At 65.3% G+C, this 57,671-nt stretch carries 42 protein-coding genes and 8 pseudogenes (1 of these 50 running past the window's edge); 30 read left to right on the forward strand and 20 right to left on the reverse strand.

What is annotated here, in order from left to right:
* The first annotated feature begins 125 nt into the window (after positions 1 to 125).
* The 13 genes and pseudogenes from ftsW (at position 126) to ligA (ending at position 17,054) form a co-directional block, all read left to right on the forward strand.
* On the forward strand, positions 126 to 1,277 hold the full coding sequence (ftsW, locus tag AKN84_RS12365; protein WP_050420994.1) for a putative lipid II flippase FtsW: 1,152 nt from the start codon (positions 126 to 128) through the stop codon (positions 1,275 to 1,277).
* Between the two features lie 141 nt (positions 1,278 to 1,418).
* A complete protein-coding gene (gene murG, locus AKN84_RS12370; protein WP_050420995.1) occupies positions 1,419 to 2,519 on the forward strand; it encodes an undecaprenyldiphospho-muramoylpentapeptide beta-N-acetylglucosaminyltransferase in 1,101 nt (366 codons plus the stop codon).
* Between the two features lie 119 nt (positions 2,520 to 2,638).
* A pseudogene (gene murC / locus AKN84_RS12375) lies at positions 2,639 to 4,041 on the forward strand (UDP-N-acetylmuramate--L-alanine ligase).
* 272 nt (positions 4,042 to 4,313) lie between these two features.
* On the forward strand, positions 4,314 to 5,231 hold the full coding sequence (gene murB / locus AKN84_RS12380; protein ID WP_050420996.1) for a UDP-N-acetylmuramate dehydrogenase: 918 nt from the start codon (positions 4,314 to 4,316) through the stop codon (positions 5,229 to 5,231).
* Positions 5,231 to 6,217: a D-alanine--D-alanine ligase family protein gene (locus tag AKN84_RS12385; protein ID WP_050420997.1), complete on the forward strand. Its 987-nt coding sequence runs from the start codon at positions 5,231 to 5,233 to the stop codon at positions 6,215 to 6,217. The genes murB and AKN84_RS12385 overlap by 1 nt, the downstream gene beginning before the upstream one ends.
* A gap of 125 nt (positions 6,218 to 6,342) precedes the next feature.
* Positions 6,343 to 6,610, forward strand: a pseudogene (locus tag AKN84_RS48910) (hypothetical protein); the annotation flags it as partial.
* Positions 6,550 to 7,557, forward strand: a complete 1,008-nt coding sequence (locus AKN84_RS12390; protein WP_050420998.1) for a cell division protein FtsQ/DivIB — start codon at positions 6,550 to 6,552, stop codon at positions 7,555 to 7,557. The pseudogene AKN84_RS48910 and the gene AKN84_RS12390, both read left to right, overlap by 61 nt.
* Positions 7,554 to 8,869: pseudogene (ftsA, locus tag AKN84_RS12395) on the forward strand (cell division protein FtsA). Before AKN84_RS12390 ends, ftsA begins: the two are co-directional and overlap by 4 nt.
* Before the next feature lie 89 nt (positions 8,870 to 8,958).
* On the forward strand, positions 8,959 to 10,749 hold the full coding sequence (gene ftsZ, locus AKN84_RS12400) for a cell division protein FtsZ (RefSeq protein ID WP_050420999.1): 1,791 nt from the start codon (positions 8,959 to 8,961) through the stop codon (positions 10,747 to 10,749).
* A gap of 349 nt (positions 10,750 to 11,098) precedes the next feature.
* Positions 11,099 to 12,061, forward strand: a complete 963-nt coding sequence (gene lpxC, locus AKN84_RS12405; RefSeq protein WP_050421000.1) for a UDP-3-O-acyl-N-acetylglucosamine deacetylase — start codon at positions 11,099 to 11,101, stop codon at positions 12,059 to 12,061.
* A 245-nt stretch (positions 12,062 to 12,306) separates the two neighbouring features.
* Positions 12,307 to 13,215, forward strand: a complete 909-nt coding sequence (locus AKN84_RS12410; RefSeq protein ID WP_050421001.1) for an outer membrane protein assembly factor BamD — start codon at positions 12,307 to 12,309, stop codon at positions 13,213 to 13,215.
* Positions 13,216 to 13,228: 13 nt separating this feature from the next.
* Entirely contained in the window at positions 13,229 to 14,899 is a 1,671-nt protein-coding gene (gene recN / locus AKN84_RS12415) for a DNA repair protein RecN (RefSeq protein ID WP_050421002.1), read from the forward strand.
* Positions 14,900 to 14,906: 7 nt separating this feature from the next.
* Entirely contained in the window at positions 14,907 to 17,054 is a 2,148-nt protein-coding gene (gene ligA, locus AKN84_RS12420) for an NAD-dependent DNA ligase LigA (protein ID WP_050421003.1), read from the forward strand.
* A gap of 16 nt (positions 17,055 to 17,070) precedes the next feature.
* Here the strand turns inward: ligA and AKN84_RS12425 are convergent, their stop codons facing one another.
* The gene (locus AKN84_RS12425) at positions 17,071 to 18,348 is read right to left on the reverse strand and encodes a multidrug effflux MFS transporter (protein WP_050421004.1); all 1,278 of its coding nucleotides are present in this window, start codon (positions 18,346 to 18,348) and stop codon (positions 17,071 to 17,073) included.
* 296 nt (positions 18,349 to 18,644) lie between these two features.
* Positions 18,645 to 20,472, reverse strand: a pseudogene (locus tag AKN84_RS12430) (aminopeptidase P family protein).
* A gap of 190 nt (positions 20,473 to 20,662) precedes the next feature.
* On the opposite strand from AKN84_RS12430, the gene AKN84_RS12435 reads away from it, so the two are divergent.
* The gene (locus tag AKN84_RS12435; RefSeq protein WP_050421005.1) at positions 20,663 to 20,848 is read left to right on the forward strand and encodes a hypothetical protein; all 186 of its coding nucleotides are present in this window, start codon (positions 20,663 to 20,665) and stop codon (positions 20,846 to 20,848) included.
* Between the two features lie 528 nt (positions 20,849 to 21,376).
* Here AKN84_RS12435 and AKN84_RS12440 read toward each other — a convergent pair.
* Positions 21,377 to 22,258: pseudogene (locus tag AKN84_RS12440) on the reverse strand (50S ribosomal protein L11 methyltransferase); the annotation flags it as partial.
* Between the two features lie 172 nt (positions 22,259 to 22,430).
* On the opposite strand from AKN84_RS12440, the gene AKN84_RS12445 reads away from it, so the two are divergent.
* Complete coding sequence (locus AKN84_RS12445) at positions 22,431 to 22,595, forward strand: Flp family type IVb pilin (RefSeq protein ID WP_050421006.1); 165 nt, start codon at positions 22,431 to 22,433, stop codon at positions 22,593 to 22,595.
* Positions 22,596 to 22,866: 271 nt separating this feature from the next.
* Here the strand turns inward: AKN84_RS12445 and AKN84_RS12450 are convergent, their stop codons facing one another.
* The gene (locus AKN84_RS12450) at positions 22,867 to 24,474 is read right to left on the reverse strand and encodes a phytoene desaturase family protein (protein WP_050421007.1); all 1,608 of its coding nucleotides are present in this window, start codon (positions 24,472 to 24,474) and stop codon (positions 22,867 to 22,869) included.
* Between the two features lie 143 nt (positions 24,475 to 24,617).
* On the opposite strand from AKN84_RS12450, the gene AKN84_RS12455 reads away from it, so the two are divergent.
* From AKN84_RS12455 to AKN84_RS12465, 3 genes and pseudogenes are all read left to right on the forward strand, one after another.
* Positions 24,618 to 25,364, forward strand: coding sequence for a hypothetical protein (locus AKN84_RS12455; RefSeq protein ID WP_128970708.1), 747 nt, complete (start codon positions 24,618 to 24,620; stop codon positions 25,362 to 25,364).
* 6 nt (positions 25,365 to 25,370) lie between these two features.
* Entirely contained in the window at positions 25,371 to 25,766 is a 396-nt protein-coding gene (locus AKN84_RS12460) for a DUF6915 family protein (protein WP_050421009.1), read from the forward strand.
* Positions 25,767 to 25,871: 105 nt separating this feature from the next.
* A pseudogene (locus tag AKN84_RS12465) lies at positions 25,872 to 28,135 on the forward strand (spermidine synthase).
* Positions 28,136 to 28,166: 31 nt separating this feature from the next.
* Here AKN84_RS12465 and AKN84_RS12470 read toward each other — a convergent pair.
* Positions 28,167 to 28,754: a TetR/AcrR family transcriptional regulator gene (locus tag AKN84_RS12470; protein ID WP_050421010.1), complete on the reverse strand. Its 588-nt coding sequence runs from the start codon at positions 28,752 to 28,754 to the stop codon at positions 28,167 to 28,169.
* Between the two features lie 134 nt (positions 28,755 to 28,888).
* Between AKN84_RS12470 and AKN84_RS12475 the strand changes: the two genes are divergently transcribed.
* On the forward strand, positions 28,889 to 29,446 hold the full coding sequence (locus tag AKN84_RS12475) for a DUF308 domain-containing protein (protein ID WP_050421011.1): 558 nt from the start codon (positions 28,889 to 28,891) through the stop codon (positions 29,444 to 29,446).
* Positions 29,447 to 29,501: 55 nt separating this feature from the next.
* Here AKN84_RS12475 and AKN84_RS12480 read toward each other — a convergent pair whose 3' ends face one another.
* Together AKN84_RS12480 and AKN84_RS12485 are read right to left on the reverse strand one after the other, a co-directional pair.
* A complete protein-coding gene (locus AKN84_RS12480; protein ID WP_244485058.1) occupies positions 29,502 to 30,368 on the reverse strand; it encodes an alpha/beta hydrolase in 867 nt (288 codons plus the stop codon).
* 259 nt (positions 30,369 to 30,627) lie between these two features.
* Positions 30,628 to 31,422, reverse strand: a complete 795-nt coding sequence (locus AKN84_RS12485; protein ID WP_050421013.1) for a L,D-transpeptidase — start codon at positions 31,420 to 31,422, stop codon at positions 30,628 to 30,630.
* 287 nt (positions 31,423 to 31,709) lie between these two features.
* Between AKN84_RS12485 and AKN84_RS12490 the strand changes: the two genes are divergently transcribed.
* Positions 31,710 to 32,039, forward strand: a complete 330-nt coding sequence (locus AKN84_RS12490; RefSeq protein ID WP_050421014.1) for a hypothetical protein — start codon at positions 31,710 to 31,712, stop codon at positions 32,037 to 32,039.
* 109 nt (positions 32,040 to 32,148) lie between these two features.
* Here AKN84_RS12490 and AKN84_RS12495 read toward each other — a convergent pair whose 3' ends face one another.
* From AKN84_RS12495 to AKN84_RS12515, 5 genes and pseudogenes are all read right to left on the reverse strand, one after another.
* Complete coding sequence (locus AKN84_RS12495; protein WP_050421015.1) at positions 32,149 to 32,910, reverse strand: ABC transporter permease; 762 nt, start codon at positions 32,908 to 32,910, stop codon at positions 32,149 to 32,151.
* A 159-nt stretch (positions 32,911 to 33,069) separates the two neighbouring features.
* Positions 33,070 to 33,993, reverse strand: a complete 924-nt coding sequence (locus tag AKN84_RS12500; protein WP_050421016.1) for an ABC transporter ATP-binding protein — start codon at positions 33,991 to 33,993, stop codon at positions 33,070 to 33,072.
* Between the two features lie 151 nt (positions 33,994 to 34,144).
* Positions 34,145 to 34,816 (reverse strand): OmpA family protein, encoded by a 672-nt coding sequence (locus tag AKN84_RS12505; protein WP_050421017.1) that lies wholly within the window; start codon positions 34,814 to 34,816, stop codon positions 34,145 to 34,147.
* Positions 34,813 to 35,226, reverse strand: a complete 414-nt coding sequence (locus AKN84_RS12510; protein ID WP_050421018.1) for a hypothetical protein — start codon at positions 35,224 to 35,226, stop codon at positions 34,813 to 34,815. Before AKN84_RS12510 ends, AKN84_RS12505 begins: the two co-directional genes overlap by 4 nt.
* 63 nt (positions 35,227 to 35,289) lie before the next feature.
* Positions 35,290 to 37,874 (reverse strand): annotated as a pseudogene (locus tag AKN84_RS12515) (ATP-dependent helicase).
* A gap of 280 nt (positions 37,875 to 38,154) precedes the next feature.
* On the opposite strand from AKN84_RS12515, the gene AKN84_RS12520 reads away from it, so the two are divergent.
* Positions 38,155 to 38,328 (forward strand): DUF1328 domain-containing protein, encoded by a 174-nt coding sequence (locus AKN84_RS12520; RefSeq protein ID WP_128970709.1) that lies wholly within the window; start codon positions 38,155 to 38,157, stop codon positions 38,326 to 38,328.
* 68 nt (positions 38,329 to 38,396) lie between these two features.
* Here the strand turns inward: AKN84_RS12520 and AKN84_RS12525 are convergent, their stop codons facing one another.
* Positions 38,397 to 38,885, reverse strand: a complete 489-nt coding sequence (locus AKN84_RS12525; protein WP_050421121.1) for a thioesterase family protein — start codon at positions 38,883 to 38,885, stop codon at positions 38,397 to 38,399.
* Positions 38,886 to 39,045: 160 nt separating this feature from the next.
* Between AKN84_RS12525 and AKN84_RS12530 the strand changes: the two genes are divergently transcribed.
* Together AKN84_RS12530 and AKN84_RS12535 are read left to right on the forward strand one after the other, a co-directional pair.
* Positions 39,046 to 40,470 (forward strand): FAD-binding oxidoreductase, encoded by a 1,425-nt coding sequence (locus AKN84_RS12530; protein ID WP_050421020.1) that lies wholly within the window; start codon positions 39,046 to 39,048, stop codon positions 40,468 to 40,470.
* 135 nt (positions 40,471 to 40,605) lie between these two features.
* Complete coding sequence (locus tag AKN84_RS12535; protein WP_050421021.1) at positions 40,606 to 40,998, forward strand: hypothetical protein; 393 nt, start codon at positions 40,606 to 40,608, stop codon at positions 40,996 to 40,998.
* Between the two features lie 128 nt (positions 40,999 to 41,126).
* On the opposite strand, the gene AKN84_RS12540 is transcribed toward AKN84_RS12535, so the two are convergent.
* The 4 genes from AKN84_RS12540 to AKN84_RS12550 all read right to left on the reverse strand — a co-directional run bounded on the left by AKN84_RS12540 (position 41,127) and on the right by AKN84_RS12550 (position 45,326).
* Positions 41,127 to 42,812: a SulP family inorganic anion transporter gene (locus tag AKN84_RS12540; RefSeq protein WP_050421022.1), complete on the reverse strand. Its 1,686-nt coding sequence runs from the start codon at positions 42,810 to 42,812 to the stop codon at positions 41,127 to 41,129.
* A 189-nt stretch (positions 42,813 to 43,001) separates the two neighbouring features.
* Positions 43,002 to 43,733: a cytochrome c biogenesis CcdA family protein gene (locus AKN84_RS12545; RefSeq protein WP_128970710.1), complete on the reverse strand. Its 732-nt coding sequence runs from the start codon at positions 43,731 to 43,733 to the stop codon at positions 43,002 to 43,004.
* Positions 43,734 to 43,821: 88 nt separating this feature from the next.
* Positions 43,822 to 44,202, reverse strand: a complete 381-nt coding sequence (locus AKN84_RS45125; RefSeq protein WP_128970711.1) for a hypothetical protein — start codon at positions 44,200 to 44,202, stop codon at positions 43,822 to 43,824.
* Positions 44,203 to 44,513: 311 nt separating this feature from the next.
* A complete protein-coding gene (locus tag AKN84_RS12550; RefSeq protein WP_244485059.1) occupies positions 44,514 to 45,326 on the reverse strand; it encodes a FadR/GntR family transcriptional regulator in 813 nt (270 codons plus the stop codon).
* 91 nt (positions 45,327 to 45,417) lie between these two features.
* Here AKN84_RS12550 and AKN84_RS12555 point away from each other — a divergent pair.
* The 7 genes and pseudogenes from AKN84_RS12555 to AKN84_RS12585 all read left to right on the forward strand — a co-directional run bounded on the left by AKN84_RS12555 (position 45,418) and on the right by AKN84_RS12585 (position 54,068).
* Positions 45,418 to 46,448, forward strand: a pseudogene (locus tag AKN84_RS12555) (TRAP transporter substrate-binding protein).
* A gap of 9 nt (positions 46,449 to 46,457) precedes the next feature.
* A complete protein-coding gene (locus AKN84_RS12560) occupies positions 46,458 to 48,314 on the forward strand; it encodes a TRAP transporter large permease (RefSeq protein ID WP_050421024.1) in 1,857 nt (618 codons plus the stop codon).
* 11 nt (positions 48,315 to 48,325) lie between these two features.
* Positions 48,326 to 49,309: a hydroxyacid dehydrogenase gene (locus AKN84_RS12565; protein WP_050421025.1), complete on the forward strand. Its 984-nt coding sequence runs from the start codon at positions 48,326 to 48,328 to the stop codon at positions 49,307 to 49,309.
* Between the two features lie 351 nt (positions 49,310 to 49,660).
* On the forward strand, positions 49,661 to 50,668 hold the full coding sequence (locus AKN84_RS12570; protein WP_244485072.1) for an ABC transporter substrate-binding protein: 1,008 nt from the start codon (positions 49,661 to 49,663) through the stop codon (positions 50,666 to 50,668).
* A 19-nt stretch (positions 50,669 to 50,687) separates the two neighbouring features.
* Entirely contained in the window at positions 50,688 to 51,545 is an 858-nt protein-coding gene (locus AKN84_RS12575) for a branched-chain amino acid ABC transporter permease (RefSeq protein ID WP_050421026.1), read from the forward strand.
* Positions 51,545 to 53,344, forward strand: a complete 1,800-nt coding sequence (locus AKN84_RS12580) for a branched-chain amino acid ABC transporter ATP-binding protein/permease (RefSeq protein WP_050421027.1) — start codon at positions 51,545 to 51,547, stop codon at positions 53,342 to 53,344. Before AKN84_RS12575 ends, AKN84_RS12580 begins: the two co-directional genes overlap by 1 nt.
* On the forward strand, positions 53,325 to 54,068 hold the full coding sequence (locus AKN84_RS12585) for an ABC transporter ATP-binding protein (protein ID WP_050421028.1): 744 nt from the start codon (positions 53,325 to 53,327) through the stop codon (positions 54,066 to 54,068). The genes AKN84_RS12580 and AKN84_RS12585 overlap by 20 nt, the downstream gene beginning before the upstream one ends.
* Positions 54,069 to 54,131: 63 nt before the next feature.
* Here the strand turns inward: AKN84_RS12585 and AKN84_RS12590 are convergent, their stop codons facing one another.
* The 3 genes in view from AKN84_RS12590 to AKN84_RS12600 are tightly spaced (at most 42 nt apart) and all read right to left on the reverse strand, a layout consistent with a single transcriptional unit that may run on beyond the window.
* Positions 54,132 to 55,169 (reverse strand): A4/G1 family peptidase, encoded by a 1,038-nt coding sequence (locus tag AKN84_RS12590; RefSeq protein ID WP_050421029.1) that lies wholly within the window; start codon positions 55,167 to 55,169, stop codon positions 54,132 to 54,134.
* A complete protein-coding gene (locus tag AKN84_RS12595; protein ID WP_128970713.1) occupies positions 55,166 to 56,056 on the reverse strand; it encodes a phosphatase PAP2 family protein in 891 nt (296 codons plus the stop codon). Before AKN84_RS12595 ends, AKN84_RS12590 begins: the two co-directional genes overlap by 4 nt.
* A 42-nt stretch (positions 56,057 to 56,098) precedes the next feature.
* Positions 56,099 to 57,671, reverse strand: the 3' portion of a protein-coding gene (locus tag AKN84_RS12600; protein ID WP_128970714.1) for an adenylate/guanylate cyclase domain-containing protein. It continues 200 nt past the right edge of the window; only the last 1,573 of its 1,773 coding nucleotides appear in the window; its start codon lies beyond the right edge, outside the window; the stop codon is at positions 56,099 to 56,101.

Raw genomic sequence — 57,671 nt, forward strand, 5'->3', positions numbered from 1 at the left:
CGCCAGGACGACAGTTGTTGTTGGGCGCCCGCCAGCACCTCCCTCAAAAGTTACCCATCCCGTTAACCCCTTGGAAACCATCCTGCGCCACGAATGGACGTTATCTCTGCCATCTGGGGACGCCCATGCTCGCCCGTGACCAACGCACCCCGTTCTCGGACTGGTGGTGGACCGTCGACAAGCTGCTGCTTGTCGCGATCGCCGCGTTGATGCTGGCGGGCGTCATTCTGTCGTTGGCGGCGAGCCCGCCGGTCGCGACCCGGATCGGGCTCGATCCGTTCCATTTCTTCAACCGCCACGTCATGTTCCTGGTGCCGTCGCTGATCGTGCTGATCGGGGTGTCGTTCATGACGCCGCGGCAGATCCGGCGCACCGCGCTGATCGTGTTCGCGGTGTCGATCGCGCTGATCGTGCTGACGCTGCTGATCGGGCCCGAGGTCAAGGGCTCGCGGCGCTGGATCACGCTGCTCGGTGTGAACATCCAGGCCTCGGAGGCCGCCAAGCCCGCCTTCGTCATCGTAGCGGCCTGGCTGTTTGCGGAATCGACCAAACGGCCGGAGATGCCGGCGACCTCGATGGCGCTGGTACTCTTGATGATGCTGGTTACGCTCCTGGTGATGGAGCCCGACTTCGGTCAGACCATGCTGATCCTTACCGTATGGGGCGCGCTGTTCTTCATCGCGGGCATGCGGATGATCTGGGTGTTCGGGCTCGCCGGCGCAGCCGGCGCGGGCCTGTTCGGCGCCTATCTGCTGGTGCCGCATGTCGCCGGCCGCATCAAGCGCTTCATGAATCCCGCCTCCGGCGACACCTTCCAGGTCGACACCGCGATGGAGGCATTCTGGAACGGCGGTTGGTTCGGGCTTGGTCCGGGCGAGGGCATCGCCAAGCGCAGCCTGCCGGACAGCCACACTGACTTCGTCTTCGCGGTGGCGGCGGAGGAATTCGGCATCATCCTCTGCCTGATGCTGGTCGCGCTGTTCGGCTTCATCGTGATCCGCACGCTGACCCGCGCCTATGCCACCGAGGACATGTTCTCGCGCTTTGCGGCATCTGGGCTTGCGATCCTGTTCGGCGTGCAGGCGACCATCAACATGGCGGTCAATCTGCAACTGATCCCGGCCAAGGGCATGACGCTGCCGTTCATCTCCTATGGTGGTTCCTCGTTCGTCTCGCTCGCCTATGGCGTCGGCATGATGCTGGCGCTGACCCGGCAGCGGCCGCGGACCGAGATCGAATCGATGGAAGGCGCCAGCGCGCAGCGCGCCTACGCGTAGGTGACCCTTGTTGTCATTGCGAGGAGCGAAGCGACGACTTGTCCGCCGAAGCCCTGGCGAAGGCGGAAGCAATCCATTCATCCGCTTTGCGGCGCTATGGATTGCTTCGCTTCGCTCGCAATGACGATGTAAAAGGCGAACATGGACAACCCGCCCCTGATTCTGCTGGCGGCCGGCGGCACCGGCGGCCATCTGTTCCCGGCCGAAGCACTCGCCGTGGAATTGATCCGGCGTGGCCTGCGGGTGCGGCTTGCGACCGACGGCCGCGCGCTGCGCTACTCCGGCCTGTTCGGCAAAGAGAGCATCGAGCTCGTGCCGAGCGCGACCGTGCGCAGCCGCAACCCGATCTCGCTGGCGCGGACCGTGCTGATGCTCGGCTACGGCACACTGGTCGCCGCCAATGTGGTGCGCCGGCTGAAGCCTGCGGCCGTGGTCGGCTTCGGCGGCTACCCGACCTTGCCGCCGCTCGTGGCGGCGCGGATGCTCGGCGTTCCCGGGATCATTCACGATGCCAATGCGGTGCTCGGCCGCGCCAACCGTTTCCTCTCCGGCCGCGTCAACGCGATCGCGACCTCGCTGCCCGGCGTGCTCGATCGCGATCCCGCGCTCGCCGGCAAGGCCACCACCGTCGGCACGCCGATGCGCCCGGCGATCCTCGCGGCGGCCGCGGTGAAATACACGGCGCCCGAGGTCAACGGACCGCTGCGCCTGCTCGTCGTCGGCGGCAGCCAGGGCGCGCGGGTGATGAGCGACATCGTGCCGCCGGCGATCGAGCAGCTCGAACCCGCGCTGTGGAGCCGCCTGATCATCACCCAGCAGGTGCGCGAAGAGGACATGGATCGGGTCCGCGCGGTCTACGACCGGCTCAAGATCAACGCCGAGCTCGCGCCGTTCTTCGCCGACCTGCCGGCGCGGCTGGCCTCGAGCCAGCTCGTGATCTCGCGCTCCGGCGCCGGCACCGTCGCCGAGCTCGCCGCGATCGGCCGGCCCTCGATCCTGGTGCCGCTGCCGGGAGCGATCGATCAGGACCAATATGCCAATGCCGGCGTGCTGTCGGAGGCGGGCGGTGCGCTCCGCGTCAGGCAGAGCGACTTCACGCCCGATTGGCTCGCGGCCGAAATCTCGGCCTTCGCCGCGGAGCCCGCGAAATTGACCGCGATGGCCGAGGCCGCGCGCAGGGTCGGCCGGCTCGATGCCGCCGAGCGGCTCGCCGATCTGGTGGCGAAAGTGGCAGGAATTTAGGCCGCTTTCGAGAAATTTTCGGCCGTGGGAAGCCGTGGCCGGGCTTGTCCCGGCCATATCAGTCTTTCATAAGTCGGAGGATTGCCGGGTGAGCCGGACACGATGAAGGTGTTAGCAACATGAGACTGCCGCGCGAGATCGGACCCATTCACTTCGTCGGGATCGGCGGCATCGGCATGAGCGGCATCGCCGAGGTGCTGATCAATCTCGGTTACACCGTGCAAGGCTCGACGCGTCGGATAATTACAATCTCGATCGGCTGCGCAAGAAGGGCGCGAAAATCTCGGTCGGTCACGCCGCCGAGAATGTCGACGGCGCCGACGTCGTCGTGGTCTCGACTGCGATCAAGCGCGACAATCCCGAGCTGATGGCGGCGCGCGCGCGGCGCATTCCGGTGGTGCGGCGCGCCGAGATGCTGGCGGAATTAATGCGGCTGAAGAGCTGCGTCGCGATCGCCGGCACCCATGGCAAGACCACCACGACCACGATGGTGGCGACATTGTTCGATGCCGGTGGGCTCGACCCGACCGTGATCAATGGCGGCATCATCAATGCCTATGGTTCCAACGCGCGGCTCGGGGCTGGCGACTGGATGGTGGTCGAGGCCGACGAGAGCGACGGCACTTTCCTGAAGCTACCGTCAGATGTCGTCATCGTCACCAACATCGATCCCGAGCATCTCGATCACTTCAAGACCTTCGAAGCGATCCAGGACGCATTCCGCAACTTTGTCGAGAACGTTCCGTTCTACGGCTTTGCCGTGATGTGCACAGATCACCCTGTCGTGCAAAGCCTCGTCGGCAAGATCGAGGATCGCCGCATCATCACCTACGGGCAGAATCCGCAGGCCGATGCGCAGCTGCTGGATCTGACGCCGATGGGCGGCGGCTCGAAATTCAAGGTCGCGATCCGCGATCGCAAGTCGGGCGCGACGCACGAGATCGCCGACATCATGCTGCCGATGCCGGGGCGCCACAACGCATCCAATGCGACGGCGGCCATTGCGGTCGCGCATCAGCTCGGCGTGTCCGACGACGTTATCCGCCAGGCGATGGCCGGCTTCGGTGGCGTCAAGCGGCGCTTCACCAAGACCGGCGAGACGAATGGCATCACCGTGATCGACGACTACGGCCATCATCCGGTCGAGATCGCGGCCGTGCTGAAGGCGGCGCGGGAATCCACCAACGGCAAGATCGTCGCCGTGGTGCAGCCGCATCGCTACACCCGCTTGCAGTCGTTGTTCGAGGAATTCTGCACCTGCTTCAACGACGCCGATGCGGTCGTGGTCGCCGAGGTCTATCCGGCCGGCGAGGCGCCGATCCCAGGCATCGACCGCGATCATTTCGCCGCCGGCCTGCGCGCCCACGGTCATCGCAACGTGGTGCCGCTGCCGAATGCGAGCGAGCTCGCGACAATCGTGCACGGCCTCGCCAAGTCCGGCGACCTCGTCGTCTGCCTTGGCGCCGGCAACATCACGCAATGGGCCTACGCACTGCCCGCCGAATTGAAGGCGCTGGGGTGATCGCATGTTCGTTGCTGATCACGAACACCGCCCGTGCGGCTCACCCCTCTCCCTAACCCTCCCCCGCAAGGGGGAGGGAACCCATTCGCCCCTGCGTCCCTGACTCGCGCTAAGAGTCGGAGCGAGGCTGTGGCATCGGGTGAGGTGAGCACGCTGGTCGGGCTCCCTCCCCCCTTGCGGGGGAGGGCTGGGGAGAGGGGTAAGCCCCGGGCGCTGGCGCAAAGCGCAGTGCGGCACGCTCTCAATCCAGCTCCTGCATCGATTGCCGCATCATGACCTTCCCCGATATCACGCCGGACCTGAAAGCCGCGATGCCGGAGCTGCGCGGGCGGCTGCTGGCCAACCAGTCGCTGGCGGAGCTGACCTGGTTTCGTGTCGGCGGCCCGGCGCAGGTGCTGTTCACGCCAGCCGATGAAGACGATCTCGCTTACTTCCTGAAGCGTCTGCCGCACGAGCTGCCGGTCTATGTCGTCGGCGTCGGCTCCAATCTGATCGTGCGCGACGGCGGCATGCCCGGCGTCGTGATCCGGCTGGCGCCGCGTGCGTTCGGCGAGACCGGTGCGGACGGTGATGTCGTCACCGCCGGCGCCGCCGCGCTCGACAAGCGCGTTGCGGAGACGGCAGCGGCGGCAAACATCGGCGGCATGGAATTCTTCTTCGGCATTCCCGGTACGGTCGGCGGTGCACTGCGCATGAATGCCGGCGCCAATGGCGGCGAGACCAAGGATGTGCTGGTGGAGGCGACCGGCATCGGCCGCGACGGCACCAAGCACACGTTCGGCAATGCCGACATGAAGTTCGTCTATCGCAACAGCGGCGTCGATCCGTCTGTTGTCTTCACCTCGGCGCGCTTCCGCGGCAGGATCACCGATGCGGATGCGATCCGCGCCCGCATGAACGAGGTGCAGACTCATCGCGAGACCGCGCAGCCGATCCGCGAAAAGACCGGCGGCTCGACCTTCAAGAATCCGCCCGGCAACAGCGCCTGGAAGCTGATCGACGCCGCAGGCTGCCGCGGCCTCAAGGTCGGCGGCGCGCAGGTGTCGGAGATGCACTGCAATTTCCTGATCAACACCGGCAACGCCACCGGGCACGACATCGAGAGCCTCGGTGAGACCGTGCGTGAACGGGTCAGGCAGACCAGCGGAATTGAGCTGCACTGGGAAATCAAGCGGATCGGGAACAGCTGATGCAGGTGACCATTCTGTTCGGCGGCACCAACAAGGAGCGGCTGGTTTCAGTTGCGAGCGCGCAGGCGCTGCACCGCGCGCTGCCCGACGCGGAGCTCTGGTTCTGGGACGTCGACGACACTGTGCATGCGGTGACGTCCGAACAGCTGCTCGGTCACGCGCGGCCGTTCGAGGTCGACTTCAAGCCTGATAGTCCCGGCATCGCGCTCGACCAGGCGCTCGACAAGGCAAGCGCCGAGCAGCGCGTGCTGGTGCTCGGTCTGCACGGCGGCCGCGCCGAGAATGGCGAATTGCAGGCGATGTGCGAAATGCGCCGCGTCGCGTTCACCGGCTCCGGCTCGGCGTCGTCGCATCTGGCGTTCGACAAGCCGTCGGCCAAGCGCTTCGCCGCGATCGCAGGCATCAACGCGCCGCAGGGTATCAGCGTCGAACAGATCGATGAGGCATTCGCGAAATACGGCAAACTGATCGCAAAGCCCGCCAAGGACGGATCGAGCTACGGGCTGATCTTCGTCAACGCGCAGCAGGACCTCGTCGCCGTCCGCAACGCGGCCAAGCACGAAGACTATCTGATCGAGCCGTTCGTCTCAGGCGTCGAGGCGACCTGCGGCGTGCTCGAGCAATCCGACGGCAGCGTGTTCGCGCTGCCGCCGATCGAGATCGTGCCGGCGGAGGGGGGCTTCGACTACACGGCCAAGTACCTCCTGAAATCGACGCAGGAGATCTGTCCCGGCCGTTTCGCGCCCGAGGTCAGTGCCGCGATCATGGACCATGCATTGCGGGCACACCGCGTGCTGTCCTGCACCGGTTACTCGCGCAGCGATTTCATCGTGTCGGCCAATGGCCCGGTCTACCTCGAAACCAACACGCTGCCCGGGCTCACTGCGGCGTCACTGTACCCTAAGGCCTTGAAAGCACAGGGGATCGCCTTTGCCGACTTCCTGAGCGACCAGATCGAGCTCAGCCGCCGCCGCGCCAGGCGTTAAGGCCATCTGGGTAGGGAACCCGCCCGACTCGGCCGGATGGAACCCGGCGCTGTTGCTAAAATGCTAACGGGTTCGCGGCAAAGTACTCAAAGCGTTGATCAAAATACACTCCAGGCTGAACTCATTTACCGTTTGTTTACCAGGAAGCCCGAAGGTTAACGCTGGCGGCGCATGTAGCGCTTGGCTGCCGGGGCGTGAGCTGTCGCGGATTACCGCTTCGAGGATCGCAACCAGGGAACAGGGGGCCACTCTAATCCCACCGGTCTAGCCGAGACGTAATTTGTGCCGGGACCCGCGGGGTTTGCGGGCACAACATGTGACGAGCTCGTGCAATGGATGGTGCAGGACGCCTCACTCGATCGGTGCGATCGCTGGGGCCTCAAGCTGACCTGAGAGCAGCCGCTATTGGAGCGGCGGTGCTGCTGCGCGAGTATATCGGCGCCCATCTCGCTCGCCGCAGACGGCGTCCCGCCAAGCGGCCGCAGGTGATCGATCGCGAGCCGCCGAATCGCTACATCCAGATGGTCGAGCGCTATCTGCCGCGCCGTATCGGGCTGGTCGCGACGCTCGCGATCCTGTTCGGCAGCCTGGGCTTCGGCATCGTTCGGGGCGGCCATGTCGAGGAGTTCACCACCGCGCTGAGCGACACCCGCAACGCACTGGCCAATTCAGCGGGCTTCCGCATCACCACCGTCGGCATCAACGGCCGCAAGCAGCTGAGCCAGGACGAGGTGCTCGCGATCGGCGGCGTCAATGGCCGCTCCTCGCTGTTGTTCCTCGACGCCGATACCGTGCGTGCCAAGCTGAAGGCCAATCCCTGGATCGCGGATGCCACGATCCTCAAGCTCTATCCCGGCCGGCTGCAGATCGACATCGTCGAGCGCACCGCCTTCGCATTGTGGCAGCAGAACGGCCGCCTGTCGGTGATCGCCTCCGACGGCGCGGTGCTCGAGCCTTACGTCACGCGCCGCTTCCTCAATCTGCCGCTGGTGGTAGGCAAGGGGGCTGACACCCGCGCCCAGGACTTCCTGGCGCTGCTTGACCGTTATCCGCAGGTGCGTTCGGTGACCAAGGCCGCGATCTTTGTCGGCGAGCGGCGCTGGAACCTGCGCCTCAAGGACGGCCTCGACGTCCGCCTGCCGGAGAACGATGTCGGCAATGCGCTGGCCGCGCTCTCCAGGCTCGACAAGGACGAGAAGCTGTTCTCGCGCGACATTGTCGCCGTCGACATGCGGCTGCCCGATCGGCTGATCGTGCAATTGTCGGAGGAAGCCGGCAAGGCGCGTGACGATCTGTTCAAGGACAAGAAGTCCAAGAAGAAGCCGGGTGACTCCGCATGACCGGCCTCGATCGCAATCTGACCCCGAAGACCCGCCCGATGCAGAAGCGCACCGCATGGTAGCTTCGCTCGACGTCGGCTCCAGCAAGATCGCCTGCATGATCGCGCGGCTCAAGCCGTCGCCGCCGAACGAGGCGCTGCGCGGCCGCACCCATGCGGTCGAATTGATCGGCTACAGCCAGATCCAGTCGCGCGGCGTCAAGGCCGGCTCCGTCGTCGATCTCGCCGAATGCGAGAAGGCGGTGCGCCATGCCGTGGCGCTGGCCGAGCGCATGGCCAAGGTCCGTGTCGAGTCCGTCCTGCTGTCGGTCTCCGGCGGCAGGCAGCACGGCCAGCTGGTCGAAGCCGCGGCCGATATCCGCGGCGGCTCGGTGACCCCTGACGATATCAGCCGCGTCACCTCGGCCGGCATGCGTCACGCCGCCGGCGCCGGCCGCACCGTGCTGCACGCGCTGCCGGTCGGCTACGCGCTCGATGGGGTCAAGGGTATCCGCGATCCCAGGGGCATGGTGGCGCGCCAGTTCGGTGTCGACATGAACGTGGTGACGTCGGACGCGACGGTCGCCAAGAACCTGATGCTGGTGGTCGAGCGCTGCCATCTCAACGTCGAAGCCATGGCATCGAGCCCCTATGTCGCGGGCCTGTCGGTCTTGACTGATGACGAAGCCGACCTCGGCGCCGCCGTCGTCGAGATGGGCGCGGGATCGACGACGATCGCGACCTATTCCGGCGGCCGCCTCGTGCACGCGTCGGGATTTGCGCTCGGCGGGCAACACATCACGATGGATCTTGCGCGCGGCATCGGCGCGTGCATTGCGGATGCCGAGCGAATCAAGACTTTATACGGCACGGTGCTGACCGGCGGTTCGGACTCGCGCGAGCTGATGTCCGTTCCCACTGCAGGCGATGATCGGGAGACCCCGCAAATCGTATCTCGCGCCACGATTGCGAACATTGTCCGGCATCGCGCCGAGGAGATTTTTGAAATGGTCCGTGACCGGCTCGCGGATTCCCCCTTTGCGGCAGAGCCGAGGGCTCGTGTCGTGCTCAGCGGCGGCGCGTCGCAGCTGACCGGGACCGTCGAGCTCGCCACCCGCATCCTGAACCGCCAGGTCCGCATCGGCCGCCCGCTCGGCTTCGGCCGGCTGCCGAACGAGGCGAAGGGCGCCTCGTTCTCGGTGCCGACGGGCCTCCTGGTCTATCCGCAATACGCACATCTTGAACATGTCGAACCGCGGCGCACGCGGCAACTCAGGACAGGGACAGACGGTTACTTCGGAAAGGTCGGACGATGGCTTCGCGAGGGCTTCTGATGACCGCACCCCGGCTCATTGCATTTTCACCAGCTCCTGCGGCCAGCGGCCGGGACGAACCAACGCGCGCATAATCGAGAGAGGCAACCATGGCACTCAATCTGACACCCCCTGACATCAGCGAGCTGAAACCGCGGATCACCGTCTTCGGCGTCGGCGGCGCGGGTGGTAATGCCGTCAACAACATGATCACCGCCGGGTTGCAGGGCGTCGACTTCGTCGTCGCCAACACCGACGCGCAGGCGCTGACGATGTCGAAGGCGCAGCGCATCATCCAGATGGGCACCCAGGTCACCCAGGGCCTCGGCGCCGGTTCGCAGCCCGATGTCGGTGCCGCGGCCGCGCAGGAAGTCATGGACGAGCTTCGCGATCATCTCACCGGCGCCAACATGGTGTTCGTCACCGCCGGCATGGGCGGCGGCACCGGCACGGGCGCTGCGCCCGTGATCGCCAAGGCTGCCCGCGAGATGGGGATCCTCACCGTCGGCGTGGTGACGAAGCCGTTCCACTTCGAAGGTCAGCGCCGGATGCGCACCGCCGAGCACGGTATTTCCGAGCTCCACAAGGTGGTCGACACCCTGCTGATCATTCCGAACCAGAACCTGTTCCGGGTCGCCAACGAGAAGACCACCTTCGCCGACGCGTTCGCGATGGCCGACCAGGTGCTGTATTCGGGCGTCGCTTGCATCACCGACCTGATGGTCAAGGAAGGCCTGATCAACCTCGACTTCGCCGACGTCCGCGCCGTGATGCGTGAGATGGGCAAGGCGATGATGGGCACCGGCGAGGCAACCGGCGAGAAGCGCGCGCTGACCGCCGCGGAAGCCGCGATCGCCAACCCGCTGATCGACGATAGCTCGATGAAGGGCGCCCGCGGCCTGTTGATCTCGATCACGGGCGGCAAGGATCTCACTTTGTTCGAGGTCGACGAAGCCGCAACCCGCATCCGCGAAGAGGTCGATGCCGACGCCAACATCATCGTCGGCGCCACCTTCGACGAATCGCTCGACGGCATCATTCGCGTCTCCGTGGTCGCGACCGGCATCGAGCAGGCCGCGATCGCCTCCCGTGCCCAGGCTCCCGCGCAGCAACAGGGCGGCTCGCCCGAGAGCCGGCTGGCCGACCTGACCGCCCGCCTGCGTGCCGACAATCAGCGCATGGCCGAGCGCGCCCAGAAGCTGGAGCCGCCGACCGGCGTGACGGTTGCTCCGATCGCGGCTCAGGCCGCGGCGCCCCAGCAGCGTCCGGCGGTCGAGCGCGCAGCACTCGCGGCGATCGCCGCCGCGGTTGCCCCGGACAGCGCATCGGCCGCCCAGGCGCCGATGCAGCCGGCCTCTTACGGAGACGTCACGGTGCGGCCGATCGCCCAGAAGCCCACGCTGTTCCCGGATCACGAAGCGGCCCGGGCCGAGCAGCACGAGCCGATGCCGCCCGAGACCTTCATCCCGCAGGCGGCGGAGCGGTCGCCAGTCCGTGCCCCGCGGATGCCGAAGTTCGAGGATCTGCCGATGCCGGCGCAGGCCGAGATTCGTCAGGCCAGCGGGGATGGTGAAGCGGAACACCCGCAGAAGACCCGGCTGTCGCTGCTGCAGCGGCTGGCCAATGTCGGCCTCGGTCGCCGCGACGAAGAGACCGAGCCGCCGATCGCGGCCCGCGCCTCGGGCCCTGCGATGCCGACGATGCCTCCGCTGCCTGAGCGCAAGCCGGCTCGCAGCGTCGCCCAGCAGATCTCGGCGAACGAGCAGCCGGTATCGGAATATGCAAAGCGCCCGGCCCCGCAGGGATTGGACGCCCATGGCCGTCAGGCCCCTGTTGCTCCGGCGCCACAGGGCGACGACCATCTTGATATCCCGGCCTTCCTGCGCCGGCAGGCAAACTGAAGTTTGTTACAACCTTGGCGATGAAGAAGGCCTCGGCGGGGAACCGCCGGGGCCTTCTGCCTTAGACGGGCATGCAGTTGTGCTCGGTGAACAAGCAACTGATTTTAAATGATTAATTATTCTTTCGGTGGTCAGATGGCCACTCGCCGAGGGCCGTTTTCGCTGCCGCAATTTGGTTAACCTTGGGCGTGAATGCGGCGGAGATGGGGTAACAATCGGTAAAGAAGCGTGAGTTGGCGCGGTTTAGGAAATCACTATGGTCTGCCGTGACTTGGGGAGCTCAAGCGAGTCGGCCTTGGGGAAGTTTGGCCACTTGAATTGAGCGAAGTCGGGTAGTGGGCATTATCGAATGAAGTTCAGCCGTCAAACAACGCTTCGGTCGCAAGCCACCGTGACTGGCGTAGGCGTTCATTCCGGTCTTCCTGTCAGTCTCACGCTGGGACCTGCACCTGTTGATGCGGGTTTTATTTTTGTCCGCACCGGTCTCGATGGTGCTGACCGCGAAGTCACCGCCACCGCCGACGCCGTGATCGCAACCGAGTTCGCGACGGTGCTGGGTGACCGCGAAGGACCGCTGGTTTCGACCGCGGAGCATGTTCTCGCCGCGCTGCGCGGCATGGGCGTCGACAACGCCACGATCGAAATCGACGGATCGGAAGTGCCGATCATGGACGGCAGCGCTGCGGCGTTCGTCGCGGCCATCGACCAGGCCGGCATTGTGACCCAGCCCGCCGTCCGCCGTTTCATCCAGGTGCTGAAGCCGGTGCAGGTCAAGATCGGCGATGCGATGGGCGAGCTGCGTCCGTTCGCCGGCGGGTTCCGCGCCGAGGTCGAGATCGACTTCGCCAACAAGGTGATCGGCCGCCAGACCTACACCTTCGATCTGTCGCCGGAAGGCTTCCGCCGCGACGTCGCGCGGGCCCGGACCTTCGGCTGCATGAATGACGTGGCGCGGCTGTGGGGCGCAGGCTTCGCGCTCGGCGCCTCGTTCGACAACACCGTGGTGTTCGACGAAGCCCGCCTGCTCAACGTCGAGGGGCTGCGCTATGCCAACGAGTGCGCCCGCCACAAGGTGCTCGACGTGATCGGCGATCTCGCGCTGGCCGGCCTGCCGTTGCTCGGCAGCTACCGTTCGGTCCGGGGCGGTCACAAGCTCAACAATGCGGTGCTGAAGGCGCTGCTGGCCGACCGTAGCGCCTGGCGCGTGGTCGAATCGGAGACGGCCCGGCGGCCGGTCCGCGGCCATGTCGAAGCCGGTGCAGGCACCGTGGGCGGCCTCGTCGCCCCGGCCTACGGTCCGGACGTGTCCTGATCGCCGCAGGCGGCTAGGTCCCAATTTCCGTAATAACCACAGCAGGCTGTGCGCTTCGCCGGGTCGCCTTATTCCCGGCGGATTGGCTCCCTATTCGGTTGGTCGACGGTCATTTTTCGGTTAAACAGGCCCGCGGTTGCTTGATACGGCGCCAACGGCACGAGAGATATTGCATCCATGACCGCGGTTCATGGGTGGAGTGGGGTCGCCGTTAACCGCATCAAAGGCGTCAGGTTTTACAATTCATGTCGGCAATGCGTATGGCGCTCGAACCACGCTCCCCTTCTGACGTCTCCGGCCTGACCAAGGCCGCGCGCACGCTGCGTTTTGCAGCGGGCCTGATCGTGCTGGCACTGCCGCTCTCAGGCTGCGGCACCGGCGCGCTGTGGGACAAGTTCATGTCCAAGGACGATACGTTCGTCGATGAGCCCGCGGACAAGCTCTACAATGAGGGCTTGTACATGATGAACGAGAAGAAGGACCTGAAGGCCGCCTCGAAGAAGTTCGAGGAAGTCGACCGTCAGCACCCCTATTCGGACTGGGCGCGCAAGTCGCTCCTGATGTCGGCCTATTCGTATTACCAGGCCGGCGACTACGACAGCTGCATCGGCTCTGCGACCCGCTACGTGACGCTGCATCCCGGCAGCCCGGACGCTGCCTACGCCCAGTACCTGATCGCAGCATCGCATTTCGATCAGATCCCGGACATCTCGCGCGACCAGGGCCGCACCGAGAAGGCGATCGCCGCTCTCGAAGAGGTGGTGCGCAAATATCCGACCTCGGAATACGCCACCCAGGCCAAGAACAAGATCCAGGCGGCGCGCGACCAGCTCGCCGGCAAGGAAATGGCGGTCGGGCGCTACTACATCGAGAAGCGCGACTTCACCGCCGCGATCAACCGCTTCAAGACCGTGGTCACGCAGTACCAGACCACCCGCCACGTCGAAGAGGCGCTCTACCGGCTCACCGAGGCCTATATGGCGATCGGCATCGTCGGCGAGGCGCAGACCGCAGCCGCAGTGCTCGGCCACAATTTTCCGGACAGCCGCTGGTACAAGGACGCGTATAATCTAGTAAAGTCCGGCGGTCTCGAGCCGAGCGAGAATCAGGGATCCTGGATCAGCAGGACCTTCAAGAAGATAGGTCTCGGCTAGGAATTGTCCTCGCATGCTGGCCCGTCTGTCGATCCGTGACATCGTCCTGATCGAACGGCTTGATATCGAATTTTCCCGTGGCCTGGCGGTGCTGACCGGCGAAACCGGCGCCGGCAAATCGATCCTGCTCGATGCCTTTGCGCTGGCGCTCGGCGGCCGCGGCGATGCCGGACTCGTGCGCCACGGCGCCGAGCAGGGGCAGGTCACCGCGATGTTCGATGTTCCGAAGGGGCATCCGGCGGCTAGGATCCTTGCCGAGAACGGCCTCGACGACACCGGTGAGATGATCCTGCGCCGCGTGCAGCTCGCCGACGGCCGCACCCGTGCCTTCATCAACGATCAGGCGATCAGCGTGCAGACCCTGAAGGCGGTCGGTGCCGTCCTGGTCGAAATCCATGGCCAGCATGACGAGCGCGCGCTGGTCGACGCCTCCACCCACCGCCAGCTGCTCGACGCCTTCGCCGGTCACGAGAAGGACGTCGCGGCGCTGGAGGCGCTGTGGGATATCAGGCGGACCGCCGGCACCGCGCTCGACGAGCATCGCGCCGGCATGGAGCGCGCCGCGCGCGAGGCCGACTATCTGCGCCATGCCTCGCAGGAATTGAAGGCGCTGGCGCCGAAGGAGGGCGAGGAGACCGAGCTCGCCAACCGTCGCACCACCATGATGCAGGGCGAGAAGGTCGCGACCGATCTGCGCGAGGCGCAGGAGGCGATCGGCGGCTCGCATTCGCCAGTGTCGGCGCTGTCGGCCGCGGTGCGGCGGCTGGAGCGGCGCGCTGCCTATGCGCCTGCGCTGATCGAACCCGCAGTCAAGGCAATCGATATTGCGATCAATGCGCTGGAGGAGGCCGACCAGCATCTTCACGCCGCACTGGCGGCGACCGATTTCGATCCGGCCGAGCTCGAGCGGATCGAGGAGCGGTTGTTCGCGCTGCGCGCCGCTTCGCGCAAATATTCGACGCCGGTGGATTTGCTGGCCGCGCTGGCGACGCAATACGCCGGCGACGTCGCGCTGATCGATGCCGGCGCCGACCAGCTCAAGAAGCTGGAAGCGGCCGCCGCCGAAGCCGACCAACGTTATGCGGCTGCGGCTGCAAAACTGTCGGCGGCGCGCACCAAGGCGGCCGAGAAGCTCAACAAGGCGGTCAATGCCGAACTCGCGCCGCTCAAGCTCGAGCGCGCGAAATTCATGACCCAGGTCGAGGCCAATGCCGCCGCGCCGGGGCCAGAGGGTATCGACCGTGTCGAATTCTGGGTGCAGACCAACCCGGGCACCAAGCCGGGGCCGATGATGAAGGTCGCCTCCGGCGGCGAGCTGTCGCGCTTCCTGCTGGCGCTGAAGGTCGTGCTGGCCGATCGCGGTTCGGCGCCGACTTTGGTGTTCGACGAAATCGACACCGGCGTCGGCGGCGCGGTCGCGGACGCCATCGGCTCGCGGCTGGCGCGTCTTGCCGGCAAGGTGCAGGTGATGGCGGTGACCCATGCGCCGCAGGTTGCGGCCCGCGCCAGCCAGCATCTCCTGATCTCCAAGGACGCGCTCGATAAGGGCAAGCGGGTCGCCACCCGCGTCAACGCGCTCGCCGCCGACCATCGCCGCGAGGAGATCGCCCGCATGCTGGCCGGCGCCGAGATCACCGCCGAGGCGAGGGCCGCCGCGGAACGGCTGCTGCGGGCGGCGAGTTAGTTCGCCGATGGCCATCAAGGCGAAGAAAGCGCTGGTCGACGTCGATAAGCTCACCAAGGCCCAGGCCAAAGTCGAGTTGATGCGGCTTGCGCTCGAGCTCGAAGGCCACGACAAGCGCTACTATCAGGACGATGCGCCCAGCGTCACCGATGCCGAGTACGATGCGCTGAGGCAGCGTTACAATGGGATCGAGAAGCGCTTCCCTGAATTCGTCACCGCGGAATCGCCGTCGCAGAAGGTCGGCGCCGCGCCGTCGGGGCGCTTCAAAAAGGTCCGCCACTCCGTTCCGATGCTGTCGCTCGACAATGCGTTTGCGGAAGCCGACGTGGTCGATTTCGTCGGACGCATCACGCGCTTCCTGAAATTGCCTGATGACAAGATCGATTTCTCGGCCGAGCCGAAGATCGACGGGCTCTCGATGTCGCTGCGCTACGAGGGCGGTGAGCTCGTCACCGCAGCGACACGCGGCGACGGCGCCGAGGGCGAGGACGTCACCGCGAACATCCGCACGCTGGAAGATGTGCCGCAGAAGCTGAAGGGCCGCAACGTGCCCGAGATCTGCGAGGTGCGCGGCGAGGTCTACATGACCAAGAGGGCGTTCCTGGCGCTAAACGAGCGACAGAAGGCCGCGGGCGACACCATCTTCGCCAATCCGCGCAATTCGGCCGCGGGCTCGCTGCGGCAGAAGGATCCCGGCATCACCGCCTCGCGGCCGCTCGGCTTCTTTGCCTATGCCTGGGGCGAGATGAGCGCGATGCCGGAGGACACCCAGACCGGCATGATCCACTGGTTCGAGCGCTGTGGCTTCAAGACCAATCCGCTGACCAAACTGTGCGACTCGGTCGAGGAGCTGATCGCCTTCCATCGCAAGATCGAGGAGCAGCGCGCCGAGCTCGACTACGATATCGACGGTGTCGTCTACAAGGTCGACCGCATCGACTGGCAGGAGCGGCTCGGCTTCGTGTCGCGCACGCCACGCTGGGCGATCGCGCACAAATTCCCGGCCGAGCGCGCCATGACCGTGCTGCGCGATATCGAGATTCAGGTCGGGCGCACCGGCTCGTTCACGCCGGTCGGCAAGCTCGAGCCGGTCGGGGTCGGCGGCGTGATCGTGCAGAACGTCACGCTGCACAACGAGGACTACATCAAGGGTATCGGCAACAAGGGCGAGGTGTTGCGCGAGGGGCGCGACATCAGGATCGGCGACACCGTGGTGATCCAGCGCGCCGGTGATGTGATTCCGCAGGTCGTCGACGTCGTGATCGACAAGCGGCCGAAGGGCGCCAAGGAATTCCATTTCCCGAAGAAATGCCCGTGCCCGCTGCACACCGACGTGGTGCGCGAGGAGACCGCGACCGGCGAGGAGGGCTCGCGGCTGCGCTGCAGCGGCGAGTTCGCCTGTCCGTTCCAGAAGATCGAGCACCTGATCCTGTTCGTGTCGCGACGGGCGTTCGACATCGACGGCCTCGGCGTGAAGCAGCTGCAATATTTCTTCGACGAGGGCTGGGTCAAGGAGCCCGCCGACATCTTCACGCTGCCGAAGCGCAACGCGAAGCTGAAGCTCGAGGACATCGAGGGCTACGGTGAAACCTCGGTGCGCAATCTGTTCGCCGCGATCGACAGCCGCCGCAGGATCGGGTTGGAGCGCTTCATCTATGCGCTCGGCATGCGCCATGTCGGCGAGACCACGGCGCTGGCGCTGGCGCGCGGCTACGGCTCGTGGGACGCATTCCACGAGGCCTGCCTGAAGGTCGCCAAGGGCGACGAGGATGCGATCGCCGAGATGGATGCGCTCGACCAGATCGGCGACACCGTGATCAAGAGCATCGCGGACTATTTCGGCGAGAGCCATAATCGCGGCATCGTCGAGCGGCTGACCACCGAGCTCGATGAGATCGTCGACGCCGAGAAGCCGAAGAGCAATTCGGTGGTGGCCGGCAAGACCGTGGTGTTCACCGGTTCGCTCGAGAAGATGACGCGCGACGAGGCCAAGGCGACCGCCGAGCGGTTGGGGGCCAAAGCTGCGGGTTCGGTGTCGAAGAAGACCGACTATGTCGTCGCGGGGCCGGGCGCCGGCTCGAAGCTTGCCGAAGCGCAGAAGCACGGCGTCCAGGTACTGACCGAAGACGAGTGGCTGAAGCTGATCAGGGAGTAGGGCGCGAGCGCGCGCCTCACATCATCCCCTGCTCATCCTCCTCGGCCTGCGCGATAAGTTCCTCGCTGACCACCACGTTGCGGCGCGGCACGACGAAGATCATGGTGCAGGCGCAGGCGATCGAGATCGCAAAGATTGCCGATGTCAGCGGCAATGTCGTGGTCGAATGGCCGCCGAGATAGGCGCCGAATTGCGAGATCAGCGAGCCGATGCCCTGTTGCAGGAAGCCCATCGCGCCCGAGGCGGTGCCGGCGGCTTCGGGGCGGATGCTGATGGCGCCGGCGGCCGAATTGGCCATCACGAAGGCATTGGCGACCATCACGATCATCTGGGTGCCGAACAGCCAGAGCGGGGCCTGATTCAGCCCGGCAAAGCTCCAGATCAGGTTCAACAGGCTGCCGCCGAGCTGCAGCGCGAGGCCGAACCAGATCAGCTTCTCCAGGGAGTGCCGCGGCGCGAAGCGCACGCACAGGAGATTGCCGATGAAGTAGCCGAACCCCGTCATCGCGAACCACGCGCCATATTCGGCGCTGCTGCGGCCCATCTGGGTCACCACGATGTAGGGGCCGCCGCCGGCGAAGGCGAAGATGATCTGCGAGGCCAGCACCTGGCACAACAGATAACCGACGAAGGCGCGGCTGCGGATCAGCTTGCCGAGGTCGCCGCGGAAGCTGGAGCTGTCGGTGCGGTCGCGCCGGGTTTCGGGCAGCGCCAGCGCGATGAAGATCGTGGTGACCAGCGACGCCGCGGTGATGAGATAGAGGATCGCACGCCAGCCGAACGTGGTCTCCAAGAGACCGCCGGTCAGCGGGCTCACCATCTGCGCGATCATCAGCGCGGCGACGACGAGGCTGATCATGGCACCGACCCGCTCGCGCGGATAGAGATCGCGGATGATGGCGCGGCTGATCACCATGCCGCTGGCGCCGCCGAGCGCCTGGAAGAAGCGCGCCGCGATCAGTTGCGGCAGGGTTTCGGCAAACACCGATCCGATGCCGGCCACCACCATCAGGCCGAGGCCCGAAAGCAGCACCGGGCGGCGGCCGAACTTGTCGGACAGCGGTCCCATGATCAGCTGCGACAGCGCGATGCCGACCATGTAGAGCGACACGGTCATCTGTGCTATGGAAATGTCGCGGCCGAAATCGGTCGCCAGCACCGGCAGCGCCGGAACCAGCATATAGAGCGAGATCGGCGCGACGCCCGTCATCACGACGAGCATCAGCAGCATGACCTTCGATGTCGCGATGTTGTCTTTAGCCGCGCCGGGCGGCTTGCCCATCACGCCGTGCATTCAGGTCCGATCCAGCATTATGCAAAGACTGTAGCGCGCCCGTTCGCGCGGAATACGGGTGTTTCGGCATACGCCCATGCGATTTCGGGAGACGCCGCGGTGATGTTTCGTCCCGCGCAATAAGGCAGGCGATGTCCCCATACATTCCGCTGTCGTCCTCCGCGAAAGCGGGGGACCCAGTATTCCAGAGGCCGTCGTTGTTGAGCCGATGGGCCGCGGCGTACTGGATCCCCCGCTTTCGCGGGGGATGACACCGAGTGTGAGGATGACGACCGCGGATAAACGGGCGGACGCCGCTACTTCAGCGGCGCCGTGGCCTCGTCGAGCCACAGCTTGGTGGCATTGTCGTCGAGATGCGGGCGCACCGTGCGCGCGACACGGGCATGGTAGTCGTTGAGCCAGCTCAGCTCGTCCGCGCTCAGCATGCTCACCTCGATCAGGCGGCGATCGATCGGCGCCAAGGTCAGCGTCTCGAAGGCGTTGACCGGCTTCTCGGCGCCGGCGATGTCGGTGCCGATCACGAGCTCGAGATTCTCGATCCTTATGCCGTAGCGTCGGTCTTGTAGTAGCCGGGCTCGTTGGACAGGATCATGCCGCGCTTCAGCGGCGTGGTGCCGAGCTTGGAAATGCGCGCCGGCCCTTCATGGACGCTGAGATAGCTGCCGACGCCGTGGCCGGTGCCGTGCTCGAAATCGATCCCGGCCTGCCAGAGATATTGCCGCGCGAAGCTGTCGAGCTGCGCGCCGGTGGTGCCGTCGGGGAAGATCGCGCGGGCGATCGCGATATGGCCGCGCAGCACGCGGGTGAAGCGGTCGCGCATCTCGTCGGTCGGCTTGCCGATCGCGATGGTGCGGGTGACGTCGGTGGTGCCGTCTTCATACTGCGCGCCGGAATCGATCAGCAGCAGATCGCCGGGGGCGATGCGGCGGTTGCTCTTGCGCGTCACGCGATAATGCACGATGGCGCCGTTCGGCCCGGTGCCGGCGATGGTCGGGAACGAGACGTCTTTCAGTGCGCCGGTCTGGCGGCGGAACGTCTCCAGCGCCTCGACGGTGTCGATCTCGGTGAGGTGGCCGGAGGGTGCCTCGCGGTCGATCCAGGCGAGGAAGCGGGTCAGCGCCACCGCGTCGCGCTGATGCGCCGTGCGGGTGCCCTCGATCTCGGTGAGGTTCTTGACCGCCTTCAGCAGGCTGACCGGATCGCTGCCGCGCACCGGCTTGCCGCCGGCGCCCGCGATCAGGCGGCTGAGGGCGTCGGCCGCGGTCGCGCTGTCCAGCGCAATCGAGGCGCCGCGCCTGGCGAGCTCGGTGAGCTTCGCGGCCAGCGCTGCCGGTTCCTCGACATCGGCGGATTGCTCGAGATGGTCCCGCGCAGAGTTGGACAGCTTGCGGTGATCGATGAACACCAGCGGCCGGCCGTCCTTCGGCACCAGCGCGTAGGACAGCGGCAGCGGCGTGTGCGAGACGTCGGCGCCGCGGATGTTGAAGGTCCAGGCCACCGCGTGGCTGTCCGACAGCACCAGCGCATCGACGCCGAGCTTGTTGATCTCGAGCCGGATCCGCTTCAGCTTCTCCGCCTCGATCTCGCCAGAGAATTGCGTGCCGTGGATCGTGACCGGGCCGACCGGCGGTGCCGGCCGTTCGTGCCAGATCGCATCGACCGGGTTGCCGTCGACGCGACCAGCTCGGCACCGGCCTTGGCGCAGGCCGCCGCCAGCCGTTCGGCTGCCGCAGAAGTGTGCAGCCAGGGGTCAAATCCTAGGCGGTCGCCGGCTGCCAGGTGCCGGGTCAGCCAGTGCTCCGGCGGCGGCTCGACCAGCGGCTCGACCTGCCAGGCCTTGGCGTCGACCTGCTTGGCGGCCTGCAGCGTGTAGCGCCCGTCGACGAACAGGGCAGCTTCCCGGCCCAGCACGATCGCGAGCCCGGCCGATCCGGTGAAGCCGGTCAGCCAGGCAAGCCGCTCCTCGGATGCGGCAACATATTCATTCTGCTGCTGGTCGGCGCGCGGAACCACAAATCCCGTCAGCTTGCGCCGCGCCAGTTCCTCGCGCAGCGCGCTTAAGCGCGCGGCCAGCGCGACGCCGCCTTCGGGCTCTTCGAACGTCTGGAAATGGGCTTCGAACATCGCCTTCGCACTCTCTTCGGGTCGAGCATGATCCTCGCGCAAGCGCAGTCAAGCTGACCATATTTTTGGCATAACTTCTGCTTGAAACATGGCATAGTAGAACTGACCGGACGATGTCCACTGCACGTCGTCGGTCAAGCGTACGGGGAGTGTCCAGGAGTGTCTCAACTCAACGGTGAGGAGATGCACGATGCCTGCATTCACGTTTGAGAAGATCTCGCCGCCGGTGCCCCCCGGCCCGATCGCGCCGGTCGAGCAGAAGCCGCGTGGCGTCATCGTCCAGATGCTCGATCGCTTTGTCGAGGCGCGTGCCAGGCGTGCAGCCGCTCAGGACAAGGTCGAGACGGCCGGCCGCAATTCCGCAGCGCCCGAATAACCAGCCCGCAGATCGCACTTACTGTTCGAGGTCGGAGGCCTTCGTCACGGTCGCGTTGACGACCCGTGTGCCGTCGAGTTCGCGCACGATCCGCTCAGCGGGGCCGACGATACCGAGGTCGAATTCGCGCTCCGGCGTCAGCAGCGTCATGCGCTGGCCGACGATGACGACGACGGTCATGTCGAGCGTCTCGCCGGATATCGCCCATTCCCTGAGCTCGCTCCGAAACGGCTCCCGGCGCCAGGCGTCGGGGAAGCCCGGATCGCAGCGGACCTCGAGACCGTCTTCGGACGTGGTGAGCACAAGCTTCGACCGCGAGGGCTTCCAGTGCTCTTCCAGCAGCTCGTTGACCAGCCAGACGCAGCTGAACGAGCGGCATTCCGCGGGCCGGTCCGGATAGATCCGGCAGCCGCGCCCGGGCGCGCAATGCGGACACCATGCGCTGGCCGGCTTCGCCAGTTCCTCGATCGCCATCACCTTGCAGCAGAGCGTGCAGTCGCCGCACTGTCTGCCGGTCGCGGTCACGTCACCTGACCGAGCGCAGCAGCAGGTGCTCCAGCCCTCGATCTTCAGATGCCGCAGCGGCACCAGCCCGCGCGCGCGATAGGCGGCGATCACCGCCGGCGCCTGGTGGGTCAGCAGGCCCGAGAGAATGACCTGCGCTGACGACGCGAGGTGTCGTACCATCGGTCCCGCCAGCTGGCGCAGCGGATTGGCGAGGATGTTGGCGAGCACCAGATCGAACGGCCCGTCCGCGGCAAAGCGCGGCGCGGCAAAGCCTGTGGCACGGATCACGTCCACCAGATGCCCTGCGCCGTTCAGCCAGGCGTTCTCCTCGGCCACCCGCACCGAGGGCGGGTCGATGTCGCTGGCCAGCACCTTGCCATGCAGCGCCTTGGCGGCGGCAATCCCGAGCACGCCGGTCCCGGTGCCGAGATCGAGCACACGGCGGGGCTGATAGGCCTTCAGGACGTGGTCGAGCAGCAAGAGGCAGCCGCGCGTGGTGCCGTGATGGCCGGTGCCGAAGGCGAGCGCCGCCTCGATCTCGATCCCGAGCTTATTCGGGGGGATCCTGTGCCGATCATGCTGGCCGTGGACGACAAAGCGGCCGGCCGCGACTGGGACCAGGTCCTCCAGGCTCGCTTTGACCCAATCCTTGGCCTCGATGGTGTCAAATACCAAAGTCGATGCGATATCCTGCCGCACCACGTGGCCGACCAGCTCGCGCAGCAAGGTCTGATCGGGCGGCGCGGCAAAATGGACGGTGACGTCCCAGCGGCCGTCCGGCCGCTCGAAGGCCGCAAAAGCCGCCTGATCCTCGAAGAACAGCTCGGAAAGCGCGTCGACCACGCGTTTTGCGGTCGTTTCGTCTGTGAGGGTGACGCTGGCGCGGTGTGTGGGTGGGGTCATCGGAGGCCGTTAGCGCGGTTTTTGTTAAAAATTCAACCCGGATTCAATCGAATTTCGCGAGAATTGATAGGTTCCCGATTCAGACAACCTTAGATGTCGCCGTACTAGTACGGAGGCGGAACTCGGGATTTCCCTTTCGTTCCAAGGCATCACAACCAAGGGCAGGGCTGCAATGAAGGTATTTTTCGTTAGGTTTATTCAGGATGAATCCGGCGCGACCGCCATCGAATACGGACTGATCGCGACCGGCATCGCCATCGCCATCATCGCTGCGGTGAACGGCGTCGGCACGAATCTGAGCGGGACGTTCAGCACGATCGCCGGTTCCCTCAAGTAATTTCGCCGACTGCGTTCTCGAGCAAGCACCGGGCAATGACGCCCGGTGTTTTCTTTTTGACCGGCTGTCCACAGGGTTCCGCGCACCTTGTCCACCAGCGATCAAGCGCGTTGTCCCCGGGGTTGTCGGGCTCTGTTCCACAGGCAGTCCACCGGGATGTTCACCGGCCTTTCCCATGACGGGATACCAGGTCTGACCACGGTCGACCCACAGTTTCTCAACAGACCTGTCCACAGCTTGCTGCGCCCTGGCCCTGGTGCCGCGGTCCGCGTCAGGCGAACAGCGCGCGATGGTCGGCCAGGACGGCCCGCGCGGCGTTGTGACCGGGCGCACCGGTGACCCCGCCGCCGGGATGGGCGCCGGAACCGCAATGGTAGAGACCGCGGAGCGGTCCGCGGTAGTCGGCATGGCCGAGCATGGGGCGCGCGGAGAACAGCTGGTTCAGCGTCAGCGCGCCGTGAAAGATGTCGCCGCCGAGCAGGCCGAACTGCCGTTCGAGATCGAGCGGGGACAGGATCTGGCGGCCGATCACGGAGCCCGCGAAGCCGGGCGCATAGCCGTCAACGGTTGCGATCATCAGGTCGGCGACCTCGTCGCGATGGTCGTCCCACGATTTGCCGCCGGGCAGTTGCGGCGCGACGTGCTGGCAGAACAGGCTCGCAACATGCTGGCCCGGCGGGCTCAGGCTATCGTCGAGCGTCGAGGGGATCAGCACCTCGACGACGGGCGCGCGGCTCCAGCCGAAGTCGCGCGCATCGTGCCAGGCGCGATCCATGTAGCCGAGGCTTGGCGCGATGATGATGCCTGCGGTGAGGTGATCGCCGGGGCCGGGCAGTGCGGTGAACGAGGGCAGGGCGCTCAGCGCCACGTTCATCCTGAAGGTGCCGGACCCGTTCTGCCAGCGCGAGATGCGCGTGCGGAATTCGCCCGCCAATGCGCCCGCCGGCACCAGGCGCGTGTAGAGCAGCTTCGGGTTGACATTGGAGACGACATATTTGGCGCGGACCGTCTCGCCATTGTCGAGGATGATGCCAGTGGCGCGATCCTTCTCGACGATCACCTCGCGGACGGGTGCATCGGTTTCGATCTCGACGCCATGGCTGCGCGCGGCACTTGCCATCGCCTGGGTGATCGCGCCCATGCCGCCGATCGCGTGGCCCCAGACACCCTTCTTGCCGTTCACCTCGCCGAACGCATGATGCAGCATCACATAGGCCGAGCCGGCCGCGTAGGGGCTCGCATAGTTGCCGACGATGGCGTCGAAGCCGAACAGCGCCTTGACGAGATCGTTCTCGAAACGCTCGTCGAGCATCTCGCCGGCCGAGCGCGTGAACAGGTCGAGCAGGTTGCGCTGCTGCTCGAGCGACAGCCGCCGCAGGATGTTGGCGGTGCCGAGCGCGTTGAAGGCCTCGCTGATTGCGCCGATGCCAAACCCCTCGACGAGGTTCGGCGGCGCGCGCAGCACGAATTGCCGCAGCACGTCGGCGATGGCTTCGAGTTCCCTCGAGAACTCGCCGATGGTGGCCGCATCCTGCTGGCTGAGCTTTGCGACCGACTGCTGGGTGCGGCCTTCGCCGGTCAAAAGGTAACTGCCGTCGGGCGCGGGGAGGAAGTTCTGCGCGCGGCGCTCGACGATCTGAAGGCCGTGATCGGCAAGTTTCAGGTCTGCGATGATTTGCGGGTTGAGCAGGCTCACCGTGTAGGCGGCGACCGAATTGCGGAAGCCCGGACAAAACTCTTCGGTGACGGCGGCACCGCCGACCACCTTGCGGCGCTCGACAATCCTGACCTTCAATCCGGCCATCGCGAGATAGGCGGCACAAGTGAGGCCGTTGTGCCCCGCACCGATGATGACGGCATCAACTTCATGATTGGACATGGCGCTTCTATAGGCTGAATGTCCGCATCTCACCACTGCCGGCCGCGGCAGGTCACAAATCCGTACCGATCCGGATACGATAGTTCGGCCGCGATTGTGCGGGCCGTGAGCCGCCAGCAGGACGAGGAGAGCGCCTCGTTCGTTTGGCGCCGCCAAGCAGTGGAGCGCAAATGCCGTTTGTTTTTGATCAAACTGAAATCGAGTGGCCCGACGACGAGTCCGATCCACCGCCGCCGCGCCCAAATCAGTTCGTTTACCTGCCGCCGCCCGAATTCGGCGGAGCGCGGGAGCCGGTCCATTTCACACTCGACATTCCGCCCGAGCCGCTGGTGCCCGGACCGGTCGCGCCGGTGATCACGCGGCCGAGCCTTTGGGATCGCTTGTGGGGCCGGCGACTGCCAACCGCGCAGGTGACGCCGGCAGTCAAAGCCGCCGCGGAGGTGTGGGCGGCCCGCGAGGTGTTCACCCGCCAGCGGCTGATCGCGGTGTCCGTACCGGCCCTGCGTGAACTCGGCGTGCAGCGGCTCTATTGTCGCTATGACGGCGGCAACGACGAGGGGTTTTCGTGGCTCGACAGCGCGACGCTTCATGATGGCACACGTGTCGACGCTGATGCGCTCGCGCAGCGGCTGACCGAACAACGATTTCTTGACCGGCTGGTTGCGAGGGGCGTGATGAACCGGATCGACGGCACCAGCGAACGCGACCAGATCGCGTCCTTTGTCCGCGACTGGATGTGTACGGAGTGGGCGACCCTGCTGCTTGGCCGCGGCTACGGCACCGGCGAGTACGTCATGTACGGCGCCTTCGTCGTCGATCTCGACGCGTTGAGCGTGGTTGACGATCCCAGGGCCGACCCGGTTACGAGCAATATCGAGATCGCGAGGTAGCCTGCGATGGCGCATCCCTATCATCATGCGGTCCGTTCCGCGCGCCTGTTCGGCGGAACGCCCGAGGACTATCTCGCGATTCACGACTGGTTCGACGAGAGCAAGGCGCATCTTGCCGACGTGCGTCACCGTGCGCTGCGCCATCACAGCGAGGGTATCTTCCTGTGCGAGGCGATCTTCGGCGCGACGCTGACGAACAGCGCCGGCAAGCAGATTCCGGTGCGCACGGTCGGCGAGCAGCATGTCAAGGACGATCTCGGCTGGATTCCCTCGGTCAAGGATTGGTTGCAGCACATCGAGCTGCAGCCATGGATGGGGCGAACGCCGTTCCGGCCACAAATGGAAACGTCCGCACCGGCCGCGGAAGCGGAACACGAGGCCGGCGACATCAGGATGACGTGAACGGTTCAAGCAACCCGGTGGGCGTGTTGCCCGCTGCCTGGCGCTATGATTCAATGCAATGCATGTGCCCGGTGTTGATCTGCCGGATCGTGACCGGGAGTATTCATGACGTCTGAGCCGTCCGCATCGCGAAACCGGCTGGTGCTGGTTGTCTACACCGCGGCGATCTTCGTCAGCGCCCTGTTGCTGTTCTCGGTGCAGCCGCTGTTCACCAAGATGGTGCTGCCACGGCTCGGCGGCTCGCCGGCGGTGTGGTCGGTGGCGATGGTGTTTTTCCAGTCGCTGCTGCTCGGCGGCTATGCGTATGCGCATCTGTTGATGAAGCTGAGCAGCCGCGTCGTTCCGGTCGCGGTGCATCTGGTGCTGCTCGTCGTCGCGCTGCTGACCTTGCCGCTGACGATCAGGAGCGGCTGGGGCGAGCCGCCGACCTCGGGCTATGCGGTCTGGCTGCTCGGCCTGTTCGCGGTCTCGATCGGCCTGCCGTTCTTCGCGCTCGCCGCCAACAACCCGCTGCTGCAGGCCTGGTTCGTGCGCACCGGCCACCCCAGCGGGCCCGACCCGTACTTCCTCTATGCGTCCTCGAACATCGGCAGCTTCCTGGCGCTGCTGTCCTATCCGGTGCTGCTCGAGCCGATGTTCACATTGCGCACCCAGAACCTGATCTGGACCTGCGGCTATGGGCTGTTGATCGTTCTGATCGCGGGGTGTGGCGTGTTGTTGCTGCGGTCGCCGGCCAGTGCCGCCGCACTCAATATGCAGGTCGACGATGACAACGCGCCGGCGCCGCCCTGGGGCTTGCGGGCGCGCTGGATCTTCCTGGCCGCGGTGCCGTCGGGTCTCCTGATCGCGGTGACGGCGCATATCTCGACCGACGTCGCGGCCGCTCCCTTGCTGTGGGTGCTGCCGCTGTCGCTGTATCTGTTGACCTGGGTGCTGGTGTTCCAGTCGCGGCCGCTGCTGCCGCACAAATGGATGCTGCTGGCGCAGCCGCTGGCGATTGCCGGCGTCGTGATCCTGCTCGCGTTCGGCGGCGAGCAGAACCTGCTGCTGACGCTCGGCGGCCATCAGCTCTGCTTCTTCATCATCGCGATGGCCTGCCATGGCGAGCTCGCGCGCACCCGTCCCGCCGCGAAATACCTCACCGGCTTCTACGTCGCGCTGTCGTTCGGCGGCATGGTCGGCGGCCTGTTTGCGGGCCTGATCGCGCCGTTCACCTTCTCATGGATCGCCGAATATCCGATCCTGCTGGCGCTCGCGGCGCTGTGCCGTCCGCCCGGCGGCGCGGAGCGGCTGCCGCGCTGGAGCGCCTGGTACTGGCCGTTCCTCGCGATGCTGGCGGTCGCGCTGATCGCGCCGAGCTATTCGGCCGGCGACATCTTCAACTGGTTCGACGACCATCGGGTGTGGATCATCGGCGCCGTCGGCGTGCTCTCGGCGCTGCTCGCGCTCGCACTGAATGCCAATCGCTGGAAGATCTTCGCTACCGTCGTCGTCGCGCTGGTGGTGCTGCGCGCCTATCCGTCGGACGATGGCCGCGTCGAAACCGTGCGCAGCTTCTTCGGCGTGCACAAGATCGTGGTGACGGCGAACGGGCAGTATCACGTGCTGATGCACGGCACCACGATCCATGGCGCCGAGAAGTTCAAGAACGACGACGGCACGCCGGTCACCGGAAAGCCCGAGCCGATCAGCTACTATTACAAGGACGGCGGCATCGGGCGGGCGATCACCGCAATCCGCGCGCGCAAGGGCGCGCCGCTGAAAGTGGCTGTGATCGGGCTCGGCTCGGGGACGCTGACCTGCGCCTCAGCGCCCGGCGAGGACTGGCGATTCTTCGAGATCGACCAGTCGATGGTCGATACCGCGCGCGATCCGAAATATTTCACCTACATCCAGAGCTGCGAGCCGAACCTGAAGCCTGTCATCGGCGACGCGCGGCTGACCTTCGCCAAGGAGCCGGACGCGCCTACGATCTCATCATCGTCGACGCCTATTCGTCGGACGCGATCCCGATCCATCTCGCGACCGAGGAGGCGATGGCGATCTACAAGGAGAAGCTGGCGCCGCAGGGCGCGGTCGTGATGCACGTCTCCAACCGCCATCTCGAGCTTGCCAGCGTCGTGGTCGGCATTGCCGACGCCAACGACATGAAGAGCTGGGTCTACAGCGAGGATTCCGGCCGCGACAACGAGTACATCTTCTCGACCTCGGTCGTGGTCTCCGCCCGCGAGGACGCCGATGTCGGCAAGCTCGCGTCATCAGACGTCTGGATCGAGACCGATGCCAACGAGAAGCAGCGGGTCTGGACCGACGACTATTCGAACGTGCTGGGGGCGGTCTATCGGCGCCTGCGCGACGGCGAGCAATAGGGCTGATCAGCCCGACAATATATCTAGATATCTAGCCGTCCACCACTAGCAGCTTCGCGATCTGCGGCTTGACGATTGCGGCAAACACTGCGGGTTCGTCGAACGCCCTCGCGGAGAGCATCGCTCCATGGACCGATGCCATCAGCATCTGGGCCTCATCTTCCGGCCGCTTGTCCAGCCGGAGCAGGCGCTGTTCTGCGCCGGCCCGCAGCACCGAGGTGAGCCATGCCGCGAGATGATGGAAATGGGCGCGGACGCGTAAGGCGACTTGTTCCGGCAACATCGGCATCTCGCCGGCAAGCATCGCACAGACGCAAAAGGGCAGTGACCCGTCTCGAATGCACGTCTGCCAGAAGGCCACGTAAGACTGCAGCTGGTCGGCCGGGCTTGCCGACTGGCCCTGAAGAGCCTTCAGGCCCTGCTCAGTCTGCTGCCGGTAGCGATCAACCAGCGCCGAAACCAGCTCGGCCTTGGTCGGGAAGTGATGGTGGATGCTCGCCTTCCTGATGCCGATCGCATCCGAGATGTCGGCATAGCTGAAGCCGTTGTAGCCCCCCGCAACGATGAGGGACTGCGCGACATCGAGAATTTTTCCAGAAGTCGAAATCATCACATTCATGTCAGGCCTACCTTCCAGTAGGTAAATTGCCGAGATATTTCAAGACTTTCACCTCACAAGGGGGCGTTTCCGGCGCAGATTGACTTGATTTCATTGACTACCTACTAGTAGGAAGGTAAGCAAGGAGTCTGTCAATGCAAAGCCACGTTCCGACCCAGTCCGCCTGGTTGCGATCCTATTATCTCGGGCGCGCGATCTTCTCGATCGCCTGGGTTGCCGCCGCCGTTCTGTTCAGCGCGCAAGCCGGGCCCGCTGCGTTTCTGCTCGTGATCTACCCGGCATGGGACGGCGTTGCCAATCTGGCTGACGCCCGGGTCAACGGCGGGCTGATCGCCAATCCATCCCAGACCTTGAATATCGTAGTCAGCGCGATAACCGCGCTCGCCGTGATCGTGGCGGTCGGCCACAGCAGCTATGCCGTTCTCGCGGTATTCGGAGTTTGGGCGATCCTGTCGGGTGTGCTGCAATTGTTCACCGGCGCCAGGCGCTGGCGTGACTATGGCGCGCAATGGGCGATGATCCTGAGCGGCGCGCAGTCGGCGCTCGCCGGCGGCTACATGATCAGCCGATCGCTCGGCACCGTGGCGCCGACGATTCTGGACGTCGCTCCCTACGCGGGATTCGGCGCGTTCTATTTCCTGCTTTCCGGCATCTGGCTCGTTGCCACGGCCTATCGCAGCGCGCGTGCATAACGCACGGCGGAGCTAGACCGGTGCCGGCGGGCGCCAGCCTGCTTCAACGCAGCGATTACTTCTGCTCCGGTGGCGCCGTATTCTCCTGCGGCGCCGCCGCCGCGGAGGCGGGTGTCGAGGCGGCTAGCAGCGGCATGGCCGGCGTGCTCTCGCCGGCGTCCTCGTCGAGGAACTGCTCCACGCCCGCCTGGATCGACAACTTCGCACTCTCGGGGCCGCGATCGCTGAGGTCGTTGTGGTGGAACACGGTTCTGACCACCTTGATGCCGAGCCTGGCGCAGGTCTCCTCGTCAGGCACGACGCCCGGATCGGCCTTGAACACCGGGTCCCTGGAACGGAACGAGAGGATCTTGATCTTGCTGTCGGTGATGAAGGGGACCCGCAGATTGTCCAGCGTCACGACCTTCTTGACCAGGTCGGGATGCTGCTTGGCGAAGAACATCGAGATGTCGCCGCCGTTGGAATGACCGATCAGCGTCAGCGCGCGATAGTTCGCGTTCGGATAGAGCTTCTTGAGCTCGTCGATCGCATACATGATGTTGAAGACGCCGCGATTGTACTGCATGCGGCGTCCGACATATTCCTCGCCCACCTTGGTCACCATCGGCGAATCGGTGTCGAGATCGTGCTGAATGCTGACCACAAGGTAGCCGCGTGATGCGAACACGTTGGTGAGGAACGAATACTCGGTGTTCTTGACGGTGTTGCCGTGGCTCAGGATCGCCACCGGCAGCTCGATCATCTCGGCCATCGCCTGCATTTGCCGGTCGCGGCGAACCGCCACCTCGACCGTGACGTTGCGGTCGTCGCGCAGCACATCGTGGAACGTCAGTGTCGTGTGACGGATCGCCCATCTGTCCGTCGTGAAATAGCCGGCCATCGCCACGATGCACAGGCAAAGGACAACGAAGCCCCGTTTCATTTTGACCTCTGATACTGCCTACGTGACCCGCGCTTCTCGCCCTGATTTCACCGGGCATTCCGCTTGAATCGGCCGTCCGAGGCCAAGGCGGGCGCTATTGCCGCCGAATATCGGGCTAATTTTACAATCAGATGACAGCGCGACGACGGGCCACGGCGCAGGACGTCGCGTGCCCTTCGAGGCGGTCACAAGCGGGTGAGGAGGCTTCGGGACCTGGCGGCGCGCGATGGCGCCGCCGCCGGCGGCTCAGGCGCGCGTCTCAGTCCTGATAGTTGCTGCCGTAGAAGTCGCGCTGCCGCGGGTAATACGGCCGCGGCTGGTAATAGCCTTGCGGCGCCGCCGCGTAGCCCTGGTTGCCGTAGTATTGCTGCTGGCCATAGGCCTGCGCGTCGTAGACGCGGCGGCTTGACGGCGGCGCCGGGTAGCGCTGCGCGGTGGAGCTGCCGTCGGCCGGATAGATGTAGCCATCGTCGGCGCGGGCCTGCGCCGGATATTCGCGCGGCTGCGGTGTCAGGACGACAGGGTCGCCGGCGGCGGCGGTGCCATACTGCCCGTCATATTGCTGTGGCGCCGAGCGGGCGACAGCGGTGCCGTTGCGCCCGCGCGGATTGCGCGCCAGCGCGACCTGGGACGAACCGGTCAACGTCACGGTGGTGTTGAGCACGCCTTCCTTCTGGACCAGCGCGTAGAGCGTCGTTGCGTTGTCGCGCGACAGCCGCACGCAACCATGCGAGGCCGGCGTGCCCAAGCGGTTCACCGAGTCGGTGCCATGAATCGCGTGCCCGATCTTGGTGAAGAAGATCGAATGCGGCATCGGCGCGTCGTCGAATTCCTTGGAGTAGTGATCCTCTTCCATCCGGAAGGCGCGGAAGCTGCCGTTCGGCGTTTCGCGCGACGGGATCCCGGTCGAGACCGGCCAGTGATAGCGCGCGACGCCGTCGACCGCGACGGTCATCTGCTGGTTGTCCTTGTCGATGGTGATATCGACCTTGGCCTGCGCGGCGCCGGCCGTGAAAAGCATCGCGGAAACGAATGCAATGAGGAACGAACGCATTTTACCTTTGGCCTCCAGGCCTGATCGCAAAGCCGCGGCTCTCCGTCCCCGGCAACCAATATGCATGGAATCCGAATTTGGTTCCAGTGACGGTCCGGTGCATCGTTAATCCCGCGCGCGGCGCAAACAAGGCCGAAGGCAGGCCTGCCCGTCACGACAGGCTGACATTTTCGCGAGCAGCCGCGACCACGGCCCCCAATTGGTCGCCGACGCGCAACTATTTGGCCGCATGAGCGTTTCACAATCCCGCCCAGCGGCGCGTTCGCGTCGCGCATCAAGGAATCCAGATGAACAACACCAAGGTTAAGACCGCGGCCGTCGCTCCCGCCGGCCTCTCTGCACGGCTCCTGCTTGCGGCCGCAGCCCTCGCTTTGGCGCTGGTCGCAGTCCCCCATGCCGGCCATGCCCAAGGCATCGTCCGCGGGGCCCATGAAGGTGCCTATGAGGGCAACCGGGTCGCCGGTCCAGTGGGCGGCGTCGTTGGCGGTGCCGTCGGCGCCGGGGTCGGTGGCGCCATGGGTGCGGTCAAAGGCGTGTTCGGCATCCCGGATCGCGGCTACCGCCGTGGCCACCGCTGCCGCGGCTATTATCGCCACGGCCATTTCCATTGCTATTGATTGTTGGGAGCCTGTAGCCCGGATGGAGCGAAGCGAAATCCGGGTTCTGCAGGCCTGGCGATAAAGGTCCCGGATTGCGCTTCGCTCCATCCGGGCTACTGAAGCCTATTCAGTTCTTCAGCCGATATCCCGTCCGGAAGATCCAGGCCACGATCACCATGCAGGCGACCAGAAAGGCCGCGGTCATGCCGAGGCTGAGCCCGACGCTGACGTCGGCGATCTCGTAGAAGCTCCAGCGGAAGCCGGAGATCAGATAGACCACCGGATTGAACAGCGTGATGGTGCGCCAGCCCGACGGCAGCATGTTCACCGAGTAGAAGCTGCCGCCGAGGAAGGTGAGCGGCGTCACCACCAGCATCGGGATCATCTGCAGCTTCTCGAAGCCGTCGGCCCAGATGCCGATGATGAAGCCGAACAGGCTGAAGGTGACCGCCGTCAGCACCAGGAAGGTCAGCATCCACACCGGATGCTGGATGTGCAGCGGCACAAAAAGTCCGGCGGTCGCCAGGATGATCAGGCCGAGGATGATTGACTTGGTGGCGGCGGCGCCGACATAGCCGATGACGATCTCGAAATAGGAGATCGGCGCCGACAGGATCTCGTAGATCGTGCCGGCGAATTTCGGGAAGTAGATGCCGAACGAGGCGTTGGAGATGCTCTGGGTCAAGACCGACAGCATCACGAGGCCCGGCACGATGAAGGTGCCGTAGCTGACGCCTTCGACCTCGGTGATGCGTGAGCCGATCGCGGCGCCGAACACCACGAAATACAGCGAGGTCGAGACGACGGGCGAGACGATGCTCTGCAGCAGCGTGCGCCAGGTGCGCGCCATTTCGAACAGATAGATGGCCTGGATTGCGCGGTAGTTCATGGCGCCCTCACTAGCGCTCTGATTTCGAAGTTCGCATACATTCGCGGAGCCCCCGATGCGAACTTCGAAATCAAGGGAGCGTTAGAAAATTGATGATTCTGGTGCGGCATTGGAGTTTGAAGTTCCTATGAAGAGGGTGCGGCAAAACTGATAGGAACTTCAAACTTGCCGCACCAGGCTGACGAAGATGTCCTCAAGCGAGGATTGCCTGGTATCGAGATCGGAAATGCGGATGCCGGCATTGCGCAGATCGTTGAGCAGGCTGGTGATCCCGGTGCGATCGCCCTTGGTGTCGTAGTCGTAGGTCACCGCATGGCCGTCGTCGGATAGTTCGAGGCTGTAGGCGGCAAGCGCAGGCGGAACGGCATCGAGCCTGTTCTGCAATTGCAGCGTCAGCTGCTTCTTGCCGAGCTTCTGCATCAAGGTCGCCTTGTCCTCGATCAGGATGATCTCGCCCTTGTTGATGACGCCGATGCGGTCGGCCATCTCCTCGGCTTCCTCGATGTAGTGCGTGGTCAGGATGATGGTGACGCCGGATTGCTGAAGCGTGCGGACCACTTCCCACATGCCCTTGCGCAATTCGACGTCAACGCCGGCGGTGGGTTCGTCGAGGAACAGGATCTGCGGCTCGTGCGACAGCGCTTTCGCGATCATCACGCGGCGCTTCATGCCGCCTGAGAGGGTGATGATCTTGTTGTCCTTCTTGTCCCACAGCGACAGGTCCTTCAGCACCTTCTCGATGTGGTCGGGGTTCTTTGGCTTGCCGAACAGGCCGCGGCTGAAGCTGACGGTCGCCCAGACCGACTCGAACGCGTCGGTGTGCAGTTCCTGCGGAACCAGCCCGATCATCGACCGCGCCGCGCGATAATCCCTGATGATGTCGTGTCCGCCGATCGAAATGCGGCCCTCGGTCGGATTGGCGATGCCGCAGATAATGCTGATCAGCGTGGTCTTGCCGGCGCCGTTCGGTCCGAGCAGCGCGAAAATCTCGCCCTTGACGATATCGAGATTGATGTCCTTCAGCGCCTTGAAGCCGGAGCCATAGGTCTTTGAAAGATTGGATACGGAAATGATCGGCGACATCGGGGATCGGAAGCGTGAGGGAAGGGCGCGCGCGGATTGGAGCCCGGGCGAGGGCGTGATGCGGGTTCAGCCCAGATAAGAACGCATATTCCGTTCTGCAATCACCCGCAGGGGCAGAAAATTCGTTCTGCGGTGTGGCGGAAAGGCCGCGCTAATGCCGCTTCGCCGGTTTTGCCGGCTTCTTCGCGGCCGCCGCCGGTGCGGGGTGTGCGGGCGGCTCGTCGGCGACCTTCGCGACCAGCAGGATCTGCACCTGGTTGTTGACCGGCGCGTTGGGACGGGCGGGGTCGAGCAACTGCTCTTCGCCGAGCCCGACCGATTGCAGGCGCTTGGGCGCAATCTTGAAGGTGTTGACCAGGATGTCACGGATCGCGTCGGCCCGCCGCTGGCTCAGGATCACGTTGTTCTCGCGCCGGCCGGTCGATTCGATGTGACCGACGATCAGGAAGGTGTACGGCAGCAGCGAGGAGTGCGTCAGCGCATCGGCGATGCGCCCGACGGTCTGGTAGGAGTCCGGCAGCACGATCGGCGTGTCGACGTCGAACGCGATGTCGGCATTGAACGCCGGCAGGTTGTTCAGGTCGGGCGCGATCGGCGGCCGCTTCGAGGGCGGCGGCTCGTTCTTCGAGCGCGACTTCGATCGTTCGGCAACCTGCTGGCGCAACGCCGGGACGTCGATCTCGGCAGCCGTCTCGAAATGGTTCAACTTGGCGATGACGTCATCGCGCGTGATGGCGGTCTGCGCATGCGCCGGCGCGAGCGGCATCGCCAGCAAGACCAGCGTGCCCAGCAGGCCGAGATCGCGCAAGCCTCGGCGCATCATTGATACCCCGCGTCATTGATCGCCTGGGCGCAATTGCGGCTGAGGCCCTTGGCGCCGACGAGGCAGGGCACCGATTTGCTGGTCTCCTTGGTCGAGCCGCCGCAAACCTTGACGATCTCGCGGGTGCAGGCGTTGGCAACCGTCACGCGCGCCGCGATCCGCTTCTGGATCGCATCGAGGGTGGAGAAGTAGCTCTCCTTGCACTGCGGCGAGATCACGTCGCGGTTGCGCGACAGGCATTCCTTGAGGCGGTTGGAGTCGAGGTTGACGCCGCGGCAGTTGGCGGTGATGTCGGCGCCGCAGGCCTTGGCGAGTGCGGCTGCCGAATCGCCAAAGCTGATCGTCTCCGCGACCGCCAGCGACGGCGCAGTGAGCGCGACGACAAAAAGGAAAAACCCACCCCGGACCATGGAGCCATCTCAACCCATGAATTCAACTGGGGTCAAGGGCTACGAACAGAGAAGGCTGTTCTGTCACGCCCGCTCCACAAAGCTGTCGACCACCTTCTTCTCGCCGGCCTTTTCGAACGCGATGGTCAGCTTGTTGCCGTCGATCTTCACCACATGGCCGTAGCCGAATTTCTGGTGAAACACCCGATCGTCCAGCGAAAATTCCGACGTCATGCCCGTGGACTTCGCCACCAGCTCGCCCTCGATCACCATCGGACCGCGCTTGGTGCGACCGAAGCCTTCGGAGGAAAACGAGGATTGCCGCTCCTCGAAGCCGCTGCCGCCGCTACGGCCCCCGCCACCGCGAGTGCGGTTGGCCTGGGCGCGCTGCCAGCCCGGGGTCGAATAGCTCGAGCCGAATGATTCGAGGTTGTCGAAGCGCGAGGCGCCGTAGCCGCCGCTGCCGCCCCAGCCCGATCCGCCCTTGGATTCGGTGATCTCGACATTGTGTGCCGGCAGCTCGTCGAGGAAGCGCGACGGAATCGTGGTCGACCAGGTGCCATGGATGCGGCGGTTGGTCGCGAAGTAGATCTTGGCGCGGCGGCGGGCGCGGGTCAGCCCGACATGGGCGAGGCGGCGCTCCTCCTCGAGCCCGGCGCGGCCCTGTTCGTCCAGCGTGCGCTGGCTCGGAAACAGGCCTTCCTCCCAGCCCGGCAGGAACACGTTGTCGAATTCGAGGCCCTTGGCCGAATGCAGCGTCATCAGCGACACGGCCTCGTCGCCGGCCTCGCCGTCGCGGTCCATCACCAGCGAGATATGTTCGAGAAACCCTTGCAGGTTCTCGAATTCCTCCATCGACCGCACCAGTTCCTTGAGATTGTCGAGCCGGCCCGCGGCGTCGGCCGAGCGGTCCTTCTGCCACATCTCGGTGTAGCCGCTCTCGTCGAGCACGATCTCGGCGAGCTCGGTGTGAGACGTGACCTCGCGCTGGGCGCGCCAGCGGTCGAACTGCATCACGAGATCGCGCAAACTCCCGCGCGCCTTCGGCTTCAATTCGTCGGTCTCGACCACGGCGCGCGCCGCCTCGAACAGCGGAATGCGGCGCTTGCGGGCATGGTCGTGCAACAGCTGCACGGTGGCATCGCCGAGCCCCCGTTTGGGCACGTTGACGATGCGCTCGAAGGCGAGATCGTCGGCCGGCGAATTGATGGTGCGCAAGTACGCCAGCGCATCGCGGATTTCGGCGCGTTCGTAGAACCGGGGGCCGCCGATCACGCGGTAGGGCAGGCCGAGCGTGACGAAACGGTCTTCGAACTCGCGCATCTGGAACGAGGCACGGACCAGGATGGCGACGTCGTTGAGGTTCTCGCCCGCGCGCTGCAACTCCTCGAGCTCCTCGCCGATCGCGCGCGCTTCCTCTTCCGAGTCCCAGGAGCCGGTGACGGTGACCTTCTCGCCGTCGACATCCTCGGTGCGCAGCGTCTTGCCGAGCCGGCCTTCATTGTGCGCGATCAGGTGCGAGGCCGCGGCCAGGATATGGCCGGTGGAGCGGTAATTGCGCTCGAGGCGGATTACCTTGCGCCGGGGAAATCGTGCTCGAAGCGCAGGATGTTGTCGACCTCTGCCCCGCGCCAGCCATAGATCGACTGGTCGTCGTCGCCGACGCAGCAGATGTTTTTCAGCGGCGCCTGAGGTTCACCGTCATTCCGGGGCGCACCGCCAGGTGCGAACCCGGAATCTCGAGATGAGTCCTCTTTACCTCTGGATTCCGGGTTCGCATCTTCGATGCGCCCCGGAATGACGTGAGAGTCGATTGGCCCCGGAATGACGTCGGAGAGCGGCAGGCCCGGCCGCGACGGCGCCTGCGACAAGAGCCGCAGCCACAGATACTGCGCGACGTTGGTGTCCTGATATTCGTCGACCAGGATGAACTTGAAGCGGTTCTGGTATTGCCGCAGCACGTCAGGATTTTCGCGGAACAGCCTGATGTTCTCGAGCAGCAGGTCGCCGAAATCGGCGGCGTTGAGGATCTTCAGCCGCTCCTGATAGGTCGCGTAGATCTTGCCGCCCTTGCCGTTGCCGAACGAGGCGGCTTCGCCCGCCGGCACCTGCGACGGCGACAGGCCGCGGTTCTTCCAGCTGTCGATCAGCCCGGCCAGCATCCGCGCCGGCCAGCGCTTGTCGTCGATGTTCTCGGCCTGCAGCAATTGCTTCAAAAGCCGGACCTGATCGTCGACGTCGAGCACCGTGAAGTTGGATTTGAGCTGCACCAGCTCGGCATGGATGCGCAGGATGCGACCGCCGATCGAGTGGAAGGTGCCGAGCCACGGCATGCCCTCGACCGCCTGGCCGAGCATCTGGCCGAGCCGCAGCTTCATCTCGCGCGCCGCCTTGTTGGTGAAGGTCACCGACAGGATTTCCTGCGGCCGCGCGCGGCCCTGGCTCAGGATATGCGCGATGCGCGTGGTCAAGACACGCGTCTTGCCGGTGCCGGCGCCAGCGAGCACAAGCACGGGACCATCGAGCGTCTCGACCGCCTCGCGTTGCTCGGGGTTGAGGCCGTTGAGATATTGCGGACCGGCGGCCGCCCGCGCACGCGCGGCGATGCCGCCAGCCGCGGGCTGGTGCTCGGGAACGCCGTGATGGGGCAATTTGCTCGGCTCGGTCATTGGCGAATCGTCTCGGCCCCACGATGGCACCGTGGGACGGTGAAGGGGAGCCTTCTTAACAGGGATTGAAGGCCATATAGGGCCTGATCGGCTGTTTTGACAGGTTTTGTCCCGCGCGGCGGGAACGGTTTTGGCAGCAGTCTACCGTGAGCTTGGTTCCTGAAATCGGCGAAAATTTCGCGGTTTCGGGCTCAGGAACCAGCGTTTCGCTGCTGGTTTGTTTCCTCAAGCCATGGCGCCGGGCGAGAGGCGGCGCGAGGAACCAAGCAGAGGTTGGATCATGTTGAGCTGGGTCGTCACTTTCCTGATCATCGCCCTGATCGCGGGCATTTTGGGCTTTGGCGGCATCGCCGGTGCCTCGATCGAAATCGCCAAGGCGATCTTCTTCATCGCCATCATCCTGTTCCTGGTGACGGCGGTGGTCGGATTGGCGCGCGGCCGCACGCGAGTCTAGCGAGGCGGCTTTCTTCTGGCGCGTTTTCTTCACGCGAACCGGCGGCTACTTCGCTTGAAAACGCGATGTTACTTCTTCGAGGGCATCGCCACGTTGCGGCCGATGCCCTCGGGACGCGGCACGCCCGCATAGCTCTCCACGATGGCGCGGGTGCGGGCGCGGATGTCAGGCGGAAACGGCGCCACCTTGCGCGCCTCCATGTCGATGTGCAGCGTGAGGTTCTCCGAGGTCGCGGACAACCAGCCCTCGGTGGCATGGCGCAGCTCCTCGAATGTATGCAGCCGCTTCTCGTCGGCGCCGAGCAGGAACACCGAGACCTGCACGGGATCGCCGAGGTGAATTTCCCTGATGTAGCGGACGTGGCACTCGGCAGTAAAGGTCGAGCAGTGCCGCTCCTTCATGTAGGCGGGCCCGATGCCGAGCTGCAGCCACATCTCGTCGATCGCGCGGTCGAACATCACATTGTAGTAGGCCATGTTGAGGTGGCCGTTGTAGTCGATCCATTGCGGGTCGATCTGCATCACGGACGATTTGAACGGGGCTGGTGGAAGCGGCATCTCGTTCGTGGCAGTCACTGAAGTCATCTTCCATCCCCGGTTCGTTGGCGTGCGAGCATGAACTTTTCTGTGACTCCCGCGACCACTTTTTCAAGTCAGGCTCTCTTGACCCCTTATACAAGCTTTGCCACGGTCGGCTAAAGCCGGGAGGAAAATTGACGTGGCGACAACGATTTCGAGCAATGTGACGCGACCTGAGCCGCAGGCCCTGAAGAGCGCGATCGACGCGCTGGCGGCGCGGTTCGGCAACCGGCTCGTCACATCGCAGGCGGTGCGCGAGCAGCACGCCCATACCACCACGTGGCTGCCGACCCAGCCGCCGGACGCGGTCGTGATGGCGCAGGAAACCGCCGACATCCAGGACGTGGTGCGGATCTGCGCCGCCAACCGCGTGCCCGTCATCGCCTTCGGCACCGGAACCTCACTGGAAGGCCAGGTCAACGCGCCGGCAGGCGGCGTCTGCATCGACCTGCGCGACATGAACAAGGTGCTGGAGGTGCATGCCGAGGACCTCGACTGTGTGATCCAGCCCGGCGTAACGCGGAAGGCGCTGAACGAGCACCTGCGCGACCAGGGCCTGTTCTTCCCGATCGATCCCGGCGCCGACGCCTCGCTCGGAGGCATGACCTCGACCCGCGCCTCCGGCACCAATGCGGTGCGCTACGGCACCATGCGCGAGAACGTGCTGGCGCTGAAGGTGGTGCGCGGCGACGGCGAGATCATCACGACAGGTACACGCGCCAAGAAGTCGTCGGCCGGCTACGACCTGACGCATCTGTTCGTCGGCGCCGAGGGGACGCTCGGCATCATTTCCGAGCTGACCATCCGTCTGCGCGGCATTCCCGACACGATCGCGGCCGCCGCCTGTTCGTTCGAGACGGTGCGCGGCGCCTGCCAGGCCACCATCCTTGCGATCCAGACCGGCATCCCGGTCGCCCGGATCGAGCTGCTCAATGCCGCGCAGGTGAAGGCGTGCAACAGCTATTCCAAGCTGTCGCTGCCGGAGACGCCGCTGCTGCTGCTCGAATTCCACGGCAGCGAGGTCGAGGTCGCCGAGCAGTCGAAGAATTTCCGCGACATCGCCGCCGAATGCGGCGGCGGCGACTTCACCTGGACCACCAAGCCGGAAGACCGCACCAAGCTGTGGCAGGCCCGGCACGACGCCTATTGGTCGGTCAAGGCGCTGCGTCCCGGCGACAGCATCGGCGTCGTCGCCACCGACGTCTGCGTGCCGATCTCGCGGCTGGCCGACTGCGTCACCGAGACCGAAGAGGATCTGAAGCGGCTCAATCTGCTGTCGCCGATCGTCGGCCATGTCGGCGACGGCAATTTCCACTGTTCGCTGCTCTGCGACGTCAACGACAAGGAGGAGATGGCGCGCGGCGAGGAGTTCATGCACCGCCTGGTCGAGCGCGCGCAGTCGATGGACGGCACCTGCACCGGCGAGCACGGCATCGGCCAGGGCAAGCAGAAATATCTGAAGGCCGAGCTCGGCCCCGAGGCGCTCGACGCCATGCGGGCGCTGAAGCAGGCGCTCGATCCGCAGAACATTTTCAATCCCGGAAAGATCGTTCCTGCCGTCTAGAGCGTTTTCGAGCGAAGTGGACCCCGGTTCGCGCGAAGAAACGCGTCAAACAAGAATCTAGAGCTTCGGTTCTGATCCAATCAGAACCGAAAATGCTCTAGCCCAGTCGGATCATTCCTGCCGCAGGACGTTGCGATGTGGTTGTTCAACAAGACCAGGCGGAAGGATATCTGGGACGATCCGGTCGAGCAGCCGCTCGGCGACATCGAGGCCGCGCAGAGGATCCGCGCGATCTGCCGCGATGCCGCCGGCTGCGCCGAGGCGGTCGGTTCGCCCGACAAGCGATCACCGAAGAACCAGCAGATCGAGCGCGATCGCTACGAGCGCGCCGCCAAGGTCGCGATGGAGACCGCGATGAAGATCTCCGACGAGCTGGTGCGCGATTCCGCGGTGCGCGAGATCGTCGGTCTCTGCATGAAGGCCAACAACATCAAGACCGGGCGGGCGCTGTTCCGTGCCATCCATGCCGGCTCGATCAAGGCGGAGGTGCTGAAGGAGCATCCGACGCTGGAGGACGAGGCGTCTTGAACGGGACGGGCTCGTCCCCGTAGCCCGGATGGAGCGCAGCGCAATCCGGGGCTCTATCGCGTGTTGATAAACTGTCCCGGATTACGCTTCGCTTCATCCGGGCTACGCACTGCGGATCGCATCAGTCTCTAGCCCTGGCCGAGTGTGCGGACTGCTTCATCGACACTGCGGAAGACGTGGTCCCGCGGCAGGACATCGTAGAGATTAAAGCGCTCGAACGCGTTCTGTGCGCGTGTGGACTCCAGCCGCGCCACCGCCACCGTCACGCCGTCACCGCGGCATTCGCGGAACAGGTCGCGCAGCGCCTGCGCTGCGGTGAAATCGATCTCGATCATGCCGCTGGCCTCGATCACCAGTAGCTGCGGCTTGGGTGTCGACGCTCCGACGGCCTTGAGCACGCCGCTTTGGAAGTCTTCGGCGTTGAGGAACGACAACGGCGCCTGCAGACCGACGACGGCAATGCCGGGCTTGCGCTCGCCGGTGACGTGCGCGCCCGCCGGCCACCAGATCGTGGTGCCGGGGACATGGACGAATTCCACCAGCTGGCCCCGCGTCGTGGTCCAGATGCCGTGCAGCAGCGACAACGCGATGCCGACGGCGACGCCTTGCTCGATCGGCAGCACAATGATCGCGGCTGCCGTCGCCACCACCAGCAGGAATTCATAGAACGACTGGCGGAGGATCTGGACGATCTGCTTCACGCGAATGATGCGCAGCGCCACGAACAGCAGGACGCCACCGAGCGCCGCGTCGGGCACGTGCTGCAGCAGTGTCGCGCCGAACGCCAGCAGCGCGAGCACGATGGCCGCAGCAAACAGCCCCGAGAGCTGCGTGCGTCCGCCGGTCTCGGACACGATGCCGGTCCGCGGCGGACTGGCATTGACGGGGAAGGCGCCGAACAGGCCGGCGAGCAGGCTGCCGGCACCGGCGCCGAGGAAGTCGCGATCGACATCGGCCGGCTTGTCCGGATCTGACAGGAACGAGCGCGTCGTCGCCGCGGTCTGCACCATGACGACGATGGCGATCAGGATCGCCAGCGACAGCAATTTGATCCATCGCTCCGGCGCGATGTCCGGAAGCGATGGCTTGGGCAGCGACCCGGGCACGATGCCGACCACCTTGACGCCCTTGCTTTCGAGATGGCCGGCGATGACAGCGATGGTGGCCACGACAAGGCCGATCAGTGCGCCCGGAATCCGCGCGCTGATCTTCTCCGATCCGGCCACCAGCGCCAGCACGCCGAGGCCGATCGCCAGCGTATAGGCATTGGTCTGGCCGATGTTTTCGGCGAGGGCCCCGAGCTTGTAGAGCGTCGGCCCGTCCGGCGTGGTCAGGCCGAGCACGCCGGGCAATTGCGAGACCAGGATGTGGACGGAAATGCCGGCGAGGAAACCGACCGTGACCGGCGTCGACAGCAGATTGGCGATCCAGCCGAGCTTGAACAGGCCGCCGGCTATCATGATCGCGCCGACCATCAGCGCCAGGGCCATCGCCAACGATTGATAGTCGGGCGAGCCCGCGGTCGCCATCAGGGCCAGGCCGGCCGCGAAGATCGGCGTGATCGTCGAATCGGCTCCGCAGGACAGGAAGCGGTTGGCGCCGAGCATCGCAAAGCCGAGCGAGCCGGCCATGAAGGCGAAGAAGCCGATCTGCGGCGAGAAGCCGCCGAGCCGCGCGGTCGCCATCTGCTCGGGGATCGCGATTGCGGCGAGGGTCAGCCCTGCTATCAAATCCCCGGGCAGGTTGCTCGGCTGAAAGCCGGCCAGCGAACGGAAGATCGGCCAGCTGGCGCGTGTCGCGGGGGTTTGGGCCATCGGTCTCCGACTCATCTGGCGGCGAAGGGACCGGAATAGTCGGCCATCGCGTGGCCAAAAGCCAGCGGACGCGCGTGTGCGGCGCGAAGAGCCTAAAGCGTTTTCGAGCGAAGTGGATACCGGTTCGCGTGAAGAAAACGCGTCAGAACAAAAACTAGAGCGCCATTCCGATTCAATCGGAACGGCGCTCTAGCCGATATTCTGCAGCGCCGGAAAGGTCTCCAGCAGCCAGACGCTGACACCAGACACCGCGCCGGTCAGGAAGCCGATGCCGGTGACCACCATCAGCACGCCCATCACGCGCTCGACGGTGTCGAGATGGCGCTTCATCCGCGCGAACACCGAGGAGAATTGCTTGACCATGAAGGCGGCGAGCAGGAAGGGGATGCCGAGCCCGGCGGAATACACCGCAAGCAGGCCGGCGCCCTTGGTCACCGTGGCCTCCGCGGCCGCAATCGAGAGGATCGCAGCCAGGATCGGGCCGATGCAGGGCGTCCAGCCGAACGCGAACGCGAGGCCCATGACATAGGCGCCCCACAGCCCGACCGGCTTGGGTGCGGTGAGCCGCCCTTCGCGCATCAGCAGGCCGATCCGGGTGATGCCGAGGAAGTGCAGGCCCATGATGATGATGACGATGCCGGCCAGGATCGAGAGCTCGGCCGACCAGGCGCGCACCAATCCGCCGACGAACGATGCGCTGGCGCCGAGCGCGACGAACACGGTGGAGAAGCCGAGCACGAACATCAGCGCCGCCGTCATCACCGCGCGCTTGGAGGCCGCGGTGGCGCCGTCCTGGTTGACCTGCTCGATGGTCGCCCCGGTCAAATAGATCAGATAGGGCGGCACCAGCGGCAGCACGCAGGGCGACAGGAAGCTGACTAGGCCGGCGATCAAGGCGGCCGGGATCGAGACGTCGTGCATCAAGGGACCTTCGCAGAATAACCGTTCTGTCTTGGCGTCTACGCAGCCAACAATCCAGAAGTTTCGTCGCTAAAGCCTTCAACTATGGTCACAGGCCCGTGTCCGGCGCATTGGCGGGAGCGGCACGACGGTGCGGCGCTCGAAATGCGGCCAAGGTTTGCCAGCTCGCGGAAAATGGCGCTATCGTTCGCGGATTGCGCGGCCGATCCACGGGAGAGCGGCATGAACGAGCACGATTTCGAAAGGCAATTGAAGGGCCGACGGTTTCCAGGAAATCGAGCGTCAGAAGCTTGATCCGCGCCCGGGCAAGGGACGGCACCGGCATCATTTCGAGATCCGCGGCCTGGTGATCTCCGGAACCTTCGTTGTCAGGCAAACCGGCGAACCCGTCGTCTATCGCTCCGGGCAGGTATTTTCCGTTGCCGAGGGCGAATTGCACGATGAGTGGATCGAGGCCGAAGGCGCCCACGTTCTGGTCGGCCGGAAGTTTTCCGAGGGCAGGGCCTGACGAGCTTGTGACGCGGTCGAATGCGAAGCTGCGTCCTCGCCCGGCTCGTCGCCTCCGCTAAAGCTTCGGCGCGTCGGGGATGCATGGCCTCGTCGAACTCGTTCAGGATCGCGCCACATACTCACTGTCGTCCCGGCGAAGGCCGGGACCCATAACCCCAAATGCTGCTTGTTGCGCGATGCTGGAACGACGAGTCCCACCTGCAACATCCGCCGCGGCGTATGGGTCCCGGCCTTCGCCGGGACGACGATGTGGAGAGACAAGTGCGCTCATCACCGCTTGCGCCTAGCCGGCGCAGGCGGCGTCTCGAATTCCCGGCCGCGAATCCGCACCAGATCGTCGGCGGAATGCGCCAACAGCAACACCGTCGCTTCGCGCGCGGCCTCCGCATCGCCGGCCGCGATCGCATCCAGCACTGCGCGGTGCTCGCGCAGCGCGCGCGGGCGGTGCGAGCCGGGGGCGGCGATCGTAAAGCTCTGGCGCAGGGTGATCTCGAACATCTGGGCGATCGGCCAGAAGAACTCGTTGCGGGTCGCGAAATAGATTGCCTGGTGGAACTTGATGTCGGCGGCGACGAAGTCCTCATTGGTCTTGGCCGTGTCCATGCCGTCGCACCCGGCGCGGATGCGGGCGATGTCGTCTTCCCCGGCATGGGTCGCCGCCAGCGCCGCGGCGGCGGGCTCGACCGCGGAGCGCAGCTGGAACAGTTTTGCCAGATAGCGATCGATCTTCGCCGTCTCCAGGTGCCAGCGCAGCACGTCGGGATCGAGCTGATTCCATTGCTCGGGCGGCCGCACCCGTGTGCCGCTCTTCGGCCGCGACTCGATCAGGCCCTTGCCGGTGAGGGTACGGATCGCCTCGCGCACCACCGTGCGGCTGACGTCCATCATCTCGCAGATCTGCATCTCTGGCGGCAGCGTCTCGCCGACGCCGATCTCGCCGCGGACGATGCTGCTGCGACCCGGTCGGTGACCTGGCTGTGCACGCTCCGGCGCAACGCGTTGAATGTCTGGAACATCGGATGCCTCGCTGGGGTTGGTGCCCGCGCCGCCGCCGAGCCGCGCTCTTGCACAACCGCATTTCATTTGTCATACATTATGACAAATGGTCTGCCAAGCTCGCGCCAGCCAGCGTCGCAGCCACAACAACGATCCGTTCCTGGGGAGGAGCACCACCATGACGTCGATGCGCGTGAGCCGCCGTATTGTATTGCGGTCATCGGCCGCTGCCGCAGCGTGGCTCGTCGCCGCGCCCGCCACCATCGGCCGCGCGCAAGCTGCGACCATCAAGATGCGGTGCTCGTCGTCGCTTCCGAACGACCCCAAATACGCCAACGGCCGCGTCTACTACGACAATTTGGTCAAGAGCCTGAAGGCGAACGGGCTCGGCGAGCAGATCGAGGTCACGTTCTTTCCCGACAACCAGCTCGGCCAGGAGATCGACGTCATCAACTCGGTGAAGCTCGGGGTGATCGACCTGATGGTCTCGGGCTCGTCGATCTCGGCGAACCTCGTGCCGCTGGTCGGCACGTTCGACCTCGGCTACCTCTTCACCAGTTACCAGCAGCAGACCAAGGCGTTCGACGCCGGCGCGGCGAAGCCGATCGAGGATGCGCTGCTCAAGGGCGCCGGCATCCACATCATCGCCTGGGCCTATAATTTCGGCGCACGCAGCGTGCTGGCGAAGAAGCCGGTGAAGACGCCGGAAGATCTCGCCGGCCTGAAGATCCGCACGCTGCCGAACCCGATCATCACCGAATGCCTGCGCCTGATGGGCGCGGCGGCGACGCCGCTGGCGTTCGGCGAGATTTACACGGCGCTGCAGGCCGGCGTGCTGGACGGTCTCGAGCATGATCCGCCGACCATCCTGGCCAGCAAGTTCTACGAGACGGCCAAGCATTACGCGCTGACCCAGCATATCTTCTCGCCGCTCGCGGTCTATTTCAGTGACACCACCTTCAACCGCATGGCCCCCAAGCTGCGCGAAGGCTTCCTTGATGCGGCGAAGACGCCGCGGCCGACACCCGCGCGCATGGGCTCGCGGTGGAGAAGGAGGCGCTGGCGAGCCTGGTGGAGAAGGGCGTCACGGTGGTCGAATGCGACAAGGAGGCGTTCCGCAAGCGCGTGCTGCCGCAGACCGACAATTTCATCAAGGCACGGCCCGAGGCCAAGGCCGTCGTCGATCTGATCCGCGCCACCCAGGCCTGAGGTCGGCGCATGTCGGTCGCCGCGATTGCGACGAGAAGCAGCTCTGATCGGATCACCGCGCCGTTGCTCGCCATCAGTGACGCGATCGCCGCGATCCTGCTCGCCGCCGATCTCGTGGTGGTCTGCACCTCGGTGCTGGCCCGCTTCCTGTTCAATGCGCCGGTCGAATGGTCAGATGACGTCGCCCGCGGCCTGATGGTCGGGTCGAGCTTCTTCGGCGCCGCGAGCGCACTCGCACGCAGCGAGAATCTCGGCGTCGCCTTCTTCGTCGACATGCTGCCGCCGGGCGTGCGGCGGGTCGTCGACTCGGTCGGCGCGCTGCTCGTCACCGTCATTGCCGCCTATGTCGCGTTCAACGCGATCAAGATGGGCTGGCTGACCACCGGGCAGACCTCGGGCTCCGGCCTGCCGCTGGAATGGACGTTCTATCCGATGGGCGTCGGCGCGGCATTCATGACGGTCTTCGCGTTCGAGACGTTCTGTGGCCGGCCGTTGCGCGACATGGTGGCCGGCATCATCACGACGACTGTCATCGTCGGTCTCTATCTGGCCTGGGACGCACTTGCGCAGTCATCAGTGCCGTCGTCGCAGACGCTGATGCTGATCGGCTTCTTCCTCACGCTGTTCGGCGGGCTGCCGATCGGCTTTGCGCTGGCGCTCGCGGCGCTGATCTTCATCTGGGTCGAGGGCACGCTGCCCGGCGTGATCTTCGCCCAGCAGATGGCGCGCGGCATCGACAATTTCGTGTTGCTGGCGATCCCGTTCTTCATCCTGGTCGGCTATTTGATGGAAGCCAACGGCATGTCGGTGCGGCTGATCGAACTGTTGCAGCGCGCGGTCGGGCGGATGCGCGGCGGGCTCAACGTCGTGATGGTGATGTCGATGGTGCTGTTCTCCGGCATCTCCGGCTCCAAGATGGCCGACGTCGCAGCCGTCGGCTCGGTGCTGATCCCGGCGGCACGCCGCTCGCGGCAGAATCCGGGCGGCGCCGTGGCGCTGCTCGCCGCCTCCGCGGTGATGGCTGAAACCATTCCGCCCTGCATCAACCTGATCATCCTCGGCTTCGTCGCCAATCTCTCGATCGGCGGCCTGTTCGTCGCCGGCATGCTGCCCGCCGTGCTGATGGCGCTCGCCCTGATCGCGGTGTCGATCGTGTTCGGCAAGCGTCCGGCCGCGAACGAGGAAGCCGAGCCGCGCGCCGCGGTCTCGGGCTTGTGGACCGGCGCGATCGCCTCGTTCGGGCTGATCTTCATGATCTTCTTCGGCTTCAAGAGCGGCTTCGCAACGGCAACCGAGATCTCGGCCTTTGCCGCGGTGTACGCGATCGCTGTCGGCAGCCTCTTGTTCCGCGAACTCGGCGTGAAGAGCCTCGCGCACTGCTTCGTGCAATCGGCCGTTCGCTCCGGGCTGGTGCTGTTCATCGTCGCCGCCGCGCAATCGCTCGCCTTCATCCTGACGCTGCAGCAGGTGCCGCACGCGGTCGGTGAGCTCATGCTGGCGATATCGGGCAGCCATGGCGTCTGGCTGTTCATGCTGCTGTCGATCCTGGTGCTGGTGGTGATGGGCTCGGTGCTGGAAGGTGCCGCGGCGCTGATCATCTTCGGCCCGCTGCTGCTGCCGGTCGCGGTCAAGCTCGGCATCGATCCGCTGCATTTCGGCGTCGTGCTGGTGATCGCGATGGGGCTCGGCTTGTTCGCACCGCCGCTTGGTCTCGGCCTCTACGGCGCCTGCCTGATCGGCAATGTGCCGATCGAGCAGACCATCAAGCCGATCGCGGGGTATCTCGGCCTGCTGCTGTTGTGCCTGCTGGTGATCGCCTTCGTGCCGGCCATCAGCACGGCGCTGCCGCATGCCCTCGGCTATTAGGGGAGACACTCATGAAAGTGCTGCTCGCCCATACCCCGCAGATGCGCCGCGACTATTACGGCGAGCGTAGCCTGAGCGGCCTGCGCGCGGTCGCCGACGTCAGGCTGCACGACGGGGACGAGCCGCTCAACGCCCCGTCATTGGTCGAGGCCGCGGCCGATGTCGACATCATCGTTGCTGATCGCATGACGCAGGGGCCCGGCGACATCTTTCCGCTTCTGCCGAAACTGCGCGCTTTCGTGCGCTGTGCGGTCGATATCCGCAACATCGACGTGGCCGCGGCGTCCGCCGCGGGCGTGCTGGTGACGCAGGCGAGCGCCGGCTTCATTCAGTCGGTGGCCGAGCTCGCGCTCGGCTTCATGGTCGATCTGTCGCGCGGCGTTTCCCGCGCGACTGCGGCGTATCACGCCGGCGATGCGCCCGAAGTGGTGATGGGCCGCCAGCTTGCGGGAAGCACGGTCGGCATCATCGGCTATGGCAGCATCGGGCGCTATCTGGCCGGGATCGCCAAGGTGCTCGGCATGAACGTGCTGGTCGCCGATCCCTTCGCGGCGGTCGATGACGCCGCGATCACGCATCTGCCGCTCGACGACCTGCTGGCGCGCGCCGATTACGTCGTCTGCCTCGCGATCGCCAACGCACAGACCGAGAATCTGATCGGGCGGGCCGCATTGGCGCGGATGCAGAAGCATGCGTTCTTCATCAACCTGTCGCGCGGCAATCTCGTCGACGAGGCGGCGCTGGCGGAAGCGCTGCGCGACGGCCGCATCGCGGGTGCGGCGATGGATGTCGGCCGGGCGCCCGACCAGATGCCGACGCCGGAGCTCGCAAAGCTGCCCAATGTGATCGCAACGCCGCATGTCGGCGGCCTGACGCCGCAGGCGATCGAGCATCAATCCTCGGAGACCGTGCGCCAGGTGGCGAAGATCGTCGCCGGCAAGGTGCCTGTCGGTGCCGTCAATGCCGAGCACTGGACGCGGCGGCCGCGGCTATGAAAGTTCAACAAGGCGCAATGCCGTCCGCGGGGCTGGACAAGAGCTTCGCATCCAGCCCAAACTTGCGCCCGTCAAACCGCGGCCGCTGAGCGCGCGGACAAGCAATCAACGGACGTCCCGCAACAAACGACGGGCGCCGAGAGGGAAACAGGGAGAGCATCACATGGCCATGTCACGCCGTGACGTCTTGTTGGGCAGCGCCGGTGCATTGGGCGCCGCATCATTCTCCTTCCCGGCCCCTGCGATCGCACAATCGGAACCGATCAAGATCGGCTGCCTCGCAGCGATCACCGGCCCGAGCTCGCGCCGACCGTCGGCTTCAACCGCGGCGTCAACTTCGCGGCCGATGCCATCAACAGTGCCGGCGGGGTCAAGGGGCGCAGGATCGAGCTGGTGATGCGCGACACCCAGGGCGACCCGACCAAGGCTGTCAACGCCACGCAGGAGCTGATCAGCCAGGCCAAGGTGCACGCGATCTGGGGGCCGCTGAATTCGGGCGAGGCGCTGGCGACGACGCCGATCATGGCGCGTGCCAAGATGCCCGATTTGCACCCCTGCGTCGTCGAGACCCTGATCGATCCGGTCAAATACCCCAACGCGTTCCGCATCGCGCCGTCGAACAACCAGTGGGACGACGCCGTGCGCAACTATTGCCTCAAGATCCTCAAGGTGAAGAAGGTCGCCGTGATCGGCGACACCACCGGCTATGGCGTCACCGCGGTCGGGGCGTCGGTCGCGGCGTTCAAGAAGGACGGCGCCGAGGTGGTTTATCAGGCCAATGTCGATGCCACGCAGCCCGACATGACGCCGGACATGCTGCGCGCCAAGAACGCCGGCGCCGAGGCGATCGTGGTGTGGAGCGTCTCGACCGGCATGGAGGCGCGCATGTTCAACACCCGCGCCGCGATGAACTGGGACGTTCCCTTCGTCGGCCATCCCTCGATGGCGTCGGGCGAGCTCGCGAGCCTGGTCGCCAAGCCGGAGAACTGGAAGAAGGTCTATGCGATCGGCTACAAGAGCTGCAGCTATGACAGCGCCGGCAAGCTGCCGCCGAAGAGCGAGGACCTGGTCGCGCGGCTGAGCAAGGCCAATGTCGCGCTGAACGACACGCTGCTGTGGTGGGTCGCCGGCGGCATCGATTGCATCGAGCTGATCGCCAAGGCGGTCGCGGAAAGCGGCTCGACCGACAGCGCCGGCATCATCAAATACTGGAATTCGCTGTCGACCTATCCCGGCTATTTCGGCAATTACCGCTTCTCGCCGACCGAGCATAACGGCTATCTGACCGAAGAAATCGTGATGTCGGAATCCTCGACCGCCAAGAACGGCACCTTCGCGCTGGCGCCGGGATACACATAGAAGGGCGAGGGCGCAGCCGATGCTGGCCTCGATCCTTGCATCCGGTCTCGCGGCGGGCGCGATCTACGCGCTGGTCGGCGTCACCTACAACACGATGTTCTCGACCTCGCGGGTGATGAGCTTCACCGCCGGCCAGCTTGCGATGCTGGGCGGCGTGTTCGGCTCGATGTTCACGCTGAAGCTCGGCTTGCCGATTCCCGTCGGCTTCGTATTGACGCTGCTGTGCTGCGCGGTGATCGGGATCGTCACCGAATTCGTCGCGGTGCGGCCGGTGCTCAAAAGCCTCGACCAGCATCTCTACGTGCTCTCGACCCTGGCGGTCGCGCTGATGATCCAGCAGGTCACGGCGATCAAATGGGGCACCGAGCCGCAGCCGTTCCCGCGCGTCGCAGGATTCGGCGAGGGCGTGCTGGATGAAAAGTTCTGGCTGCCGGTCGTTGCCTGCGCCGTCACCATCATCGGCCTCGAATATCTCTACCGCCGCACGCTGGTCGGCCGCGCGTTCCTCGCCATCGCGGAGGACAATTTCGCGGCACGGGCGCTCGGCCTGCCGGAGCGCAATCTGCGCGTCGCGAGCTACGCGCTGGCAGGAATGGTCGGCGGCATCGCCGGATTTTCCGGCGGGCAGCTACTGCTGGCGTTCTTCGCCAATGGCGCGCTGCTCAATTTCTACGGCTTCGTGCCGGTGGCGTTGGGCGGACTCGGCAACAACAGAGGCGCGATCATCGGCGGGCTGGCACTCGGCCTGTTCCAGCAGGCGGCGAACTTCCTGGTCGGCGGCATCTTCTCCTCGGTCGCCGTGTTCACGCTGTTCATCGTGGTGCTGCTCGCCGCGCCGCAAGGGTTGTTCGGTGCCTCGACCGCGCGGAGGGTGTGATGAGCTCGGTCGCCGCCGCTCCACCCCGAACCGATAGGGGCGCATGGCGCGCCGCGCTGCCGCACATCCTGCCGTTCCTCGGCATCCTCGTGCTGGCCGTGCTGCTGCCCTTCGTCAGCAATGATTACTGGGTGCTGATCGGCACCCGGATGGCGATTTACTGGGTGCTGGTGTCCGGCCTCAATCTCGTGGTCGGCTTTGCCGGCCATCTCGCGATCGGCTATGTCGCGCTGCTGACGCTCGGCGCCTACACGACCAGCGTGCTGGTCGCCGGCAATGTGATGCCGGCCATCCCGGTGTTTGCCGCTCTGCCGATCGCCGGCCTGATCGGTGCGATCTTCGGTGTGATCGTCGGCCTGCCGGCCTTGCGCCTGCGCACTTTCTATTTCGCAATGTCGACCTTGGGCTTTGCGACCATCGTGACGCAGATCGCGCTGGCCTGGCAGAGCGTGACCGGCGGCGGCATCGGCATTGCCGGCCCGGAATTCCCGGCCCCATTCAACACGCCCTGGGGCTTCTACGCCCTCTGCATCGCGTTTGCCGCGTTCACCACCTGGATGAGCGCCAACGTCGCGCGCAGCCGCTTCGGCCGCGCTTTGATCGCGGTGCGCGACGCCGAGGTCGCCGCCGAAGCCAGCGGCATCTCCAAGCCGAACATGCTGGTCGCGATCTTTTTGTTTGCCGGCGCGCTGGCGGCGATCGCCGGCGGGTTGTTCGCAACCCTGCAGACCTACATCACGCCCGATGCGTTCACCTTCGATCTCTCGGTGCTGTTCTTCATCGCGATCCTGATCGGCGGCCGCGGCTCGATCCTCGGGCCGATGCTCGGCACCATCATCCTGACCATCCTGCCCGAGATCGCGGCGCCGCTGGCGTCTTGGTCGACCTTCCTCTACGCGGTGCTGCTGCTCGTGATCGTGCTGGTGATGCCGGGCGGCATCGCGGCGCTGCTCGATTTCCGCAACCGCCGTCCGCTCGCCAGCAACCGCGCCATCGTGCCGCGCCCGGCGGCGCTCGCCGACATCGTGCGCCGGCGCGATGGCGGCAAGCCGCTCCAGCTGCGCGGCATCGCGCTGAGCTTCGGCAATGTGAAGGCGATCGACGGCCTCGACCTCGATGTCGCTCCGGGACAGATCCATGGGCTGATCGGCCCGAACGGCAGCGGCAAGACCACCACGCTCAACGTGATCTCGGGCTATTACGCCGCCAAGGCCGGCACCATGACGCTCGGCGACGAAGTCTTGCCCGCGGGCCAGCCCGTCAAGCGCGCCGCTTGCGGCATCGCGCGCACCTTCCAGACCCCGCGGGTGATCGGCGAAGCCTCGGTGCTGGAGAACGTCATGATCGGCGGCTCGATCGAGGGCAGGGCGAATTTCGTCGAGGCGATGCTGGCGCTGCGGCGTAACGGTGCCGACGAGCGTATGCTGGCCGCGAAGGCCCGCGCGCTGCTCGGCGTCGTCGGCCTCGAGGCGCTCGCCGAGGTGCGCGCCGATCGCCTGCAGCACAGCGAGCTGCGCTTCATCGAGATCGCACGCGCGCTGATGCTCGATCCGGATTTCCTGCTGCTCGACGAACCCGCGGCGGGTCTCTCCAACGACGAGATCGAGCGGCTCGCCAGCCTGATCAAGGCGGTCTGCGGCCGCGGCACCGGCGTGCTGCTGGTCGAGCATCATGCCGATCTGATCTTCGACATCTGCCACCAGGTTACCGTGCTCAATCTCGGCCGCACGCTGGCGGCGGGAACGCCGGCGGAGATCCGCGTCCACAAGGAGGTCGTCAGTGCTTACCTCGGCGGCTGAACCTCTGCTTGACGTGCGCGCACTGGAATCCGGCTACGGCAAGATCCGCGTGCTGCACGGCATCGACATGACGATCGCCGCCGGCGAGGTCGTCGCGCTGCTCGGCCCCAACGGTGCCGGCAAGACCACGCTGCTGCGCGCGATGTCGGGCCTGTTGCCCGTCACTGCCGGGCAGGTCCGGTTCGGCGGCCGCGACATGACCAACGCCACGCCGCGTGATGCCGCGCAGGCCGGGCTCGTGCACGTGATCGAGGGACATCGCGTGTTCACGCAGATCTCCGTGACCGACAATTTGCTGCTAGCAGGCTACGACCTGCCACGCGGGGAACGCGCCGTGCGGGTCGAGGAGGCATTGTCGTTCTTTCCCGAGATCGCCGAGAAACGGCATGAGCGCGGTGGCGCGCTGTCGGGCGGGCAGCAGCAGATGCTGACGGTGGCCCAGGGCCTGGTCCGCCGCCCGCGGCTGTTGATGCTCGACGAGCCGTCCGCGGGGCTGTCGCCGGTGCTGGTCGATCGCGTCCTCAACGTCATCGGCCGGCTGCGTGCGCAGGGCACCTCCGTGCTGCTGGTCGAGCAGTTGCTCGAGAAGGCGCTGGCCTGCGCCGATCGCGTCTACGCGCTGGTGCAAGGCGCGATCGCTTTGGAGGCTGCGACCTGCGAGAGCGACCTCGCACACCGGCTCGAGCGCGCCTATTTCGGCCATGAAAGCCACGCGCTCGCGTAATGCGATCGTTCCAGTTTCTTCCGAGCCGGGTGCCACTGTGGCCAGCGGTCGATCGAACGCTTGCTAGCGGAAGTAGGTGAGGAACTCCGTCGAATCGATCGGCCTCGCAATGGACGGCTTCTCGGTCCTTTCCGGGTTCTCTTTCACGACGTACATGTCGATGAGCTTCGCGCCGGAGAGATTTCGCTCCACCATCGCGCCGGTATCCGTGTTGATGGCTGACGCGCCGCAATCGTGGAAGACCACCGTACCGTAGTCCGGGAGCTGCAGCGGGGTTGGATTACCGGGGAGGGCCGACCTCTCCATCACCCATTCCGCCGTTGCCCCGGGAATCTTGAAGGGTTGCCCCAGGCGGGTCAGGGGAGCAGTTTGAAAGAACTGCACGGAGCGACTGGTCGTCAGGTTCGTGATCACGAACGACACGCCGGTGCGATCCGGCGCGACCTGCATGAGGCACATGATCAGATCGCCGGCATGAATCTTCGGTGACACAAGCGTGATGGGATGTGCCTGGGCCGGGTCGCCCCTGACCCACCATTGCCACCACGCAAAGAACGACGTCGTCGGACTGCCCGCACCCATACCAGGGTCGATGTTCTGCGCGGTGCCGATTTGCGGCAGCGTCGATCGGTAGTACCGACGTTGTCCGTCAAAGCCGATCCACGCCGAGCTGTGATATATTTCGCTGGCGCGGCCGTTCGCAGGCTGAGTTGGCGTCGGCACCTGAAACTTTCCCCAGAGCGACGAGAAGATAGTGCCATCCCTCGGTGTGATGTAGGCGCCGGACCAATTGAGGCTGCTTTCGCGCCGCGGCGATTGATCGAACGATCGGCGCAGGCCCGCGGTGACCGGGGAAAGCACCTGGAAATCGAACGCCTCGAACGCCACCGTCGGACTAAACATCTTCTGCCAGAATGCATACTCGGCCGGCTGAAGAACCGGGTCGGGGCGTCTCGGAAAGCCGAGCGCCCTCAACTCGTCCTGCGAGGCGACCAGGGCGCGAAATCCAGTGGGGGGAAGAACGCTGGTCGTCGAATCCGCGATGACCTTCTTCAGGGTCTCGGGGTCGTATGTGGGGCTCCGCCCATCCCGGGTGCTCATTGCCATTCGCCTGCGGCAGCCGCGATTGCGCTGTCAAACATCGGCACGGTGTTCGGTGTCAGAATGGCGGTGTCCAGCAAATCGGCAATTCTGGCGCCGCCTTCCGAATCCTTCGGATAGTGCACACCTGCAATCTCGCGGTTTCGGGCGATCGAATCCGCCAGAATCGACAGGTCGGATTGCAATACGGCCTGGTCGGCTGCGGACATCGCCGCCGCGGCGAACACCCTGAGCATGCAGTTCTTCATGAAATGCGCCTGGGTGGAATGCCCGCTCGGCCAGGACGAGTGGCCGGGGACCTGGATCGGCGGCAGCAAGGCAGGGCAAATCTGCGACGGCCGCGGCAAATCATACTTGTCCTTGAAATACAACGCCGCAAAGGACCCAATCAGACTCGCGATGTTCAACAAGCGCCAGGTTTGCGTGTGCGAGCCGGGCCTGGCGGTCAGCACGGCCAGAAAATCCGTGAAGAATTCGACATCCTGCGAGAGGATCAATCCCATGGCATCCGGCCGCTCATCCCGCGCGGCGAGCACAAGGTTGTCGATCTGGGTGGCGTAGTCAGTGACCAGGTCGGTCCGAATCTGCGTGAGGGTGGCGTCAGCGTCGATGGTCGCTGCCCAGCCGGGGACGTTGGCGATGAACTGATGCAAGACGCGCCACGCGTACCAGTTTGCAGACCATTGTCGGCTGCCGAAATGCGCCGGCGGCGTCCGGCGCAATGTGCCGAGCTCGTTGGTGCCGGAGGGGTCAAGCCGCGTGACGAACGGCAGATCAACGCGGTCTGAAATAAACCAGCCACCCCCTCCGAGGTTGCCGGTGTTTCCCGTATTGCCGGTGTTTCCCGTATTTCCTGTGTTGCCCGTGTTACCTGTGTTGCCTGTCATTGACGTCTCTCCCTCTTTCGGCAGCCTCGTCAGCAGTACCAATCAATCAGGAAGCCCCGCCGATCGCAGGTGGCCGAGCCAGGTGTCCAACGCATCGCCGCGAAACGGACAGTGCGGCGCGTAGGACGAAATGCGGAATCCGGGTTGAATGTCGAGGTAGCGGCGCGCCGCCTCCGCAGCTTCTTCACGGCGGCCCAGGGCGCCAAGCGTGACGATGAGCAGGCGGTGGTTGAAGCGAATAAGTCCGTTGCGGTTCAGGGCGCCGCGCACCCACTCCAATGCCTGCTCATAGTCGCCGTTCACGTAGTGAGCCTGGCCGAACAATCCCTCGTGCCAGAACGAGCGTGCGTCAAGCGGCGAGAGCCGGACGCCCTGTTCGCCCTGACGCAGGGCGGCAGGGCCGTCACCGAGAAAGCCGGATGTCGCGCTCGCCATGGTCCAGGCCATCGCTGAGCTCGGGCCGGCGGCGATCGCGCGGTCGAGGGCTATCCTGGCACTTTGAAAGTCATGCAGCAGAAATGATTGGACGTGACCATACACCGCAAGCGCGAATGCGTCGTCACCGCCCCGATCGATCGCCTCCTTGGCATATCTGGCACCGGCGATGACGTCACCCTCGGGATCCGGCGATCCGATTTCCCCGATCCGGAACACGTACCACAGCGCGACGTAGGAATAGGCCAACGCAAAATTGGGGTCGTACGAAATGGCTTGCTCGAGCAGGCCCCGCGCCCTGGAAAACGAGTCGTAGTCCATCCGGTACAGCAAATCGAGCGCCTGCAGCACGAGATCGTACGCAGTCAGATTCTGCGGATGCTTGCGCATTGATCTCATCAGCTCACGCTCGCGAACCTGCGGCGCGATTTGTCTTACGACGTTGATGGCGATCCGATCCTGAAGCGCAAACAGTTCGCGAAGGTCGCCTTCGTGCAAATCCGAACGAATGACTTCGCCCGACTCGGCGTCGCTGAGCTCGGTCACGATACGGACCGAGGTCATCGTCCTCTGAATGCCGCCATAGAGGACATAACGAACCCCGAGCCGACGCCCGATCTCGCGCACGTCGACGTTGCGGCCGCTGAAGCCGAGGCTGGACCCGCGCGATACGACAAAAAGCTCCTTGAGCCCGGCAAGGCCGCGGATGATGTCGTCAACAACGCCGTCGGCGAAATAGCCCTCTTCTGGAGTAGCGAGGTTCATTCGGAACGGCAGCACGGCAATCGAGGGGCGAGGTTCCCTGCCTACCGGGGCTTCGCCAACAAGCTTCGCGGGCTGCATGGAACGGTGGAGCGCATAGACGCGGACGGGCCGACCCATGTTGCGAAGATGCAGATCGCCGAGATCGACCACGCTGACGTCGAGGTCCTGGCCGATTTGCTCTGCAACGGCGCCCGATATCACGACGCCGCCCGCCTGCGCATAGTTCTGAAGGCGTGCCGCGATGTTCACACCCTCGCCATAGACATCATCTTCTTCAACGATGATATCCGCGGCATTCAGCCCGATGCGAAAGCTGATGCGTTCGTCAGCCGGCATTCCGGCCGTATTAACGGCCAGAGCTTCCTGCAGCGAGAGAGCGCATCGCGTTGCGTCGCGCGCGGTATCGAATGTTGCA

Origin of the sequence: Bradyrhizobium tropiciagri, assembly GCF_001189845.1 — a bacterium.
Lineage (GTDB): Bacteria > Pseudomonadota > Alphaproteobacteria > Rhizobiales > Xanthobacteraceae > Bradyrhizobium > Bradyrhizobium tropiciagri.

Coding starts and splice junctions, on each gene's coding strand:
- ligA (WP_050421003.1), top strand. CDS start 14,907: ATGGCCATCAAGGCGAAGAAAGCGCTGGTCGACGTCGATAAGCTCACC.
- AKN84_RS12385 (WP_050420997.1), top strand. CDS start 5,231: ATGCAGGTGACCATTCTGTTCGGCGGCACCAACAAGGAGCGGCTGGTT.
- AKN84_RS12390 (WP_050420998.1), top strand. CDS start 6,550: ATGGATGGTGCAGGACGCCTCACTCGATCGGTGCGATCGCTGGGGCCT.
- AKN84_RS12470 (WP_050421010.1), bottom strand. CDS start 28,754: ATGAATGTGATGATTTCGACTTCTGGAAAAATTCTCGATGTCGCGCAG.
- AKN84_RS12500 (WP_050421016.1), bottom strand. CDS start 33,993: ATGTCGCCGATCATTTCCGTATCCAATCTTTCAAAGACCTATGGCTCC.
- AKN84_RS12490 (WP_050421014.1), top strand. CDS start 31,710: ATGAACAACACCAAGGTTAAGACCGCGGCCGTCGCTCCCGCCGGCCTC.
- AKN84_RS12435 (WP_050421005.1), top strand. CDS start 20,663: ATGCCTGCATTCACGTTTGAGAAGATCTCGCCGCCGGTGCCCCCCGGC.
- AKN84_RS12485 (WP_050421013.1), bottom strand. CDS start 31,422: ATGCGTTCGTTCCTCATTGCATTCGTTTCCGCGATGCTTTTCACGGCC.
- AKN84_RS12510 (WP_050421018.1), bottom strand. CDS start 35,226: ATGGTCCGGGGTGGGTTTTTCCTTTTTGTCGTCGCGCTCACTGCGCCG.
- AKN84_RS12580 (WP_050421027.1), top strand. CDS start 51,545: ATGAGCTCGGTCGCCGCCGCTCCACCCCGAACCGATAGGGGCGCATGG.
- ftsZ (WP_050420999.1), top strand. CDS start 8,959: ATGGCACTCAATCTGACACCCCCTGACATCAGCGAGCTGAAACCGCGG.
- murG (WP_050420995.1), top strand. CDS start 1,419: ATGGACAACCCGCCCCTGATTCTGCTGGCGGCCGGCGGCACCGGCGGC.
- AKN84_RS12535 (WP_050421021.1), top strand. CDS start 40,606: ATGTGGTTGTTCAACAAGACCAGGCGGAAGGATATCTGGGACGATCCG.
- AKN84_RS12590 (WP_050421029.1), bottom strand. CDS start 55,169: ATGAGCACCCGGGATGGGCGGAGCCCCACATACGACCCCGAGACCCTG.
- lpxC (WP_050421000.1), top strand. CDS start 11,099: ATGAAGTTCAGCCGTCAAACAACGCTTCGGTCGCAAGCCACCGTGACT.
- AKN84_RS12410 (WP_050421001.1), top strand. CDS start 12,307: ATGTCGGCAATGCGTATGGCGCTCGAACCACGCTCCCCTTCTGACGTC.
- AKN84_RS12480 (WP_244485058.1), bottom strand. CDS start 30,368: ATGAAACGGGGCTTCGTTGTCCTTTGCCTGTGCATCGTGGCGATGGCC.
- AKN84_RS12560 (WP_050421024.1), top strand. CDS start 46,458: ATGTCGGTCGCCGCGATTGCGACGAGAAGCAGCTCTGATCGGATCACC.
- AKN84_RS12505 (WP_050421017.1), bottom strand. CDS start 34,816: ATGATGCGCCGAGGCTTGCGCGATCTCGGCCTGCTGGGCACGCTGGTC.
- AKN84_RS12450 (WP_050421007.1), bottom strand. CDS start 24,474: ATGTCCAATCATGAAGTTGATGCCGTCATCATCGGTGCGGGGCACAAC.
- AKN84_RS12565 (WP_050421025.1), top strand. CDS start 48,326: ATGAAAGTGCTGCTCGCCCATACCCCGCAGATGCGCCGCGACTATTAC.
- AKN84_RS12525 (WP_050421121.1), bottom strand. CDS start 38,885: ATGCCGCTTCCACCAGCCCCGTTCAAATCGTCCGTGATGCAGATCGAC.
- AKN84_RS12475 (WP_050421011.1), top strand. CDS start 28,889: ATGCAAAGCCACGTTCCGACCCAGTCCGCCTGGTTGCGATCCTATTAT.
- AKN84_RS12425 (WP_050421004.1), bottom strand. CDS start 18,348: ATGCACGGCGTGATGGGCAAGCCGCCCGGCGCGGCTAAAGACAACATC.
- AKN84_RS12460 (WP_050421009.1), top strand. CDS start 25,371: ATGGCGCATCCCTATCATCATGCGGTCCGTTCCGCGCGCCTGTTCGGC.
- murB (WP_050420996.1), top strand. CDS start 4,314: ATGACCTTCCCCGATATCACGCCGGACCTGAAAGCCGCGATGCCGGAG.
- AKN84_RS12595 (WP_128970713.1), bottom strand. CDS start 56,056: ATGACAGGCAACACAGGTAACACGGGCAACACAGGAAATACGGGAAAC.
- AKN84_RS12540 (WP_050421022.1), bottom strand. CDS start 42,812: ATGGCCCAAACCCCCGCGACACGCGCCAGCTGGCCGATCTTCCGTTCG.
- ftsW (WP_050420994.1), top strand. CDS start 126: ATGCTCGCCCGTGACCAACGCACCCCGTTCTCGGACTGGTGGTGGACC.
- AKN84_RS12550 (WP_244485059.1), bottom strand. CDS start 45,326: ATGAAATGCGGTTGTGCAAGAGCGCGGCTCGGCGGCGGCGCGGGCACC.
- AKN84_RS12445 (WP_050421006.1), top strand. CDS start 22,431: ATGAAGGTATTTTTCGTTAGGTTTATTCAGGATGAATCCGGCGCGACC.
- AKN84_RS12495 (WP_050421015.1), bottom strand. CDS start 32,910: ATGAACTACCGCGCAATCCAGGCCATCTATCTGTTCGAAATGGCGCGC.
- AKN84_RS12545 (WP_128970710.1), bottom strand. CDS start 43,733: ATGCACGACGTCTCGATCCCGGCCGCCTTGATCGCCGGCCTAGTCAGC.
- AKN84_RS12575 (WP_050421026.1), top strand. CDS start 50,688: ATGCTGGCCTCGATCCTTGCATCCGGTCTCGCGGCGGGCGCGATCTAC.
- recN (WP_050421002.1), top strand. CDS start 13,229: ATGCTGGCCCGTCTGTCGATCCGTGACATCGTCCTGATCGAACGGCTT.
- AKN84_RS12520 (WP_128970709.1), top strand. CDS start 38,155: ATGTTGAGCTGGGTCGTCACTTTCCTGATCATCGCCCTGATCGCGGGC.